The sequence below is a fragment of the Nitratidesulfovibrio sp. D1 genome (assembly GCF_051133415.1).
Lineage (GTDB): Bacteria > Desulfobacterota > Desulfovibrionia > Desulfovibrionales > Desulfovibrionaceae > Cupidesulfovibrio.
In genome coordinates this window covers 512,904-568,402 of the sequence record NZ_JBPGNZ010000001.1, presented here as the reverse complement: position 1 = coordinate 568,402, position 55,499 = coordinate 512,904, and the positions used below count along the sequence as shown (strand labels likewise).

Annotated in this window: 52 protein-coding genes (2 of these 52 cut by a window edge); 32 read left to right on the top strand and 20 right to left on the bottom strand. The window is 67.3% G+C overall.

Annotation, left to right across the window (positions count from 1 at the left end):
* Both ACR4XJ_RS02400 and ACR4XJ_RS02395 read left to right on the top strand, forming a co-directional pair.
* On the top strand, positions 1-109 hold the final stretch of the coding sequence (locus ACR4XJ_RS02400) for a Maf family nucleotide pyrophosphatase (RefSeq protein WP_434753846.1). 578 nt of this gene lie to the left of the window's left edge; only the last 109 of its 687 coding nucleotides appear in the window; its start codon lies off the left edge, out of view; it ends in the stop codon at positions 107-109.
* On the top strand, positions 106-630 hold the full coding sequence (locus ACR4XJ_RS02395) for a phosphatidylglycerophosphatase A family protein (RefSeq protein WP_434753700.1): 525 nt from the start codon (positions 106-108) through the stop codon (positions 628-630). The genes ACR4XJ_RS02400 and ACR4XJ_RS02395 overlap by 4 nt, the downstream gene beginning before the upstream one ends.
* A 183-nt stretch (positions 631-813) precedes the next feature.
* Here ACR4XJ_RS02395 and ACR4XJ_RS02390 read toward each other — a convergent pair whose 3' ends face one another.
* Positions 814-1,506: a LysE family translocator gene (locus tag ACR4XJ_RS02390; protein ID WP_434753699.1), complete on the bottom strand. Its 693-nt coding sequence runs from the start codon at positions 1,504-1,506 to the stop codon at positions 814-816.
* A gap of 583 nt (positions 1,507-2,089) precedes the next feature.
* On the opposite strand from ACR4XJ_RS02390, the gene ACR4XJ_RS02385 reads away from it, so the two are divergent.
* From ACR4XJ_RS02385 to ACR4XJ_RS02355, 7 genes are all read left to right on the top strand, one after another.
* Positions 2,090-3,952: a sigma 54-interacting transcriptional regulator gene (locus tag ACR4XJ_RS02385; protein ID WP_434753698.1), complete on the top strand. Its 1,863-nt coding sequence runs from the start codon at positions 2,090-2,092 to the stop codon at positions 3,950-3,952.
* Between the two features lie 221 nt (positions 3,953-4,173).
* Positions 4,174-4,968, top strand: coding sequence for a hypothetical protein (locus tag ACR4XJ_RS02380; protein WP_434753697.1), 795 nt, complete (start codon positions 4,174-4,176; stop codon positions 4,966-4,968).
* A 108-nt stretch (positions 4,969-5,076) separates the two neighbouring features.
* Complete coding sequence (locus ACR4XJ_RS02375; protein ID WP_434753696.1) at positions 5,077-5,904, top strand: ABC transporter ATP-binding protein; 828 nt, start codon at positions 5,077-5,079, stop codon at positions 5,902-5,904.
* A gap of 29 nt (positions 5,905-5,933) precedes the next feature.
* Positions 5,934-6,719 (top strand): ABC transporter ATP-binding protein, encoded by a 786-nt coding sequence (locus ACR4XJ_RS02370; protein WP_434753695.1) that lies wholly within the window; start codon positions 5,934-5,936, stop codon positions 6,717-6,719.
* A gap of 60 nt (positions 6,720-6,779) precedes the next feature.
* Positions 6,780-7,634, top strand: a complete 855-nt coding sequence (locus ACR4XJ_RS02365) for an ABC transporter permease (protein WP_434753694.1) — start codon at positions 6,780-6,782, stop codon at positions 7,632-7,634.
* A gap of 63 nt (positions 7,635-7,697) precedes the next feature.
* Positions 7,698-8,714 carry an ABC transporter substrate-binding protein gene (locus ACR4XJ_RS02360; protein ID WP_434753693.1) on the top strand — a complete coding sequence of 339 codons (1,017 nt, stop codon included), beginning with the start codon at positions 7,698-7,700 and terminating at the stop codon, positions 8,712-8,714.
* A 178-nt stretch (positions 8,715-8,892) separates the two neighbouring features.
* Complete coding sequence (locus tag ACR4XJ_RS02355; protein WP_434753692.1) at positions 8,893-9,162, top strand: CBU_0592 family membrane protein; 270 nt, start codon at positions 8,893-8,895, stop codon at positions 9,160-9,162.
* A 113-nt stretch (positions 9,163-9,275) separates the two neighbouring features.
* Here ACR4XJ_RS02355 and ACR4XJ_RS02350 read toward each other — a convergent pair whose 3' ends face one another.
* The 9 genes from ACR4XJ_RS02350 to hmcA all read right to left on the bottom strand — a co-directional run bounded on the left by ACR4XJ_RS02350 (position 9,276) and on the right by hmcA (position 17,440).
* Positions 9,276-9,671 carry a response regulator gene (locus ACR4XJ_RS02350; protein WP_434753691.1) on the bottom strand — a complete coding sequence of 132 codons (396 nt, stop codon included), beginning with the start codon at positions 9,669-9,671 and terminating at the stop codon, positions 9,276-9,278.
* 204 nt (positions 9,672-9,875) lie between these two features.
* On the bottom strand, positions 9,876-10,328 hold the full coding sequence (locus tag ACR4XJ_RS02345; protein ID WP_333506822.1) for an Rrf2 family transcriptional regulator: 453 nt from the start codon (positions 10,326-10,328) through the stop codon (positions 9,876-9,878).
* A gap of 118 nt (positions 10,329-10,446) precedes the next feature.
* Positions 10,447-10,833 carry a response regulator gene (locus ACR4XJ_RS02340; protein WP_434753690.1) on the bottom strand — a complete coding sequence of 129 codons (387 nt, stop codon included), beginning with the start codon at positions 10,831-10,833 and terminating at the stop codon, positions 10,447-10,449.
* A gap of 173 nt (positions 10,834-11,006) precedes the next feature.
* Positions 11,007-12,398, bottom strand: coding sequence for a sulfate respiration complex iron-sulfur protein HmcF (gene hmcF, locus ACR4XJ_RS02335; protein ID WP_434753689.1), 1,392 nt, complete (start codon positions 12,396-12,398; stop codon positions 11,007-11,009).
* Between the two features lie 51 nt (positions 12,399-12,449).
* On the bottom strand, positions 12,450-13,130 hold the full coding sequence (gene hmcE, locus ACR4XJ_RS02330; RefSeq protein WP_434753688.1) for a sulfate respiration complex protein HmcE: 681 nt from the start codon (positions 13,128-13,130) through the stop codon (positions 12,450-12,452).
* Positions 13,131-13,301: 171 nt separating this feature from the next.
* On the bottom strand, positions 13,302-13,439 hold the full coding sequence (hmcD, locus tag ACR4XJ_RS02325; protein WP_015946222.1) for a sulfate respiration complex protein HmcD: 138 nt from the start codon (positions 13,437-13,439) through the stop codon (positions 13,302-13,304).
* A 19-nt stretch (positions 13,440-13,458) separates the two neighbouring features.
* Entirely contained in the window at positions 13,459-14,625 is a 1,167-nt protein-coding gene (hmcC, locus tag ACR4XJ_RS02320; RefSeq protein ID WP_434753687.1) for a sulfate respiration complex protein HmcC, read from the bottom strand.
* Position 14,626: 1 nt separating this feature from the next.
* Positions 14,627-15,745, bottom strand: a complete 1,119-nt coding sequence (gene hmcB, locus ACR4XJ_RS02315) for a sulfate respiration complex iron-sulfur protein HmcB (protein ID WP_434753686.1) — start codon at positions 15,743-15,745, stop codon at positions 14,627-14,629.
* Between the two features lie 21 nt (positions 15,746-15,766).
* Positions 15,767-17,440 (bottom strand): sulfate respiration complex hexadecaheme cytochrome HmcA, encoded by a 1,674-nt coding sequence (hmcA, locus tag ACR4XJ_RS02310; RefSeq protein WP_434753685.1) that lies wholly within the window; start codon positions 17,438-17,440, stop codon positions 15,767-15,769.
* 795 nt (positions 17,441-18,235) lie between these two features.
* On the opposite strand from hmcA, the gene ACR4XJ_RS02305 reads away from it, so the two are divergent.
* Positions 18,236-19,060: a sugar phosphate isomerase/epimerase family protein gene (locus ACR4XJ_RS02305; RefSeq protein ID WP_434753684.1), complete on the top strand. Its 825-nt coding sequence runs from the start codon at positions 18,236-18,238 to the stop codon at positions 19,058-19,060.
* A gap of 136 nt (positions 19,061-19,196) precedes the next feature.
* Here the strand turns inward: ACR4XJ_RS02305 and ACR4XJ_RS02300 are convergent, their stop codons facing one another.
* The 3 genes from ACR4XJ_RS02300 to ACR4XJ_RS02290 all read right to left on the bottom strand — a co-directional run bounded on the left by ACR4XJ_RS02300 (position 19,197) and on the right by ACR4XJ_RS02290 (position 24,684).
* The gene (locus tag ACR4XJ_RS02300; protein ID WP_434753683.1) at positions 19,197-20,237 is read right to left on the bottom strand and encodes an MBL fold metallo-hydrolase; all 1,041 of its coding nucleotides are present in this window, start codon (positions 20,235-20,237) and stop codon (positions 19,197-19,199) included.
* A 251-nt stretch (positions 20,238-20,488) separates the two neighbouring features.
* Positions 20,489-21,889, bottom strand: coding sequence for a sigma-54-dependent transcriptional regulator (locus ACR4XJ_RS02295; protein WP_434753682.1), 1,401 nt, complete (start codon positions 21,887-21,889; stop codon positions 20,489-20,491).
* Positions 21,886-24,684 (bottom strand): c-type heme family protein, encoded by a 2,799-nt coding sequence (locus ACR4XJ_RS02290; RefSeq protein ID WP_434753681.1) that lies wholly within the window; start codon positions 24,682-24,684, stop codon positions 21,886-21,888. Before ACR4XJ_RS02290 ends, ACR4XJ_RS02295 begins: the two co-directional genes overlap by 4 nt.
* Before the next feature lie 481 nt (positions 24,685-25,165).
* Between ACR4XJ_RS02290 and ACR4XJ_RS02285 the strand changes: the two genes are divergently transcribed.
* The 3 genes from ACR4XJ_RS02285 to ACR4XJ_RS02275 all read left to right on the top strand — a co-directional run bounded on the left by ACR4XJ_RS02285 (position 25,166) and on the right by ACR4XJ_RS02275 (position 27,423).
* On the top strand, positions 25,166-26,275 hold the full coding sequence (locus ACR4XJ_RS02285; RefSeq protein ID WP_434753680.1) for a YeiH family protein: 1,110 nt from the start codon (positions 25,166-25,168) through the stop codon (positions 26,273-26,275).
* 24 nt (positions 26,276-26,299) lie between these two features.
* Positions 26,300-26,695, top strand: a complete 396-nt coding sequence (locus tag ACR4XJ_RS02280) for a biotin/lipoyl-binding protein (protein ID WP_434753679.1) — start codon at positions 26,300-26,302, stop codon at positions 26,693-26,695.
* Positions 26,696-26,955: 260 nt separating this feature from the next.
* Positions 26,956-27,423 (top strand): universal stress protein, encoded by a 468-nt coding sequence (locus tag ACR4XJ_RS02275; protein WP_434753678.1) that lies wholly within the window; start codon positions 26,956-26,958, stop codon positions 27,421-27,423.
* A gap of 174 nt (positions 27,424-27,597) precedes the next feature.
* Here ACR4XJ_RS02275 and mscL read toward each other — a convergent pair whose 3' ends face one another.
* Positions 27,598-28,050 carry a large conductance mechanosensitive channel protein MscL gene (gene mscL, locus ACR4XJ_RS02270; RefSeq protein WP_434753677.1) on the bottom strand — a complete coding sequence of 151 codons (453 nt, stop codon included), beginning with the start codon at positions 28,048-28,050 and terminating at the stop codon, positions 27,598-27,600.
* 706 nt (positions 28,051-28,756) lie between these two features.
* Here mscL and ACR4XJ_RS02265 point away from each other — a divergent pair.
* The 5 genes from ACR4XJ_RS02265 to ACR4XJ_RS02245 all read left to right on the top strand — a co-directional run bounded on the left by ACR4XJ_RS02265 (position 28,757) and on the right by ACR4XJ_RS02245 (position 33,954).
* Positions 28,757-29,875: a branched-chain amino acid ABC transporter substrate-binding protein gene (locus ACR4XJ_RS02265; protein ID WP_434753676.1), complete on the top strand. Its 1,119-nt coding sequence runs from the start codon at positions 28,757-28,759 to the stop codon at positions 29,873-29,875.
* A gap of 103 nt (positions 29,876-29,978) precedes the next feature.
* Positions 29,979-30,887: a branched-chain amino acid ABC transporter permease gene (locus ACR4XJ_RS02260; RefSeq protein ID WP_333506807.1), complete on the top strand. Its 909-nt coding sequence runs from the start codon at positions 29,979-29,981 to the stop codon at positions 30,885-30,887.
* Between the two features lie 283 nt (positions 30,888-31,170).
* Complete coding sequence (locus ACR4XJ_RS02255) at positions 31,171-32,418, top strand: ABC transporter permease subunit (protein ID WP_434753675.1); 1,248 nt, start codon at positions 31,171-31,173, stop codon at positions 32,416-32,418.
* Complete coding sequence (locus ACR4XJ_RS02250; RefSeq protein WP_434753674.1) at positions 32,418-33,257, top strand: ABC transporter ATP-binding protein; 840 nt, start codon at positions 32,418-32,420, stop codon at positions 33,255-33,257. Before ACR4XJ_RS02255 ends, ACR4XJ_RS02250 begins: the two co-directional genes overlap by 1 nt.
* Entirely contained in the window at positions 33,250-33,954 is a 705-nt protein-coding gene (locus tag ACR4XJ_RS02245) for an ABC transporter ATP-binding protein (protein WP_434753673.1), read from the top strand. The genes ACR4XJ_RS02250 and ACR4XJ_RS02245 overlap by 8 nt, the downstream gene beginning before the upstream one ends.
* 115 nt (positions 33,955-34,069) lie before the next feature.
* Here the strand turns inward: ACR4XJ_RS02245 and ACR4XJ_RS02240 are convergent, their stop codons facing one another.
* Complete coding sequence (locus tag ACR4XJ_RS02240; RefSeq protein ID WP_434753672.1) at positions 34,070-35,251, bottom strand: homocitrate synthase/isopropylmalate synthase family protein; 1,182 nt, start codon at positions 35,249-35,251, stop codon at positions 34,070-34,072.
* Between the two features lie 510 nt (positions 35,252-35,761).
* Here ACR4XJ_RS02240 and nifH point away from each other — a divergent pair.
* Positions 35,762-36,592 (top strand): nitrogenase iron protein, encoded by an 831-nt coding sequence (gene nifH / locus ACR4XJ_RS02235; RefSeq protein WP_434753671.1) that lies wholly within the window; start codon positions 35,762-35,764, stop codon positions 36,590-36,592.
* Here nifH and ACR4XJ_RS02230 read toward each other — a convergent pair.
* The gene (locus ACR4XJ_RS02230) at positions 36,589-36,795 is read right to left on the bottom strand and encodes a hypothetical protein (RefSeq protein WP_434753670.1); all 207 of its coding nucleotides are present in this window, start codon (positions 36,793-36,795) and stop codon (positions 36,589-36,591) included. The genes nifH and ACR4XJ_RS02230 overlap by 4 nt on opposite strands.
* On the opposite strand from ACR4XJ_RS02230, the gene ACR4XJ_RS02225 reads away from it, so the two are divergent.
* The 9 genes from ACR4XJ_RS02225 (at position 36,785) to nifB (ending at position 46,956) form a co-directional block, all read left to right on the top strand.
* Entirely contained in the window at positions 36,785-37,135 is a 351-nt protein-coding gene (locus ACR4XJ_RS02225; RefSeq protein WP_333506800.1) for a P-II family nitrogen regulator, read from the top strand. The genes ACR4XJ_RS02230 and ACR4XJ_RS02225 overlap by 11 nt on opposite strands.
* Positions 37,132-37,506 carry a P-II family nitrogen regulator gene (locus ACR4XJ_RS02220; RefSeq protein WP_434753669.1) on the top strand — a complete coding sequence of 125 codons (375 nt, stop codon included), beginning with the start codon at positions 37,132-37,134 and terminating at the stop codon, positions 37,504-37,506. Before ACR4XJ_RS02225 ends, ACR4XJ_RS02220 begins: the two co-directional genes overlap by 4 nt.
* A gap of 18 nt (positions 37,507-37,524) precedes the next feature.
* Positions 37,525-39,159 carry a nitrogenase molybdenum-iron protein alpha chain gene (nifD, locus tag ACR4XJ_RS02215; protein WP_434753668.1) on the top strand — a complete coding sequence of 545 codons (1,635 nt, stop codon included), beginning with the start codon at positions 37,525-37,527 and terminating at the stop codon, positions 39,157-39,159.
* A 21-nt stretch (positions 39,160-39,180) separates the two neighbouring features.
* On the top strand, positions 39,181-40,557 hold the full coding sequence (nifK, locus tag ACR4XJ_RS02210) for a nitrogenase molybdenum-iron protein subunit beta (protein ID WP_434753667.1): 1,377 nt from the start codon (positions 39,181-39,183) through the stop codon (positions 40,555-40,557).
* A 223-nt stretch (positions 40,558-40,780) separates the two neighbouring features.
* Complete coding sequence (locus ACR4XJ_RS02205) at positions 40,781-42,019, top strand: radical SAM protein (RefSeq protein WP_434753666.1); 1,239 nt, start codon at positions 40,781-40,783, stop codon at positions 42,017-42,019.
* Between the two features lie 24 nt (positions 42,020-42,043).
* Complete coding sequence (locus ACR4XJ_RS02200) at positions 42,044-42,346, top strand: (2Fe-2S) ferredoxin domain-containing protein (protein ID WP_035068239.1); 303 nt, start codon at positions 42,044-42,046, stop codon at positions 42,344-42,346.
* A 256-nt stretch (positions 42,347-42,602) separates the two neighbouring features.
* On the top strand, positions 42,603-44,027 hold the full coding sequence (nifE, locus tag ACR4XJ_RS02195) for a nitrogenase iron-molybdenum cofactor biosynthesis protein NifE (RefSeq protein WP_434753665.1): 1,425 nt from the start codon (positions 42,603-42,605) through the stop codon (positions 44,025-44,027).
* Between the two features lie 10 nt (positions 44,028-44,037).
* Positions 44,038-45,645, top strand: coding sequence for a nitrogenase component 1 (locus tag ACR4XJ_RS02190; protein ID WP_434753664.1), 1,608 nt, complete (start codon positions 44,038-44,040; stop codon positions 45,643-45,645).
* Between the two features lie 27 nt (positions 45,646-45,672).
* Positions 45,673-46,956 carry a nitrogenase cofactor biosynthesis protein NifB gene (gene nifB / locus ACR4XJ_RS02185; protein ID WP_434753663.1) on the top strand — a complete coding sequence of 428 codons (1,284 nt, stop codon included), beginning with the start codon at positions 45,673-45,675 and terminating at the stop codon, positions 46,954-46,956.
* A gap of 105 nt (positions 46,957-47,061) precedes the next feature.
* On the opposite strand, the gene ACR4XJ_RS02180 is transcribed toward nifB, so the two are convergent.
* Positions 47,062-47,604 carry a rhodanese-like domain-containing protein gene (locus tag ACR4XJ_RS02180; protein ID WP_434753662.1) on the bottom strand — a complete coding sequence of 181 codons (543 nt, stop codon included), beginning with the start codon at positions 47,602-47,604 and terminating at the stop codon, positions 47,062-47,064.
* Between the two features lie 219 nt (positions 47,605-47,823).
* Here ACR4XJ_RS02180 and ilvN point away from each other — a divergent pair, with 219 nt between their 5' ends.
* The 4 genes from ilvN to ACR4XJ_RS02160 all read left to right on the top strand — a co-directional run bounded on the left by ilvN (position 47,824) and on the right by ACR4XJ_RS02160 (position 51,705).
* Positions 47,824-48,306, top strand: coding sequence for an acetolactate synthase small subunit (gene ilvN, locus ACR4XJ_RS02175; RefSeq protein ID WP_434753661.1), 483 nt, complete (start codon positions 47,824-47,826; stop codon positions 48,304-48,306).
* A 400-nt stretch (positions 48,307-48,706) separates the two neighbouring features.
* Positions 48,707-49,681, top strand: coding sequence for a phosphate acyltransferase (locus ACR4XJ_RS02170; protein ID WP_434753660.1), 975 nt, complete (start codon positions 48,707-48,709; stop codon positions 49,679-49,681).
* 82 nt (positions 49,682-49,763) lie between these two features.
* Positions 49,764-50,960, top strand: a complete 1,197-nt coding sequence (gene buk, locus ACR4XJ_RS02165) for a butyrate kinase (protein WP_434753845.1) — start codon at positions 49,764-49,766, stop codon at positions 50,958-50,960.
* A 184-nt stretch (positions 50,961-51,144) separates the two neighbouring features.
* Positions 51,145-51,705 carry a TetR/AcrR family transcriptional regulator gene (locus ACR4XJ_RS02160; RefSeq protein WP_333506575.1) on the top strand — a complete coding sequence of 187 codons (561 nt, stop codon included), beginning with the start codon at positions 51,145-51,147 and terminating at the stop codon, positions 51,703-51,705.
* Between the two features lie 151 nt (positions 51,706-51,856).
* Here the strand turns inward: ACR4XJ_RS02160 and ACR4XJ_RS02155 are convergent, their stop codons facing one another.
* From ACR4XJ_RS02155 to ACR4XJ_RS02145, 3 genes are all read right to left on the bottom strand, one after another.
* Positions 51,857-53,491 carry a DUF4139 domain-containing protein gene (locus ACR4XJ_RS02155; protein ID WP_434753659.1) on the bottom strand — a complete coding sequence of 545 codons (1,635 nt, stop codon included), beginning with the start codon at positions 53,489-53,491 and terminating at the stop codon, positions 51,857-51,859.
* A 130-nt stretch (positions 53,492-53,621) separates the two neighbouring features.
* Positions 53,622-54,026, bottom strand: a complete 405-nt coding sequence (locus ACR4XJ_RS02150; protein WP_434753658.1) for a cupin domain-containing protein — start codon at positions 54,024-54,026, stop codon at positions 53,622-53,624.
* Between the two features lie 106 nt (positions 54,027-54,132).
* On the bottom strand, positions 54,133-55,499 hold the 3' portion of the coding sequence (locus ACR4XJ_RS02145; protein ID WP_434753657.1) for a penicillin-binding protein 1A. Its footprint extends 1,057 nt past the window's final position; 1,367 of the gene's 2,424 nt are visible here — the last part of the coding sequence; the start codon falls outside the window, past its right edge — the gene reads right to left on this strand; its stop codon occupies positions 54,133-54,135.

The following is a 55,499-nucleotide window of genomic DNA, read 5'->3' as shown; positions in this document are numbered from 1 at the left end:
GGGGCTGCCGGTGGCGGAACTGGTCCGGCTGTTGCTGCGTCACGGGGTTATCGAACCGGTGGTCCGGCAACCGGCAGACGGACAGGCAGGATACGGAGCACAGGCATGAACACGATGCACGACAATGGGCCGGAGCGCTGCGCCCCGCCGCAAGCCCCGCGAGGTCTGGACAGGCTGGCGCTGGAAGTGGCCCGGGTGTGGTACGCCGGGCGCAGCCCCGTGGCCCCCGGCACCATGGGGTCCGCCGTGGCGGCGCTGCTGGCGCCGTGGCTGTTCCTGCCCCTGCCGTTGGGCTGGCGCGTGGCGCTGCTGCTGGCGGTGTTCTGCGGCGGGGCCTGGGCGGCCGGGCGCGCGGCGCGGGTGCTGGGCCGGTGCGACCCCGGCAGCGTGGTCATCGACGAGGTGGCCGGGCAGTGGACGGCCATGCTGCCCTTCGCCACGTTGTCGCCGTTGGGCGTGCTGGCCGCCTTCGTGCTGTTCCGGGTGTTCGACATCCTGAAGCCCGGCCCGGTGGGCGCCTCGGAATCGTGGCTGGACGGCGGTCCGGGCATCATGATCGACGACGTGGTGGCCGGGGTGTGCGCGGCGGTGGTGCTGGCCGTGCTGTCGTGGCTGGGCCTGCCGGTCTGACGGCAAGAGGGAGCGTCACGGAGGCCCGGCGGGATTGCCCGCCGGATCGTGAAGGATTTTGACGGGCATTGCCCGGCGGCACGACGGCCCGCGCACCCGGTGGTTCCGGGTACGCGGGCCGTCGTGCGTTGTCCGCTTTTTCGCGTGGCGGGGGCAATGGGCGTCCGATCCGGTGGCGTTGCGTCAGCCCCGTTCGGCCAACGCCAGCCGGATGCCCAGGAACAGGAACAGCGCGCCAAGGCAGCGGTCGCCCCAGCGCGCGAACCGTCCCGCATGCGCTCCGGCCTGGAAGAGGCTGCCCAGCCGGGCCGCGCCCCAGGCCACCAGCAGGTTCACCAGCGTGCCGTTGACGGTGAAGATGCACCCCAGCAGCAGGAAGGCCCCGGCCATGGAAGCGGATGGCATTGCGCCAGCATCGGCCCCTCCGTCCACGAACTGGGGCAGGAAGGCCAGGAAGAACAGCGCCACCTTGGGGTTCAGGGCGTTGGTCAGGAATCCCTGCGCGAACACCGCCCGCAGGCTGGCCTGCGGCGCGGGGCCGCTGCCGTATGCGCTCCGGCCGGATGCCCCGGCCGCGTCCGCCGGTTTCCTGCGGGCCAGCAGCAGGGTGGTTCCCATGTACAGCAGGTAGGCCGCGCCCAGCAGCTTCACCACGGTGAAGGCCGTGGCCGAGGTGGCCAGCACGGCGGACAGGCCGAAGGCCGCCGCCGCGATGTGCACCGAGCAGCCCGCGCCGATGCCCAGGGCCGCCGCCACCCCCGCGCGCGGCCCGCGCGTGGTGGACCGGGCGATGATGTACAGCATGTCCGGGCCGGGAGTGACGTTCAGCAGCAGGCCCGAGGCCACGAACAGCCAGATGTCGTGCACGCCGTGCATGGGAATCCTCCGATGTTTTCGCCCTCATGCGCCCCGGCCCGCCGGGCGTCAACCCGGAGCATGCCCGGCGCATGCCGGGCGGGTGCTGACGAGGTGCGCCGCGCCCCTGTGGAAAATGTGTGTTTCTTTTTTACCATCCTTGAATGAAACGACATTTTTTACACGTGACATGTGCGCCCGGCACAGGTCATGACCTTTGGCAAGGCGGATGGGAGACGCGCGCGGCCGCGTTGTGCACGCAGTGTGCGCAATGGTGTGCATATCTTCGATATTATGTTGAGATCAAAAGAAATCCAACGCATTCGGATGAAAGGAGAAGTCAAGGCGGCGAGAGGCCGTGGGGCGTGGGGGGCCGCGTCCGGTGCACCGGCGGGAGGTCCGGGAGGTGCGGGAGGCGCGTGACGCGTTCCGGCCCGGACACGGGTACGGAATTTGCTCTTTTCCTAAGGTGAGCCATCCTTGGGGCCGGGGGGCCGGGGGGCCGGTGGCCCGGCAGGGTTCCGCGCCCCCGGCGTTGCCCCGGCGTTGCCCTGTCGATGGCGTTTGCCGCCCTGCCGGACATTGTCGTCAAGCGAGGTGAAGTATGCTGCCCCCTGAAGTTCTGGAAAAGCGCATAGCCTATGAAAAGATGCTGGCCGAGATATCGGAGGACGCCGTACTGGTGCACGATATCAAGGACTTTCTCACGAACTCCATCCGCAAGATGGGGGAGATTCTGAACGTAAGCCGGGTGTTTGTCTTTCAGTACAACGCCCCTGACGACGTGTTCCGCTGCCTGTGCGGATGGGATGAGCCGGATGCGGTGGGGGAAAGGAAGAAAGACGGTTTCGTCCTTTCCATCCCGTGGGCCACGCGGCAGCTTGAAACCGGCAACATCATCAACTACCGCGATATTCGTGACATGCCCGGCCCCTGCTACAGAAAGCATCTTTTGCAGGAAGGCATAAAGTCCACGCTCAACGTGCCCTTGTTCATCAAGGGGGAACTGTACGGCTTTGTGGGCTTTGACGAGCATCGCTATCACCGCGCCTGGCAAAACGAGGATTTGTACATCCTGACCACCGCCGCCCAGATTATCGTCCGCACCATCGAAAACAAGAAATACGAAGAGAAACTTGAAGAGCACCGCAATATCCTTGCGTCCATTTTTTCAAGCGTGCAGGACGCCATCATAACCGTTGACCCCTCCCTGCGCATCCTGGAGTCCAACAAGGCTGCGGGACGCATTTGCGGCATTGCCGATGCGCAGGGCAGACTCTTTGCCGAGTGCATCGGTTCCTGTTCCGGAAGATGCATCGAAGCCCTGCAAAAAACGCTGGAAGAACGATGCCTGATACACGACCGGCAAATACTCTGCTGCCCGGACGCCACCGAGGGCAAAATCGCCACGGTAAACTGCTCGCCCCTTGTCAGCGGCAACAGCAACTTTGTCGGGGCGGTGCTTGTCATCCGGGACATCACCCGCCTGACGCGCCTTGAGACGGTGCTCCGGGACCGGCAGTACTATCAGGGCATCGTGGGAAAAAGCGAAAAAATGCAGGAGCTTTACCGGCTGCTCCGGTCCCTGGTGGACGTCAACGCCACGGTGCTCGTCTCCGGCGAATCCGGCACGGGCAAGGAAAAGATCGCCCACGCCCTGCATTACGGGGGGCAGCGCGCGGACAAGCCGTTCATCAAGGTCAACTGCGGCGCCCTGGCGGAAACGCTGCTGGAAAGCGAGCTTTTCGGCCACGCCAAAGGCGCGTTCACCGGCGCGGAAAAAGAAAGCAAGGGCCGGTTTGAAGCGGCGGACGGCGGCACCATCCTGCTTGATGAAATCGGCGATATTTCCGCGAAGATCCAGCTCAAGCTGCTCAGGGTGCTGCAAGAGAGGGAATTCGAACGGGTGGGCGAGCACAAGCCGCGCAAGGTCGACGTGCGGGTCATCGCCTCCACCAACAAGGACCTGAAAAAGGCCATTGCCGCGGGGCAGTTCCGCGAGGATCTGTTTTACAGGCTCAACGTGGTCAATGTGGACGTGCCGCCCTTGAGGCACAGGAAGGAAGATATCCCCGCCCTGGTGGACCACTTCTGCATGCTGTTTTCCGCAAGCTACCGGAAAGCCATCGACGGCGTGTCTCCGGAGGTCTTACGGGTCCTGCACGAGTACGACTGGCCCGGCAACGTGCGCGAACTGGAACACGCCATCGAACATGCGTTCGTGGTGTGCCAGGACAAGGTGATCGGCCTTGCGCACATCCCGGCCGAAATCAGGGAACAGGCCCAGCGCAGGCGGCCCGGCCCGTCGGCGGGCCGGGCTGCCGAAGACCGGGCGAGCATCGTCAACGCCCTTGTCAAATGTGGCTGGAACGTGTCCAAAGCCGCCCGCCTTCTCGGCACCAGCCGCTGGACCCTGTACCGCAGGATGCAGGAGTTCGCTGTCGAGCGCCCCGTCGAGCACCTGTAGCATGCTACGCCTCTGTGGCAGGCAAAGGTGTAGCATGCTACAGGGCGTGGCGCGCAACAGGTTTGCCAATGCGGTTTTCCGCCGTGACAACAACCCGTAAATTCAAGGAAAAAAGCTCGCTCCAGTCCTTTGCCTCCTTGGCATACGCCTTGCTCTCCCTCCGGTAACGCATCGGAAAGGTTTGGCACGTCATTTTGCAACAACCTTCACAGGAGAGCAGTATGCACAGGATAATCTATAACTGGATGTACCCGCGTTCCCTGACCACGGTGTTTATGCGAGCGCTCACCAACAGGGGAGACTTCAACACCATCTTCGAGCCCACGCTTCCTCTTTACTGGAGAGAGCGCAACGAAAAGGGCGTCCAGTCCCACCAGGACTACGCGGGCTGGCCCGTGGACTACGAGGGCATCAAGGCGAAGGTCTACCAGATCGCGGAAACCAAGCCGACGTTCGTGAAAGAGTGCACCTACCACGCCATCGATCATTACATCAACGACGACGAGTTCATGCACCGCGTCACGCACACGTTCCAGATCCGCAACCCCAAGTACGTGATCCTGTCCTTCTGGAAGGTCATCGGCTCCCAGCGGGCGCTGCGCATCGAGGACATCGGCCCGGTGGCCTCGTCCAGGATGTTCCACCGCCTGACCGAGCTCGGCCTGCACGCCCTTGACGGCGGCAAGACCCCCCTGGTCATCGACGGCGACGACTTCCAGAACGATCCCGAAGGCATCATGGCCGCCTGGTGCGACGCCATCGGCGTGGACTACAAGCCCGAAAGCATGAAGTGGGCGCCGGAATGGCGGCCCGAGTACAACCACTGCGAAGGCTTCTACGGCGACGTAAGCCAGAGCACGGGCGTGCAGAAGAATGTCGAGGCGTTCATGTACGACGAAAAGGTGGTGAACGCCCTCTTCGAAGACCTGCCCATGCTCAAGATGCTCTACGAGCACTGCCTGCCCTACTACGAAGAACTGTATCCCTACCGGCTCAAGCCGAAGAAGCTCAAGTAGGGAACGGGTTCAAGGCCGACCCAGGCAGTCATTCAGAAGAATACGGGCTCCCCGCGCGCTCTGCCGCGCCACACGGCGGACGCGCGGGGAATTGAAGGGGAACATCGCATGCAAACCCAGGAAGGCCATCTCCAGGTCGTCAACGCCGTAAAGATCTACGATCCCGGCGGGGCCAACGTCTGCGCGGTGGACGATTGCAGCTTCGAGATCAAGGCCGGCGAGTTCGTGGCCATTGTCGGCCCTTCGGGCTGCGGCAAGACCACCCTCCTGAACATGACCGCCGGTTTCGAAGACACCACGGCGGGAGAAATCCTGATGGACGGCAAGGTCATCGCCGCTCCCGGCAAGGTGCCCGTGCCGGGGCCGGACAGGGTGGTGGTGTTTCAGGCCGGCGCGCTCTTCGACTGGATGACGGTGCTGGAAAACATCGTCTTCGGCCCCGTGAGCACCGGAGCCATGACGGCGCGGGACGCCAGGGCCAAGGCGCTGGACCTCATCCGGGGCGCGGGGCTTGCCGGGTACGAGAACGAATATCCCATCCGCATTTCTTCCGGCATGAAGCGGCGGGTGGAAATTCTCCGGGCCCTGATCAACGAGCCCAAGACCCTGCTTCTGGACGAGCCGTACCGGGCCATGGACGCCATCACCAAGGCCGTCATGCACAAGTTCCTTCTCGACGTCTTCGACCGGGTGCACAAGACGGTCATGTTCATCACCCACGACCTGGACGAGGCCATCTACCTGTCGGACCGGGTGGGCATCATGACCACGCGGCCGGGCAAGTTCAAGACCTGGATCAATGTGGACCTGCCCCGGCCGCGCGACTTCACCATCAAGAAGACGCCTGAATTCCTGGAATACAAACGGGCGACCCTGGAAGCCGTGCACGAAGAGGCGAAGAAATCCTTTGAACGCGGTGAGCGCGAAGGCGCGTAGCCGGTCACGCAACACACCGGAGACAGACCATGGCTGACGCAATGCGGATGGAAAACGTCTGCGTCTCCTTCGGGAACAAGCAGATTCTCGACAACATCTCGCTCACCATAGAAGAAGGATCCTTTTCGTGCATCTGCGGCCCTTCCGGATGCGGCAAGACCACCATCATGTCCATCCTCGCGGGCTACATCATGCCGGACAGCGGCAGTTGCACCTTCATGGGCAGGCCCGTCACCGGCCCCAGCCCCGACCGGCTTGCCGTGTTCCAGGAAAACACGCTCTTCCAGTGGATGACCCTTTGGGAGAACACCCTCTTCGGGCCGAAAATCCAGGGCAAGGACATGAAGGCCGCGGCGGAAAAGGCGCGGGAACTCATTGCCCTGACCGGGCTGGAAGGCTTCGAGGGCAAGTATCCGGGGCAGCTCTCGGGCGGCATGCAGCGCAGGGCGGAGCTTATCCGCGCCCTGATCAACGACCCGCGGATACTGCTCATGGACGAACCGTTTCGCGGCCTCGACGCCATGACCAGGGCGATGATGCAGGAGTATTTCCTGCGCGTGTTCGAAAGCACGGGCATCACCATGCTGCTCATCACCTCGGAATTGGACGAGGCCGTGTTCATGAGCGACACCGTGTACCTGCTCTCCACCATGCCCGCGACCATCAAGAAGCGGATGCCGGTCGCCATCGAGCGTCCGCGCCTTCTGGAGCATCAGGCTTCGCAGGAGTTCGCGAACATCCAGACCGAGGCGTTCGCCATCATGGAAAGTGAGGCGCTCAAGGCGTTCGAGCACATACCGTCAACCAGAACGTAAGCCCCGGCAGAGCGGCCCTGTACCGCCGCGTCCTGACCGGCTGCGACAACGAGGTGGCCCATGACCCAGACCACAGCACAACCGGCTCACGCCCCGGGCACGGCCCCCTCCGGTTCCGCCGGAAAGCCCAAGGCGTTTTTCTCCAGATACCGGCCCAAGGTTGAAAGTCTGATCACCTGCACCACCCTGGCCATCATATTCCTGGTCTGGTTCGAGGTGACGCGCAGACAGGTCGTGCCCAAGATATTCATCCCCTCGCCCCATGACGTCCTGATGGGCTTCAACGAAACCATTTTCACCGGCTATCACGGCAAGGGGCTCGCGTACCACTGCCTGGTGAGCCTGGGCCGCGTGCTGCTGGGCTGGGTGGTGGCCTGCTTCCTCGCCGTCCCCCTGGGCCTGGCCATGGGCCTGAGTTCCAAGGTGCGGGCCGTGTTCGACTATCTGATCGAATTCTACCGGCCTCTCCCGCCGCTGGCCTACTACACGCTGCTGGTCCTGTGGTTCGGCATCGGCGAACTTTCCAAGGTCCTGCTGCTGTTCCTCGCGGCCATTCCCCCGCTGACCATCGGCGCCGTGGAAGGCGTCCGGGAGATCAGCCCGTCGGTCATCCAGGCGGCGCGCTCCCTTGGGGCCAATTCGCGCCAGGTTTTCTACAGGATCATTCTTCCGGCCACCACTCCGGCCATCATCACCTCCATGCGCATCAGCCTCGGCTTCACCTACACCGTGCTGGTGGCGGCCGAGATCGTGGCGGCCACCGAGGGCATAGGCTGGATGGTCTGGGACGCCAGCAAGTTCATGCGCTCGGACATCATCTTCGTCGGCATCATCACCATGGGAGCCACCGGCATCGGCCTTGACGCCTGCCTCAGGATCGCCGCCAGGCGGCTGCTGAAGTGGAAGTACAATTGACGCGGCACATGGAGTGACATCGCAACGTCCCGCCTGAACCGGATTTGCGGAAAGGAGAATACCATGCGCAAGATCAGTCTCATATGTGCGTTGCTGGCAGTTGCCCTGAGCATCGGCCCCGCGTACGCCCTTGCGGCGGAAAAACCCAGGAAGGTGCGCATCGGCTATCTTTCCCTGGTGAACGCCCAGCTCATAGCCAAGAATCTCAAGCTGCACGAAAAGGAAATGGGCGTCGAAATCGAGTGGTACCGCTTCAATTCCGGCCGCGACGTCAACACGGCCATGGCGTCGGGCAGCCTGGACTTCGGCAACGTGGGCCTGCCGCCGGTGGCCATCGGCATTTCCGGCAACCTTACCTACTGGGGCATCCTGAACGCCAACGTGCTCGGGGCCGTGGAGGCCCTGGTGGTGCGCGGCAACATCAACAGCCTCAAGGACCTGGAAGGCAAGACCGTCGTGGCTCCCTTCGGGTCCACCACCCATTACCTCATCATGCAGGCCATGATCGACGCGGGCGTGGACATCGGCAAGGTCAAGCTCATGGACATGGCCCCGGGCGAAGCCCTGGCCCCCTTCATCCGGGGCGACATCGACGCCGCCTACATCTGGGAGCCCTCCCTGGGCCACGTGGTGGCCAACGGCGGCAAGGTTCTGCTTACCAGCGCGGACATGGCCCGGCAGGGCTACCTGACCTGGGACCTCATCTCCGTACAGCCGGAATTTGCCAAGAAGTACCCGGAACTGGTCAAGAAGTTCATCAAGAGCGAACTGGCGGCCATGGAGTACTGGGAAGCCAATCCCGAAAAGTCGGCGGAGATCATTACCGAGGAACTGGGCGGCATTTCGGTGGACGACGCCAAGCGTATGATGCGCGGCACCGTGCTCGTCAAGCTCGACGAACAGTTGAGCGACGCCTACCTGGGCACCTCGGCGAAAAAGGGCAGAACGGCCAGGGACATCGTGGCCGTCGCCAAGTTCCTGCAGGATCAGGGCCGCATCAAGAACCCGGTGACGCTGGAAATGGCCGAGAAGTTCCTGCATCCCGAATTCCTGGAAGCCGTCAAGGCCGAGGCACCATAACACAAAAAGCGGGCGGGGCCGTCTGAAGCGGCCCCGCATGACGGGCGCGCGCGAATCCGGTCGGCACCCGGCCTCCCACGTCGAAACGCGGGCCGGTTGGCGCGCGCCCTCTTTGCGCCAAAAAACGGGCGATCCCGCCGACAATCTCACGGACAGGGGCGGGACAGGGACGACGGCAATGACCTACACCATCTACGATTTCATCGGCAACATCGGGCTGTTTCTGCTGCTGGGCACCTATTTCCTGCTGCTCCTGAACAAGATCGAAAGCCGGTCGGTGCTCTATTCCCTTTCCAACGCCGCCGCTTCCACGCTCATCGGCATCTCCCTGCTTGTGGATTTCAACCTTTCGGCGTTTCTGGTGGAAGTGTTCTGGCTGGCCATCAGCCTGTTCGGCATCGGCAAATGGTGTTACCTGCGGCGCAAGGCGACGCCCCCCGCCCGCTGACGCAAAAAGGCGCACCCGGTGCGGCGTGTCTGCGCCGCACCGGGTGCGCCCGGAGCATTCATGCCGCTTCCGCCGCCGGAAGCCGCATTATTCTTTTGACTGGGGGATGGCCCCTACCCGGCGGCGATCAGCCCCAGGGTGCGCAATTCGGCCAGCAGGCGGTCGAAGTCCAGCGGCTTCACCAGGTAGGCGGAAATGTGCCCCTGTTCGAAGGCGCGCAGGGCGATGTTGATGTCGGTGACGGCGGTGGTGACCAGCACGGGCACGCGGGGCAGGCCGCGTTCCGCTTCCACGGCGCGGATGCGCTCCAGCACGGTCAGGCCGCTCTCGCCGGGCAGCATCAGGTCCAGCAGCACCACGTCGAAGGTGTTGCCGTCCTCCAGCGCCCGCAGGTAGGCCGCGAACGCGCGTTCCGCGTCGTCGGCGACGACGGCTTCGAAATACTGGCCCAGCGTCAGGTTCAGGACGCGGGCGCTGAGGGTGTCGTCTTCGACAATGAGGGCTCGCATGTGGCCTCCGGGCGCGCGCTGTCGTCGTTCCGTTCCCGCGCCGTGCGCGGAAACGTTGCGGATAGCCCGCGTAATGTAGCGTGGAATGCCCGGAAAAAGGAAGGGTGATTTTGCCGCGGCGGAAGCGGGGGGCCACCGCGGGCGGGGAAAGCGGGCGCGGGCCGTCCGTGTCAGGGGAGGAGGGGGAGGGGCGGCTGCCCCGGCTCAGTCCTGGGCGTGGGGCGAGATGTGGCAGGCGTTCTTGGGGCAGAGGCTGGCGTCGCGCATCAGGTCGGCCAGGGTGAAGCTGTTGAGCTTCTTGTACATGGCGCGCGAGGCTTCGTCCCAGATGGTGCGCGTCAGGCACACGGCCATGCGCGGGCAGCAGGGGTTTTCCTCGTCGCAGGTGTAGGGGGCCAGCGATTCCTCCAGCGCGAACACCACGTCGCCCACGGGAATCTCCGAGGCGGGCTGGGTAAGCTGGTAGCCGCCGTGCGCCCCCAGCGTGCTGCGGATGTAGCCGGCCTTGCGCAGCACCCGGATGAGCTTTTCCAGGTACTTGACGGAAATGCCCTGCCGCTTGGCAATGTCGCGGATGGACACGGGGGCTTCCGTGCCGTGCATGGCGATGTCGAGCAGCATGCGGGTGCCGTAACGGCTGCGGGTGGTCAGTTTCATGCGCGTAGGGTGTGGTTTGCGGCGGTGCCCTTCCGCCGGGTCGCGTTGCGTGGCGTTGGCGTTGCCGTGGCCGTTCGTTCCGTCACTCGTCCCGTCATTCGTCCCGTCATTCGTCCCGTCATTCCCCAAGGGCCCGCCGCACGATGCCCAGCATCAGGTCCGGGTCGAACGGCTTGTCCACGGTGCCCACGGCGTTGGGCACCATCAGGTGCAGCCCGCCAAGGCCGGTCACCAGCACCACGGGAATGTGCGCGCCGCCGGGCAGGTCCATCAGTTCGCGGTACACGCGCGGACCCCACTGGCGGGGCATCTCCAGGTCCAGGGTGACCAGGTCGGGCCGCCGGGCGCGGGCCATTTCCACGGCGTCGGGGCCTTCGGTGGCCGCATCGGCCCGGTAGCCGTTGGTTCTGAACAGCGAGACGAGGTAGGCGGCTATGTCCGGGTCGTCCTCTACCACCAGGATGGCCTTGGCCGGGGTGTTCCGGGCCTGGGTGGCGTTGGCCATGCGTCGCTCCGGGCCTCCGTTTGCGGGCCGGGCCGGGGCCGCCGGTTTCACCTTGCGGCGGACGGGCGGCGTTCGGCGGGCCGGGCGGGGGGTGGCTCTCCCCGCCCGGCGGCCATGCAGTCGCGCGCGGGGCGCGGGTCTTGTCGTGCAAGGCCCGCGCGCCCCGGCGCGCTCTATTCGTCTTCTTCCTGCGGCTTCAGGTGCTCGGGCACGATGACCATGCCGATGAGCAGCGGCTTCAGGAACGACCAGCGGATGCCGATCTCGTATTCTTCCTCAAGGTCGCGGATGGCGTCCCAGCAGTTGTGGCAGGGCGCCACCACCAGCTTGCAGCCGGTGGCCAGGATCTGGTCGCGCTTGGTCTTCAGGGCCACGTTGCGCTGGTGCCGGTAGCGGCCGATGCCGTTGAACCCGCCCCCGCCGCCGCAGCAGTAGTTGTGCTCGCGGTTGGGCGCCATTTCGTGGAAGTCTTCCGCGATGTAGCTCATGATGATGCGGGTGTGCCTGGCAAGGCCGTGGTTGCGCACGTAGTTGCAGGAATCCTGCAAGGTCACGGGTTCCTTGATGCGCTTTTCCGGGTCGATCTTCAGCTTGCCGGTGGTCAGCGCTTCGGACACCCATTCCACGTAGTGCAGGAAGGGCACCGGGGTCCGGCCGTCGGGGCGGCCCGCCCAGTAGGGGCCTTCGATGACCGTGGCGCGGTGGGCGTGGCCGCACTCGGTGCCCACCACGCGCTTGGGCCGCAGCTTGTCCACGGCCGCGTACACCCGCTCCACCTGCATCTTGCAGCCCGCCCAGTCGCCGGCGAACATGGTCAGCGAGGTCTGTTCCCAGCCTTCGCTGGGCACGGTCCAGTTCTCGCCCGCCAGGTGGAACAGGATGGCGGCCTCGGCCAGGTCTTCGGGGTAGTGCTTGGGCTCGCGGGCGTTCAGCACGTACATGGTGTCCGCGTCTTCCTTGTCGACGGGGATCTCCAGGCCCGGCCATTCCTCTTGCTGTTCCTCGGCCATCCATTCGCAGGTTTCCACCCAGTCTTCGGTGGTCACGTCCATCTGCGCCCCGTACACGCGGTGCATGCCGGAGCCGATCTTCAGTTCCCACGGCACGAAGCCCTGCGAGAAGAGCAGGCCGCGCAGGTAGCTGAACATGACGCCCATGTCGATGCCGTGGGGGCAGTACATGCCGCAGCGGTTGCAGCAGGTGCACTGCGACCACGCCACTTCCATGGCGTGCATCATGAACGCGGTGTCCACCTCGCCCTTCTTGCGCACGATCTCGCCGAGGGTGGACTGGATCTTGTAGGCGGGCACCTGCTTGGGGTCGCGGTCGTTGACCCGGTACAGGAAGCAGCTGTCGGCGCACATGCCGCAGTGGGCACAGATTTCCAGCCACGTCTTGGTGCGCGATTGCAGGGTTTTCTGCAGCGAGGTCTTCAACGCCTCGACGTCGACCTCCAGCTCGGCCATTTCCTTGTAGTATTGCGCGCCGCCCTTGTCGCCGAGCAGGGACTTGAGGTCCTCTTCGGTGTTGACCGGGCGTCTGTTGCAGAACGTTCCTTCAGGCATGGGATGCTCCTTTCGTGTCCGTCACACGCAGATCATGGAACGGCCGGGCCGCTACCAGGGGAAGGCCGCCCCGCGGCTGTAGCCGCCGCGCTTGATGGCGTAGTCCATGCCGAGCTGGCCGCGCGACATGAAGAACAGCACGATGTGGGACAGCTTGGTGAACGGGGCCACGATGAGCAGCAGTTCGCCCGTGATGATGTGGGCGAGCAGCCACGCCTCGTAGTTGCCCACGTGCAGCCGGGCCACGAAACCGGTGACGAACGGCGCCGCCGAAACGGCGAGGATGAACCAGTCGTAGGCGGTGGTGAGGATGCGCACCTCGGTGAGGGCGATGCGCCGCAGCGCGATCATGACCAGGCCGATGATGGCGGCCACCGTCAGCGCGTCGGCGATGCCCATGGGCAGCACCGGCAGGCTGAAGCCGAACCGCTCGGCCAGGATGATGTTGTGCCCCGCGAGGAACAGCGGCACCAGCACCGCGCCGATGTGGAACAGGAAGAACGCCACGGCGAAGTAGGGCTGTTCGCGCCAGCTGTAGGTGCCGAAGGGCACCATCCACTTCAGGGCGGAATGGATGCCGCCCTTCAGGCCGTGCGCCAGGTGCGGGCCGTAGGCCACGCGGTCGAGCTGCCAGCTCAGGCCGCGCACGTACCAGACCACGCGCGCCGCGAGGCCGCCGAAGAAGACCAGCAGCGCCACCCACAGCATGGGACCGGTGAGGAATGCGTACATGGTTTGCTCCTATGGCAGGCCATGTTTACAGGTGGATCTTTCGCCCGTTGGCGGCGTCAGGCTTCGCCAGCCATTTCGGTCAAATACCAGAAGAGTATGTTCCCTCATGGCAGGCTTGCCTTCCTTGCCAACGAACGAAATCTCTCACTGTAAACACGCCCTGGTCACTGCTTAGTATTTGCGGATCTTCTTGTCGCGCCCGGTAAGGAACAGCCAGTAGCACACGAAGCCCACCAGGGTGGCGCCCATCAGCAGATAGGTGATGTTCTTGGTGTGCAGCATGAACTCGTGCAGGGTATGGATTTCCATAGCGTGCTCCTTGGCGGCCCTAGTGGGCATCCTTGTATTCGGGATGCTCGTACAGCACCGGCATGCGCGTGGCGATGAACCGGTAGACCGTGATGATGAGCGTCACGATGAACACCGAAACGCCGATCTCCATCCAGTGCGGGAAGTAGCGGTCGGCGGCGGGCAGGTTCCAGTTGAAGGCGATGAGCGAGACGTTGAAGCGGTTCACCACGATGCCGAGCACCGCGAAGATCGACGCCACGCGCACCAGGATGATGTTCTTCTCGCGCACGCCGAGGGCGTACAGGAACGAGGGCAGCGCCACGAAGCCGAACATCTCGACCAGGAACCACGCCCCGTAGCCGGTGGCGAGGTAGGCCCAGTCGTTGTCCATGGCGATGTCCATGATCTTGATGAAGAAGTACCCGGCAAGCACGAACGAGGCGGCCTTGCCGAAGCCGAAGACCACGCCCTCGGCCTCCTTCAGGTGGGTTTCGTCCATCTTGTGGTGCAGGCCCCTGTGGGCCAGCGTGCCTTCGAAGATGACCATGGAAAGGCCCGCCACCATGGACGAGATGAAGAAGAACACCGGCAGGAAGCTGGAGTACCACAGGGGGTGCAGCTTGCCGGGGGCGATCAGGAACAGCGCGCCCAGCGACGACTGGTGCAGGGTGGACAGCACCACCCCGAAGATGGTCAGCATCAGGGTCAGCTTGACGACCACGTTGCGGATCTTGCGCAGGCCCAGCCACTCCAGCGCCGCCGGGGACCATTCCACGAACAGCACGGTGAGGTAGGTGGCCACGCACAGGCCCACTTCGAACAGCAGCGAGGTGGTGCCCTGCGAGTACACCAGCGGGTAGGGCAGGCGCAGCGGGTGGCCCAGGTCGTAGTGCAGCGCCACGACCACGAAGAAGTAGCCGAGGAACGCCGTGGTGATGGCCGGGCGCACCGCCGAGTGGTAGCGCTTCATCCCGAACAGGTAGCACGCGGCCGAGGTGACGTAGCCGCCGGCGGCCAGGGCCACGCCGCACAGCAGGTCGAACCCGATCCAGATGCCCCACGGGTTGTTGTCGGACAGGTTGGTGACGGCCCCGATGCCCTGGGTGAAGCGGATGAAGGTGATCACCGCGCCCACGGCAAGGATGATGCCCGTGATGATGTTGCCGGGCGTGAACAGGCCGCTCTTGGTGTTGGCGTCATGCATGTTATGCATCCTCCTTGCCTTCGCCGTCGTCGCCGGTTTCGGCGCTCTGGCCTTCGGCGCGCAGGGCGGCGAACTTCTCTTCGAACGCCTGCTCCGCCTGTTCCATGGCCTTCTTGACCTCGCGGGCCACCGCGGCGTCCTTTTCCTTGGCCGCCTTGGCCAGGGCGGAGTTCATGGCGCTCTCGGCGTCGGCCTTGGCCTTGGCCAGCGCCGCCTGCACGGCTTCCTCGCGTTCTTCGGCCGCGACCTTTTCCTTGCGCTTGGAGATGGCGTAGGCGCCGGTCAGCAGCACCGGCCAGATGCCCACCACCATGGGCACGGAGCCCAGGGCCCCGGCCGTGTACTCCGGCGCGGACTTGCTGCCCATTTCCTGCTGGCCCACGGCCTCGAAGGGCACGCCCGCCAGGTACATCCACGCCGTGCCGCCCATTTCCAGTTCACCGTAGATGTGGTCCTGGTAGCGGCCGGGGTTGGTGCGGATGCGGTCGCGCGCGATGCGCAGCAGGTCGTCGCGCTTGCCGAAGGTCAGGGCCTCCTTGGGGCAGGCCTCGACACAGCCGGGCAGCTTGCCCTCCTGGATGCGCGGGTGGCACATGGTGCACTTCCGGATCAGCGGGTCGAAGGGCTCGTCGTACTGGAACGTGGGCACGTTGAACGGGCACGCGATCATGCAGTAGCGGCAGCCCACGCACAGGCTGCCGTCGTAGGTGACGGAGCCGTCGGGGTTCTTGGTGAACGCCTTGACGAAGCAGGCCGAGGCGCAGGCGGGTTCCAGGCAGTGGTTGCACTGCTGCTTGCGGAACACCGGATGGTCCAGCCCGGCCACGTTGTACTTGTTGACCACCGTCCAGTTGTCCGGGTCGGTACGGCGGGTTTTCTCCAGCACGGTGAGGTCGTCGAACTTCACCTTGGGCGCGGGCAGGTCGTTCACCTCGTTGCAGCCCTGCTCGCACTTGCGGCAGCCGATGCAGCGGGTGGTGTCGTGCAGCACCCCGTAACTGTCCTTGTAGCCCTTGAAGCTCTGGTTGCCCGCCGCGACGGCCTTTTTCGCGCCAACAGCGCTCATGGCCGTGGAAACACCGGCGGTGCCCAGCAGGGTCAGGAATCTTCTCCTGTTCATGGATAACTCCTTACCGGTTTCCTATTTCGCGCGTTCCTTGTGACACTCGGCGCAGGCCGTATCCGCGGGCTTTTCCAGCTTCATGCGGTTGTGGCAGCCCATGCACTGCTGGTGGTAGGCAGCCTTCAGGCCGGGGCGGTCGCCCTTGGCCGGGTCGAAGGGCTTGCCGTGGCAGCTGGCGCACTTGGGCGGCGTCTTGCTGACGGGGCTGTTGTGATGGCAGCCCGCGCACACGGTGGCCTTGTCGGTGTGGAACGTGGCGGCCAGCTTGTCGTCGCCGATGGCGGCCATCAGGGTGTTGATGATCTTGCGGTGAGGCAGCTTCGAGGGTTCGTACTTGTCGGACAGCACGCCGATGGTCACGAACTCGGGGATGTCGTCGGCGGGCAGGGTGCCCTTGGTGGTGCGGCGGACGGCCAGGGTGGCGGCGGCCACTTCGGCGCGCTGCTCCTTGGGGGCCTTCAGCAGGGCGCCGTCGGCCACGGCCTTGGCGTCCAGCGGGCCGGAGGGCCCGACCGGATCGGCGTGGCACACCGCGCAGGCGGCGGCGGACTGGGGCCTGGCGCCGGTCTTCATGAAGCCGTGGCAGCCCGCGCAGGACGGGGTCTGCACCTTCTGGTTGTGGCAGCCCACGCAGCTCTTCATGGAGTCGGGCTGGTGCATGGCCTTCTCGATCTGCACGAAGCTGCCGTCCTTCACGCCTTCCAGCGTGTGGCAGGTGGTGCAGTTGTCGATCTTCACGTGGTGGCAGGCGCGGCAGGTGTTGCTGGCCGCCTCGTGCACCTTGTGGTTGAAGGCCACGGGCTTCATGGTGCCCTTCATGCCCTTGGGGGCGTCCTTACCGGTTTCGGGCAGGACCATGGCGGCGTCGGGCTGGCCGCGTTCCAGGCGGGGCACGTCGCGCACCACCTTGAACTTGGCCTGCATGGCCGGGTCGTGGCAGCCCGCGCAGGACACCGGGCCGGAATCGGCCTTGGCCGGGGCGGCGGCCACGCCGCGGTGGCAGGTGATGCACTGGGTGTGCGCCGCCTCGCGCAGCGAGGGCTTCTTCTCCACGCGCGCGTCGCCGTGGCAGGCGCGGCAGGAGTCTTCCTTGTTCTTGACCCACGCGAGTTTCTTGGCGGCCTCGTCGTACACGTGGTGGCAGGCGCCGCAGTTCTTCTGCGGGTCGTTCACCGGCGCGATGGCCTTGGCGGCCACGTGGCGGTAGTGCAGCGACTTGTCGAGGCCGATCTGCTTCCACGAGGAAGCCACGGGCTTCGGGGTGTGGCACGAGCGGCATTCGCCGTCCTGCGGCCCGGTCTTCCTGCCCGCCTTGGCCTGCTCGGTGTGACAGCCGATACAGTTGGCGTGGTAGATATTCTTGAGGTCGGCGGCGGTGGTGTCCTCAAGGCGCATGAACTTGAGCGACATCTTGCCCTTGTCGTCGTTCTTGTGGCAGGTGGCGCATTCCTTGCCGGGCGCGGCGACCTTGGCCACGGCCTCGGAATGCCGATCATGCGGGAAGGTGACCTTCGGCAACTCCAGGTCGCCGAATTTCGCCATGACGCCGATCTCCACCAGGTCGGCGCGCTGCTCGCCCGTGGAGCCGGGAAGGGGCTTCGTCGTGCCCCGCGCATCCAGCCCGAAGACCGTGACCGCGGCCACGGCGACCAGAGCTCCCGCCCATCGCAGCAGTGATTTCGCGTTCATCATAGTGGCAGTCCTTTGAGATGAGTGAAACGCTTCCTCTGACAACCCTCAGTCGTCGTGCCGCCAGCCGGTTCCCTGCGGCTTGCGCGGCGGCACGGTCGGACAGAGCCCTGCCACGAAGCGGAACTGCGCCGGCGCCCCCCATGCCGGGGCGCCCGCGCTGGTCCGGGTCGTGGTTCCTCCCTGTGGCGTTCGCGCTGTTCCGGTGCGTGTCCCGTAATACCGCGTGGTTGCGTGGCATCGCAGGCCCCCTCGCCGGGGTGTTTCCGGCCGTTGGCGTCGGCCGGAAGGCGCGCGAATACCCTACCTCTAGGGTATGGAATAATTCCTACTGCGGAGGTATGCGATAATCAAGGGTGCGTCAAGCACATTCTGCGAAAAATCGAGGCTGCTCCGTGGGACGGAGGATGTGTTGTTACATGATGAAATAATTGTTGAAAATTTGGTCTGCAAGCGGTTGCAAACTGGTCTTTTTCAGTCCGGATTAAGGCGGTACGCGGGGTAGCGGCGGGGTGTTTTTCCCTGAAGATCGGGAAAAAGGCGGGCTACACGAAAAAAGGGGGCGGCTGCGCGAAAACGGGCATCGGATGGGCGAAAATGGACGCACGAGGCGCGTGGAACGGGTGAGGGCGGGCGAAAACGTGGGGTGGGTCATTTTCCGGGGCCGCGTCTGGCGCGAACCGGTGGGATACGGGGGGCTCGGGGCGGCCCGCGTGGTCCATCCCGCGTTGACCTGTCCTGAGTTGGGTGGTTGGCCCCGGACGGCCCCTGTGCTACACGCCCTCCATGCGCACCTTCGTGAATCTTCCCCTCAGCTGGGTCGCCCGCGACCCCGCGTGGCTCGACCGTTTCGTGGCCGATGGGCTGGCCCCGGAACTGGGCATCGACACCTTCGCCGTGCAGGAGCTGGCCCCGGACTGGCACCGCGACACCGCGCGCCGCCTGTCCGAAGCCGGACTGCCCTGCGCGGTGCACCTGCCGTTCTTCGACCTGCATCCCGGCAGCTTCAATGACAGTGTTCTGGCCGCCAGCCGCGACACCCTGTTTCGCGCGGCGGAACTGGCCGCATTGTACGGGCCGCGCCACATGGTGGGGCACGCCGCCTTCGACCACAGCCAGCACGACGGGGCCGTTGCCCAGTGGCTGGAGCGGGCTTGCGGCACGTGGACGGCTGTGCTGGCCGCGTGCGACGCGCCCGTGCGCATCGAGAACACCCACGAACGCGACCCCGAACCGGTGGCCGCGCTGGTCGATGCCCTGGCCCTCCATTTCGGCGCCCGCGCGGGCATCTGCTTCGACGCCGGGCACTGGCACAGCTTCGCGCGCGGCGTGCAGCGGCGCGACCTGCGGCGCTGGCTGGACGCCTTCGCCCCGCGCCTGGCCCACCTGCACCTGCACGACAACGACGGCAGCGACGACCAGCACCTGGGCCTGGGCACCGGGTCCATCCCGCTGGACGACCTGTTCGGCGGACTGCTCGCGCGCGGGCTGCACCCCACGGCCACCCTGGAGCCGCACGACGAGGCGTCCTTTGCCGTGTCCCGCGCCTGGCTGGCCGCGCGGAAACAGTACGCGGACGTGCTGACGCCCCCCAACGCGCCTGCCGACGCCCCAACTGCGTGAGGTCGCGTGAGGCGGCGGCGCACCCCTTTCCGGCCCGCACCTCTTTTTCCAAGGCCAACGCGCCGCCCGGCACATGCCGGACGGCGCGTTCTGCGTTGCGGGTTTCATTGACGGATAAGGTGCGGATGCGCGCGGCCTACAGCCCGTCGGCGTAGTTCACGGGCAGCCAGGCGTAGCCTCCCTTTCCTCCGTCCCTGGCCCGCACCCGGCCCAGACCGGGGAAGGGCAGGTGCGACCCGGCCACCCAGCAGCCTTCGGCGGCCACCTGGGGCAGCAGGCGCAGGCGGGTGGCCACGGCGGCCTTCTGGTCCACGTCGAAGTCGATGGACACTTCCGGCCGGGCGAACTGCACCGGCGTGCTGTGGATGATGTCCGCCCAGAACAGCAGCACCGTGCCGCCCGAGGTCACGCGGAAGCCGCAGTGCCCCGGCGTGTGACCGGGCAGGTCCACCGAGGTCACCAGCGGCAGATCGGGCAGGGGCGCGGCCCCCGGCGCGAAGGTGTGCAGCCGCCCGGCGTCCCTGTACGGGGCCAGCGCCTTGCGCAGGGCCAGCAGCCCGGCCTTGCGGCCTTCCGGCGCGGCGGCCAGGGTGGCGTCGCTGGTCCAGTAGTCCAGTTCCGGCGCGCTCACGTGCACGCTGGCGTTGGGGAAGACCCGCGCCCCCGCCGCGTCCACCAGGCCCAGGGCGTGGTCCGGGTGCAGGTGCGAAAGCAGCACGTGGTCGATGCCGCCGGGCGCGTATCCGGCCGCGCGCAGGTTGCCGGGCAGATACCCGCCCCGCGCGCCGAAGAAGCTGCCCGCGCCGGTGTCCATGAGCACCCGGCGCGTTCCCGCGTCCAGCAGGAAGCAGTTCACGTTGCTGGTGGCGGGCTGCCCGGCGGGGATGCCCGCGTCCTCCAGCAGCGCGTCGATGTCCTTGCGGTCCGCGCCGTGCAGGATGGCCGGATCGAGTTTGCCGTGGGCGTCGAACAGGGCGAACACCGTCACGCCGCCCACGGGCAGGCGGAAGAAGCCGGGCGCCTGCGTGTTGTGGGGCGTGGGCGGCGCTGCGGGCGCGCCGCCCCCCGTGCCTGTGGCCGGGCTGGCGGCATTGGCCGTGGCGGCGGTCATGGTGGTCAAGGTTGCCAGGGGGACGAGGGCCAGCAACGATTGCACGAAACGTCTGCGGTCAAGCATGCAAGCCTCCGGGATGGTTGGGGGCGACGGATGACGGGGACGCCGGATGACGGGTGCGGGCAACGGGGATGCAGGCAGGGGGGCGGAACGGCAGGGGGGGATATCGGGTACCCGTTGTTCCAAGATAGCACGTGGCGGCGCACAGGCAAGCGGGTATCGGCAGGACACCGGCCGATACCGCGCCGAATGATGCCGGATGGGGCGGGACGGGGCCGGATGGCGCGGTCCTCCGCTCGTTCCCGGCCAAGCGCCTACTCCCGGCCCGCGCCGCCGATGCCCAGCCGCCGCAGGATCTTTTGCAGCGACACCCGCTCCAGCCCCGAGATGCGCGCCGCCTCCGAGATGTTGCCCTCGGTGCGTTCCAGCAGCCGTTCCACGTAGCGCCGGGTGAAATCGTCCACCACGTGGGCCTTGGCGTCCTTGTACGGGGTCAGGGGCGGCTCGGCTGCGGGCGCGGCGCAGTCGGCGGGGCCGTCCACCAGCCGCAGGTGGGCCATTTCCACCGTGTCGCCGGGGCAGAACACCGCCAGCCGCCGCACGAAGTTCTGCAATTCCCGCACGTTGCCCGGCCATTCCCGGCCGCACAGGCAGGCCATGGCCTCGGGCGAAAGGCGCTTGGGGGCTATCTGCATCTCGCGGCAGGTCTGGGCCAGAAAGTGGTCGGCCAGCAGGGGGATGTCGTCGGCGCGGTCGCGCAGGGGCGGGGTGTGGATGGTCAGCACGTTGAGCCGGTAGAACAGGTCTTCCCGGAATTCCCCGCTCCTGATGCGCGCCTCCAGCGCCCGGTTGGTGGAGGCGATGATGCGCACGTCCACCTTCACCATGCCGCTGGAGCCCACGGGGCGTATCTCGTGTTCCTGCAACACCCGCAACAGCTTGGTCTGGATGCCGGGCGAGATGTCGCCGATTTCGTCGAGCACGATGGTGCCCCCGGCGGCGGACATGAACAGCCCCTTGCGCGAGCGCTCCGCCCCGGTGAAGGCCCCCTTCACGTGGCCGAACAGCTCGCTTTCCAGCAACTGGTCCGGGATGGCCGGGCAGTGCACGCTGACGATGGGGCGCTGCGCCCGGCCGGACAGCCCGTGGATGGACGCGGCCACCAGTTCCTTGCCGGTGCCCGATTCGCCCCGCACCAACACCGTGTAGTCCGATGCGGCCACCGCCGCGATGGTCTCCTTCAGCCTGCGCATGGCCGGGGTTTCGCCGATCAGCGTCCGTTCCAGCCCCGTGCGCGACATTTCCTCGCGCAGGCGGCGGTTTTCGCGCAGCAGGCGGCAGCGCTCCAGCCCCTTGCTCACGGCGCGGTACAGGTCCTCGCGCCGCACCGGCTTGGTCAGGAAGTCGTAGGCCCCGTTCTTGAGCGCGGTCACCGCCGTCTCGATGGTGCCGTGCGCGGTGAGCAGGATGACGCTGGGCGCGGCGTCCTGGGTCTGGGCGTGGGCCATCAGCTCCAGCCCGTCCATGTCGGGCATGCGCAGGTCGGTCAGCAGCACGGCCGGGTCGCTGCGGCCCAGCAGGTCCAGCCCGGCCCGGCCATTGGTGGCCACCAAGACCTCCGCATCCGGGAAGCCCGCGCGCAGTTGGCGGGCCAGGCCGTTGGCGAAGTCCGCCTCGTCGTCCACCACCAGGATGGTCTCGTGGGGCGTGGTCATGCGTCGTGCTCCGTGGGCGCGGCCGGGTGGTCCCGGTCCGCCGCAGGCAGGTGAAGGGTGAACACCGCCCCGCGCGCCAGTTCGGCCGGGAAGCCGGAAGCGTGGGGGCCGGACCCGCCGGGACCGGAGGATTCGGCGGACCCGGTGGATTCGGCGGACTCCGCAAATTCCGCGAAAAGGGCGGCCAGGTCCACGCGGCAGGCCAGACCGCCCTGGGCGGCGGGGGCGAGGTCCGCCGGGGTCAGGTTGCGCGCCTCGATGCGCCCGCCCATGTCGCGCATGATGCCGAAGACCACGGCCAGCCCCAGCCCGGTGCCGCGCCCGGCGGCCTTGGTGGTGAAGAACGGGTCGAACAGCCGGGGCAGGTGTTCTTCCGGGATGCCGGGGCCGTTGTCGATGACCTGCACCACCACCTCGTCCTGCCCGTGCGGGTCGGGAAGGCGGCGGGCGGACAGCACCACCACCCCGCGCCGCAGGGGGCGGGGGAATGCGGGCGAAGCGCCGGGGTCCGCGTCCGGGCCATCACCGGTCTCCGCGTCGTCCCCGTTCGCGCCGTCGCGCATGGCCGGGGCGTCGGTTTCCACGGCGTCCAGCGCGTTGAGCAGCAGGTTGGTGAGAATCTGCTCCAGTCCGCTGCGGTCGGCCAGCACCGGGGGCAGCGGGGCGCATCCGTTGCCGCCGCCCGCCGTCCCGCCGGGCGTATCGGGCGTATCGGGCAGATCGGGCAGGTCGGGCACGATGCGCGCCCGCGCGGCCCGCGCCCTGGGACGGAACACGTCGGCCAGGCCGGAAAGCACCTCGGCCACGTCGCAGGGGCCGCGTTCGGCCTGCTTGGGCCGGGCGAAGTCCAGCAGATCGCGCACCACCTTCCGGGCCTGCTCGGTGTGGCGCATGATCACGTCGATGTCCGCCTGGGCCTGCCCGTCGGGCGCGGTGGCGCGCAACAGGTCGGCGTAGCAGTGGATGACCCCCAGCGGGTTGTTGATCTCGTGGGCCAGCCCGGCGGCCAGCTTGCCCACGGCCACCAGCTTTTCGTGCTGCTGCACCCGTTCCAGCATGCGGCGCTCGTCGGTGGTTTCGCGCAGGTAGGCCACGGTGCGCCCGCCGCGTTCCAGCCGCCCGCCCAGCGGGTAGGCGTTCACCGCGAAGGACCGCCCGTCGCGCAGGGTCACCGCCCGCGACACCGGGCCGTCGCCCATGCGCGCGGCGATGTCCGCGGCGTCCAGCAGTTCGTCGAGGCCCGGCCCCCCCTTTCCGCCGGTCCCGTCGCTCCTGTGGTCGCCGGTCCCTTCCAGCGACCGGGTCAGCGACCGGGTGAGCCGAAGGGCCGAACTGTTGGCCAGCACCACCCGGCCGTCGCCGCCCAGCAGCAGCAGCGGGTCGGAAATGCCCTCGAAGATGGAGTCCAGCAGGGCGTTCTGGCGCAGCAGGTTGTCCAGCGCGTCCAGGTTGTCCATGGCGATGCCCAGCTGGCGTCCCACGGCCTGGGCCAGGTCGGCGGTGCCGGGGCCGCTGGCGTGGTCCGCGTCCCAGTACAGGCACAACAGGCCCCGCGTGGTGTCGCTGGTCTGCACCGGGATGAACCACGCGCGCGGGGTCAGGCGCGGCGCGCCCTCGGCCGCAAGGTCGTGCCAGTCGGGGGGCAGTTCCGGCCGCACGGCGCGGTCCGGCCAGGAATGGAAGTCGCTGGCCGAGAGCACGCAGGCGTAGGCCGCCCGGTCCGCCCCGAAGCGCCGCGCGACCAGCGCCAGCGAGGCGGCCAGCAGTTCGCCCTTGCCGCTGCTGCGGTTCAGGCGGTCCAGCAGGCCCACGAACAACTCGACGTCGGTGCGCCGGGCCGTGGCCTCGGTGGCGAGGTCCACGGTGCGCTCGTGGACCATGCCTTCCAGATTGGCGGCGTAGTCGCGCAGCTTGGCCCGCGCCTCGCTGAGATGCCGGGCCAGCGATTCCATGTCGCCCAGCAGGTCGTCGATGCCCACGTCCGGGTGGCCGCGCCGGGGCATGGTCATGTCCGCCTCGTCCGGGAAGTGGCGGCGCATCACCCCGCCCATGCGGCGCAGGTTGTGCACCACCAGCCGGTTGAAGAACACGTGAATCACCGCGAACAGCACCAGCGCCCCGCCCGCGAACAGCACCCCGAACGACACCACCGCCTCGGTCATGCCGCTGACGGCCTGGTCCATGGGCAGGGCCACCATGGTCATGCCCGCGAGGTCGCCGGTCTTGCGCCAGAAGCCGCGCTCCGCCCCGTACATGGACAGCAGCACGGGCGGGGCCTGTTCAGGGTCGCCGTGGCAACGCAGGCACGAGGTTTCGAAGCGCACCGGCTTGGCCGTGATGAACAGCCGTTCCCCGTCCTCTTCGCTGACGTCCTCCACGCGGGTCAGTTCCGGGTCGTCGCGGAACCGGGCGATGATGCCGCGCTCGAACTCCGAGGCCTCGTAGGCGGGGTTGCGCGCGCCCACGGCCACCCGGCGGTAGGTGAAGCGGTCGTGGGCCAGGTTGTTGTCGTTCATCACCGCGCGGGTGACGAACGAGGTGGACATGGCCTCGATGACGAAGGTGTCGTCGGGCATGGCGCGGTACATGGCCGGGCGCAGGGTGTTGCGCACGTAGCTCTGCACCGCCTCGGCCTGCGAAAGGATGAGCGCCGCGCGGTCGCGGGCTTCGTTTTCCACCAGCCGTTCCAGGTGCATGAACAGCGACAGGGCGAAGAACCCGCCCAGGCAGGCGAGGATGAGCAAAAGGCCCAGCAGGAAGCGGGCCTGGAGCGAATGGGGCGTGAGTCGAAACACGGGGCTCCTTGCGCGGGCGCGTCAACAATGAAGGGGCGGGTCCGGCCGCGCGCCCGGCGCGGCATGGCCGTTGTCTAGCACAGGCGGGACAAAGGGCAACCCGCGCGCCGCAAGCTGCGTTGCACCGGCTGCGGGTGCTGCCGCGAGTTAGCAGGCAGGCCGGGGAAGGCGCGGCGCAACACCGCGCAATGCTTGAATCCTGACCTTTACGGCCCGGATGGCCCGCGTCTTGCTCTCGGGGCGGGCGTATCCGGCGCGCGGCGGCCGTGGCGGCGGGCATGGCCCGGCGGCGCAAAGGGGCGCCGCCATGGAGCCTGCCCGCGGTCTCCCCCGGCAGGGGGCGGCAACGGCGCCGCGCACGGATGCGGGAAAGACGCGGGAAAGACGAGAGAAAGGGAAAGGGATGATGCCCCGGCGGCGCGGATCGCGGCCGCCGGGGCATCGTCCGGAAGTCACGCAACCCCCGAGGAGATGCAACGCAATGGAAGACAAGGGGCTTTTCGGCAAGATCCTGGCCATCGTGCCCGGGCTCGCGGTGATGATCGGCACGCTGTACGTGCTGCGCGTGTACGTTGAACCGTGGATGAAGGACGCGGTGGTGTTCGGCAGGAAGGGCTGGCTGGTGCAGGTGCTGAGCCTGAACTACATCCTGCTGTCCATCCTTACCGGCATGTTCTACCGCAACATCCTGTTCGGCGGAAAGATTCCGGCATGGGCCGAGGAAGGCTTCCGCACCACGCGCCTGTTCATCAAGACCGGCGTCATCATGCTGGGCTCGCTGTACACCTTCGACAAGCTGCTGAAGGTGGGCGGCATCGCCATCACGCTCATCGTGGCCTTCGTGTTCGGCACGGCCATCTTCATCCTGTGGCTGGGCAAGCGCCTTGACGCCGACCGCTCGGTCACCGCCACCATGGCCGCCGCTTGCGGCGTGTGCGGCGTTTCCGCCGCCGTGGCCACCGCGCCCGGCGTGCGCGCGAAGCCGGTGGACCTGGCCCTGTCCATCGCCACCATTCTCGGCTTCGGCATCATGACCATGTTCGTCAGCCCGTTCGTCGGCAAGATGCTGGCCCTGTCCGACTACCAGTTCGGCGCGTGGGTGGGCACGGGCATCCTGAACTCCGGCCAGGTGCTGGCCACCTGCCTTGCCTTCAACCCCAACTTCGCCCCCGGCACCGCCGTGGCCTACGGCGAAATCTGGAACGTGGTGCGGGTCATCTGCATTCCGTTCGTGGTGTTCTTCATCACCGCCTGGTACTGGAAGGGCGAGGCCGACGCAGAACACGTCAGCCTCGGTTCCATCCTCGCCTCCAAGTTCCCCATCTTCGTGCTGGGCTTCGTGGGCATGACCGCGCTGTCCTCGCTGCACATCCTCGGCGCTGAAGGCTCCGAGACGCTGCACCTGATGCGCGACGTCATGGCCTGGGTATTCGGCGTGGGCCTGGTGGGCCTTGGCGCGTACATCGACGTGCGCGAGATCAGGGCCGCGGGCGGCAAGCCGCTGCGCATCGGCCTCATCGCGGGCGCCACCAAGTACGTTCTCGCCCTGATCATCATCCTGGCCTTCATTCCGAAGGAAGGCGCCTTCTAGGCCGCCGGCACGAGGAGCACGCACATGTCCGACAAGAAGAAGTCCCTTACCGTATTCAGGAGCGACCGCCACGAGGACGTGGCCGCCATCATCGCCTCGGCCCTCATCGTGGTGGTGGTGCTGACCTACATGGCCTTCATCGTGCCCTCGGTGGGCATCAAGGCCCCGCAGGACGGCAAGCTGGTGGAGATCTTCGTGGCCGAAGGCGCCGAGGTGAAGAAGGGCGACCCGCTCTATTCGCTGGAAGTGGTCAAGAAGAAGTGGGTCAACAACGTGATGGAAGAGAAGGTCGCGGTCGAGAGCTTCACCGCCAAGGCCAACGGCAAGGTGCTGAAGGTTTCCGGCAAGCCCGGCGACGCCGTGAAGAAGGGCAAGCAGGCCATTGTGGTCATGGAGCACGAGAAGGGCACCCTGCCTTAGGGGGGCGCTATGGGCCTTTTGCCCTCTGCCTGCGTCAGAAAGATTTTTTATTCCGGTCGAATACGATAAGAGTATACTCCCTTCATAAAAAATCTCTCTTCCTTGGCAGAGAACAAAAATCCGCATAGCGCAATATCCCAAGATCGCAGGCAATGAGGGCGGCAGGATGATCCTTCCGCCCGGCCGAACCATCACACAAGCCAGACATCCGGCGGGCGGCCATGCGCCGCCCGCCATACGCCTACGGAGAACATGCCCCCATGACGCCTCCCGTGACGCCCCCCATGAAGCTGCTGCTCGCCCTCGACGACGGCCCCGGCGCACGCCGCGCCGTGGACGAGGCCATCCGCATCGCCCGCGAGAAGGGCGCCACCCTGGACGCCCTGTTCGTCATCGACGCCACGTGGGACGTGTTCACCGGGCACGACTGGCTGTCCGGCTGCAATTCGCGCATCGGCTTTCTGGAATACATGCAGGGGCTGGAGGAAAAGGCGGCGGCGGAAAGCGCGCGCGCCTTCCTGGAACTCCGGGGCGACATGCCCGGCGAACTGCTGACCGCGCCCGGCGACGTGGTGGACGTGATCCGCGAGCAGGCCGCCAAGGGCTACGACCTGCTGGTGCTGTCCAACCCGTTTACGCGCGGGCTTGAGGTGATGCGCGACGCCGTGGCCCGGCTGACCCGCGACGCCCCCTGCGACGTGCTGCTGGTGCGGGCCGACACGAAATAGTCCGGTATCGCACGGGAATTTTTCCGCCCGGCCGCCCCTGCCTGCCGCACCCACGTGCCGGGCGGCCGCTGCGGTTGCCCACGGGCCTGCCGCCGCCGGAGACCGCTCCGGCGGCGGCATTGCGTTTGCGGCCGGGGCCCGCCCGTGGAACGGCAAGGGCGGCCCGGCCGGTTCTCATGCCTGCGTGATGCCCGCGGTGCAGTGCGGGCAGCGGGTGGCGCGCACATCGATCTTGCTGAAGCAGAACGGGCAGTCCTGCTGCTTGGGCGCGGCAGGGCCTTCCAGGCGCGTGCGCAGGGTGTTCACGCCGCGCACCAGCAGGAACACGGCAAAGGCCACGATGAGAAAGCTGACCACCGTGTTGGCGAACACGCCCGCGTTCAGCGTCACCGCGCCCGCATGCTTGGCGGCGGCCAGGCTGGCGTACGGGCCGGGAGTGGCCCCGTCGCGCAGGGTGACGAACAGGTCAGAGAAGTCCACGCCGCCCAGCACCAGGCCGATGGGCGGCATGATCACGTCGTCCACCAGCGACTTGACGATGGTGCCGAACGAGGCGCCCAGAATGACGCCCACGGCCATGTCCAGCGCGTTGCCCTTGACCGCGAATTCCTTGAATGCCTTCAGCATGGGTACCTCCTGCTGTACCGGGAATATGTATGGTATGCACCCTTCGGCGCGCGGCGGCAACCCGTGGATATCGAGAGCGGTCCCCCCGGGCCGCGGTAGGGCCGGTGGGGCGGCATGGGGGCGTGGACAGCGGCGATGGGGCATCGCCAGCGGTGCGGGCTGGCCGCGCAAGGCCGGGAAACGCCAGCGGGGGCCGTCGCGGAGGGCGTTGCGCCCGCGTGACGGCGGAAACGGGAAATCTGCCGTGGCGCTCTTGACGGATGAAGCGATGCAAGGGTAGGGCAGTGCGCCCGGTTCGAAACGAGTGGGCGGCCCGCCCCCCGTCCCGTGCCCGGCGCGAGCGGGTACGGCAGGTCCGGAGCGCGTGCGCCGCATGCGGCTGGAACGGTGTATGCAACCCTGCGGGCGGTTGCTCCGGACGCCGTCAGGACGGGCCGCGAATCCGGCGCCGGGTTTTCCGTGACGAAGTGATGCCAAAAATGACAATGCGCGGCGTGCGGCCTGAATTTTGCCGCAACATCGCATGGTTGCCATAACCGGGAGCATTTGACAGCCTTCCGGATTCCGTGGCATCAAAAAGTGTTGGTCGATGGTGGCATTCCTGCCCGACGCGCTGCATTGCCGTGCGTGCGCGGGGTGGTCGCCGTTGCGGCAATGTCTTTACAATATTGTTCACTCGTTTCGTCAACATTTCGGAGGATCGAGCATGCGTAAAGGATGGTTCAAGGTCCTTGTTGCGGGTCTTGCCGTGGCCGTCATGGCCTGCCCGGCGTTTGCGGCGGATACCATCAAGTTCGGCGTGGCCGGCGCCCACAGCGGCGACCTGGCCTCCTACGGGCTGCCCAGCGCCAACGCCGCCAAGCTGGTGGCCAAGATGGTCAACGCCAAGGGCGGCGTGCTCGGCAAGCAGGTGGAAGTCATTCCCCAGGACGACCAGTGCAAGCCCGAACTGGCCACCAACGCGGCCACCAAGCTGGTGTCCGACGGCGCCGTCGTGGTGCTGGGCCACATCTGCTCCGGCGCCACCAAGGCCGCGCTGCCCATCTACAAGGAAGCCAACATCGTGCTGATGTCGCCCTCGGCCACCAACCCGGCCCTGACCCAGAGCGGCGACTACCCCAACTTCTTCCGCACCATCGCCTCCGACGACCAGCAGGCCAGGCTGGGCGTGGACTTCACCATCGACAAGCTGGGCAAGAAGAAGATCGCCGTGTTGCATGACAAGGGCGACTACGGCAAGGGCTACGCCGAATACGCCAAGCAGTTCATCGAAGAGGGCGGCAAGGGCACCGTGGTGCTCTTCGAAGGCGTGACCCCCGGCGCGGTGGACTACTCCGCCGTGGTGCAGAAGATCCGCAACTCCGGCGCCGAAGCCGTGATGTTCGGCGGCTACCATCCCGAAGCCTCGAAGATCGTGCAGCAGCTGCGCAAGAAGCGCATGGACCTGCCCTTCGTGTCCGACGACGGCGTGAAGGACGACACCTTCATCAAGGTCGCGGGCAAGGACGCCGAAGGCGTGTACGCCTCCAGCTCCAGGGACGTGAGCTCGCTGCCCCTGTACAAGGAAGCCATCGAGGCCCACGTGAAGGAATTCGGCGCCGAGCCCGGCGCGTTCTACAAGGAAGCCTACGCCGCCTCGCTGGCCCTGCTGAACGCCATCGAAAAGGCCGGTTCCACCGATTCCGCCAAGATCATGAATGCCCTGCGCACCGAATTCGTCGAGACCTCGGTGGGCAAGATCAAGTTCGACAAGCGCGGCGATGCCGAGGGCGTCGGCTTCTCCATGTACCAGGTGAAGAACGGCAAGTACGTGGAACTCAAGTAGTTCACGGAAAGCATCCGATATGACAGGGGGGCGGGCCGCAGGCCCGTCCCCCGAGTTTTGACGACGGCGCGGCCAGGTCCCGCGCATGCACGGGAAGGCACCAATGGATTGGCAGTATTTCTGGGAACTCTTCTTCGGCGGGCTGACGCGCGGCTCCATCTACGCGCTCATCGCGCTCGGCTACACCATGGTGTACGGCATCATCGAGCTGATCAACTTCGCCCACGGCGAGGTGTACATGCTGGGCGCGTTCACGGCGCTGATCGTGGCCGGTGCGCTCGGCATCTACGGCTTTCCGGCCCTGGCCATCCTGATCATCGCCGCGGTGGTGGCGGTCATCTACTGTGCCGCCTACGGCCTGACGCTCGAAAAGATCGCCTACAAGCCGCTGCGCGACGCGCAACGCCTCTCGCCGCTCATCTCGGCCATCGGGATGTCCATCTTTCTCCAGAACTACGTCATCCTGGCCCAGACCTCGGACTTCATGCCGTTTCCCAACCTGGTGCCGCAGCCCGAATTTCTCGAACCCATCGCGCACATCATGGGCGCCAGCGAAGTGCTGATCATCGTCACCTCGGCCGTGGCCATGGCCGCGCTGACGCTGTTCATCAAGTACACCCGCATGGGCAAGGCCATGCGCGCCACGGCCCAGAACCGCAAGATGGCCATGCTGCTCGGCATCGACGCCGACAAGGTAATCTCGCTCACCTTCGTCATCGGCTCGTCGCTGGCGGCCGTGGGCGGCGTGCTCATCGCCTCGCACGTGGGGCAGGTGAACTTCGCCATCGGGTTCATCGCGGGCATCAAGGCGTTCACCGCCGCGGTGCTCGGCGGCATCGGCTCCATTCCGGGCGCCATGCTGGGCGGCCTTGTGCTCGGCTGGTGCGAAAGTTTCGCCACCGGGTACATTTCGAGCGACTACGAGGATGCGCTGGCCTTCGCGCTGCTTGTGCTCATCCTCATCTTCCGGCCTTCGGGCATCCTGGGCAAGGCCAAGACGCAGAAAGTCTAGCGGCGCCGCCACAAGGTGCCTTTTGTCCTCTGTCTTCGTCAGAACGCCTTTTTATTCCGGTCGAGTACGATAAGAGTACGCGCTGCGGTCGCCATCCGTAAGGCTCGCAAACTCGCCTAACGGCTGCCGCACTCCCTGCATAAAAAGTCGCTCTTCCTTGACAGAGAACAAAAATCCCGCTTGTGACGGCACCGCCAAGCTTGCGGTAACTCGCAGGCCACGGGCCGCCCCGCCGGATGCCGGAACACGCGGGACATAACGACGCATTCCGAGGAAAGTCTTCATGCAAGGTCTCAAGAAATCCATACTGGTCAGCCTGTGGTTCATGTTCCTGACCTTTCCGCTCATGGTCATCAGGATCGACAGCCTGAACGGGACCATCGACTGGCGGTGGGAGAACATGCTGGGCATGGGCGCGGGCTCGTTCGTGCTGTCCTTCGTGTGGCGGTTCATGATGGCCCGCAAGGAGGCCGGGCGCGCCGCGGCCGCCGGGGGCGTCATGTCCGCGCGCGGCGCGTGGTTCGAACGCCTGCGTAGCGACCCCAAGGCCGCCGTGCCCGCCCTGGCCGTGATCCTGGCCGTGTTCCTGGTCCTGCCGTGGCTGGTCTCCACCTACCAGACCAACATCATGATCTCCGCCCTGCTCTACGTCATGCTGGGCCTTGGCCTGAACATCGTGGTGGGCCTTTCCGGCCAGCTGGTGCTGGGCTACGTGGCCTTCTACGCCGTGGGGGCCTATTCCTACGCCATCCTGAACAGCAACTTCGGCCTGGGATTCTGGTCGGTGCTGCCCATCGGCGGGGCCATGGCCGCGCTGTTCGGCATCCTGCTGGGCTTTCCGGTGCTGCGCCTGCGCGGCGACTACCTGGCCATCGTCACCCTGGGCTTCGGCGAAATCATCCGCCTGGTGCTGGAAAACTGGAGCGACTTCTCGCAGGGGCCCAGCGGCATCGCCAACATCGACCGGCCCGGCCTGTTCGGCACGCAGCTTTCGGTCAGCGACGCCACCACCTACATCTACTATCTCATCCTGGCGGCGGTCATCGTGACCATCGTCGCGGTGACGCGCCTGAAGAACTCGCGCATCGGCCGCGCGTGGCAGGCCCTGCGCGAGGATGAAATCGCCTGCCAGGCCATGGGCATCGACATCACCACCACCAAGCTCACCGCGTTCGCGCTGGGCGCGTGCTGGGCGGGCTTCGCGGGGGTCATCTTCGCGGCCAAGACCACCTTCATCAACCCGGCCAGCTTCACCTTCCTGGAGTCGGCCATGGTGCTCGCCATGGTGGTGCTGGGGGGCATGGGCTCGGTCATCGGGGTTTCGGTGGGCGCGCTGGTGCTCATCCTGCTGCCCGAATACCTGCGCGCCTTCTCGGAGTACCGCATGCTCATCTTCGGCGCGACCATGGTTCTGATGATGGTCTTCCGCCCGCAGGGCCTCGTTTCGCCGGGGCGCACCAAGTACAACGTGCCCGACGCCGAAGGCGCCGGCGCCGCAGCGGCGCGCCCCGCCGCCGGAGGCAACGCCTGATGTCCGCAACCACCGGCAACGCCGCCACGCCCGTCAACTCCGCCAGTGGGACCGCCGCCGTGCTCGACGTCCGTTCCATTTCCATGAACTTCGGGGGCCTGCGCGCCCTGAACGAGGTGGACCTGCAGGTGCGCCTGGGCGAGATCGTGGCGCTCATCGGCCCCAACGGGGCGGGCAAGACCACCTTCTTCAACTGCATCACCGGCATCTACGTGCCCACCGAGGGCACGGTGCACGTGACCCCGCGCGACGGCCGCACCGTCACCGTCAACGGCCTGAAGGCCAGCCAGGTCACCGAACTCGGCATGTCGCGCACGTTCCAGAACATCCGGCTGTTCCCCACCATGAGCGTGCTGGAAAACGTGATGATCGGCCGCCACTGTCGGACCAGGGCGGGCATTCTAGGCGCGCTGCTGCGCGATTCCCGGACGCGCGCCGAGGAACAGCGCATCGTCGAGGAAAGCTACGCGCTGCTCAAAAGCGTGAACCTGCACCAGCACTACAAGGACCAGGCGCGCAACCTGCCCTACGGCGCCCAGCGCAGGCTGGAGATTGCCCGCGCGCTGGCCACCGACCCCTTCCTGCTCTGCCTCGACGAGCCCGCCGCAGGCATGAACCCGCAGGAAACCCACGAACTCAAGGAACTCGTCATCGAGATCCGCGAGCGCCACCAGCTTTCCGTGCTGCTCATCGAGCACGACATGAGCATGGTCATGTCGCTGTCGGACCGCATCTACGTCATGGAATACGGTTCGAAGATCGCCGAGGGCACCCCGGAGGAAGTGAGCAAGAACCCCAGGGTCATCAAGGCATATCTGGGCGAGGAATCCCATGCTTGAGCTGCGTAACGTCAACGCCTTCTACGGCAACATCCAGGCCCTGCGCGACATCAATCTGACCATCGGCCAGGGCGAGATCGTCACCCTCATCGGCGCCAACGGCGCGGGCAAGACCACCACGCTGATGACCGTGTGCGGCGCGGTGCCCCCGCGCAGCGGCGAGGTGCTCTTTGAGGGCAGGCCCATCCACGCCATGAAGCCCAACGAGATCGTGCGGCTGGGCATCAGCCAGGTGCCGGAAGGGCGGCTGATCTTCCCCGACCTGACGGTGCAGGAAAACCTGGACCTCGGCGCGTTCCTGCGCAACGACAAGGACGGCATCGCCCGCGACCTGGACTACATCTTCGGGCTGTTCCCCATCCTGGCCCAGCGCCGCAAGCAGGCCGGGGGCACCCTTTCCGGCGGCGAGCAGCAGATGCTGGCCATCTCGCGCGCCATCATGGGGCGGCCGCGCCTGCTGCTGCTGGACGAACCCTCGCTGGGCCTCGCGCCCATCATCATCCAGCAGATCTTCGACATCATCCGCAAGATCAACGCCGACGGCACCACGGTGTTCCTGGTGGAGCAGAACGCCAACCAGGCCCTGAAGATCGCCCATCGCGCCTACGTCATGGAAACCGGGCGCATCACCCTGGAAGACACGGCGGCCAACCTGCTGGTGAACGAGGACGTGAAAAAGGCCTACCTCGGCATGTAGCCGGGGCGGCCGGAAGATTCGGCCTCGTGCGCGGGGCGTTTGCATTGCCTGGCGTGGGCGGTCCTTTCCGAAAGGGGAGGGCCGCTCTTTTTTCGTGCGCCGCGTGCGGTCGCGGCTACGCGGGCAACGGGCCGGGGAGAAGCGCTGCCAGAGGACCGGCTGCCCCCGCCACCCCCGCCACGTGAACCAGTTCCGCCGGGGTCAGCGGACGGCGCAGGGTGGCGGAAAGCTCGCGCACCGCCTCGACGATGGCGGGCAGCGCAGGGGGCGGCGGCAGGATGGACAATTCGGCCAGGGCGGCGGCCACGGCGGCCGCGCCGCTCTTGCGGCCCACGCCCAACCGGCGGCTGCCGCCCACCAGGTCCGGCGGAAACGGCTCGAACAGGCTGGGGTCGCGCCGCACGCCGTGGGCATGCAGCCCGCTTTCCACGGCGAAGATGTCGCGCCCGGCCACGGGCCAGTGGCGCGGCACGGACAGGGACGCGGCCTGGGCCACGTGGCCGCACAGGCCGGGCAGGGGAGAAAGGTCGAACCGGGCCCGGCCGCGCACCACCAGGGCGGCGGCCAGTTCTTCCAGCCGGGCCACCCCGGCCCGCTCGCCAAGGCCCAGTATGGACACGTCGGCGCAATCCGCCCCGCACTCCAGGGCGGTGAGCGCGTTGGCCGTGGCCATGCCGCAGTCGTTGTGGAAATGGGCGCCGATGGACACCCGGCGCGCGCGCGGGGCCGTGCCGCCGTGGCAGGCCGCGTCCAGCGCGGCGCGCAGCCCGCGCACCACCTCCGCCACCTCCAGCGGGGTGAACAGCCCCACCGTGTCGCTCAGGCGCACCCGGTGCGCCCCGTGCGCGGCGGCATGGCGCGCCACGGCGGACACGAAGTCGCGGTCCGCGCGCGAGGCGTCCTCCATGCCCACGGTCACGTGGTCGATGCCCAGGGCGCGCGCCTCGGCCAGGGTGGCTGCCAGCAGGTCGAGCAGGGCGGGCCTGCCCACGCCCAGCCGCCGGGCCAGATGCGCGTCGGAAACGGGCACGCCCACGCACACTCGCCGCGCCCCGCAGGCCGCGGCGGCGCGCAGGTCTTCCGGGCGGCAACGGCACCATGCGGCGGCGGCAAGGCCGGGGGCCACGCGGGCCGCCAGGGCCAGCATGTCCCCGAGGTCCTCGCGCCCGGCCCAGCCCACCTCGGCCTCCGGCACGCCCACGGCCGCAAGGCCGCGCAGGATGCGCTCCCGGTCCGCCATGGACAGGTAGGTGCCGAAGGACTGTTCCCCTTCGCGCAGGGTGGTGTCGAGCAGCATGGGGCCTCCGTGTAGATAGGCGGAGCCGCCCCGCCCGCGCGGGTCGCGGCGGAGAAAGGGGGCGGGGCGGACCTCCGCGTGAACCGGTGCGCCTCCCTCATTGCATTGTCGGTGCCAATCCTGTGCGATCCTGTGCCAATCCGGGGCCAACCCGCACCGGCGAGGGGGCCGGCACGGGTTTTTCCTTCGGCGTGCCGGTCGTTTCGCCCTGTATCGTGCTGCCCCCCCGCCCGGCTGTCCATGGACCGCGCCCCGGCCATCCCGCGTCATGTCGCGGACCACGTATTTGTCGCATGCGACAAAATGGTCGCTGCATGCGTGTAGCGTCCCGTGCGCGAAGCCCTGGTCCTCCACCCTGAAAACCGCTGTCATGCCGGATTGTTGGCGCAAATGGCCCGCACTGGCACGGGGTTTGCCCTATGCGTGTCGTTGCATGGGCACGCCAGTCACGGCGAACGCACCCCGGCCAATCCAACACCCCGGCCGGGCGTGAATCTTCAGGAGGATATCATGAGAAAGGTGGCCATCTACGGCAAGGGCGGCATCGGCAAGTCCACGACCACGCAGAACACCGTCGCGGGTCTCGCGGAAGCCCTGGGCCGCAAGGTCATGGTCGTGGGCTGCGACCCCAAGGCCGACTCCACCCGCCTGCTGCTGGGCGGCCTGGCCCAGAAGTCGGTGCTCGACACCCTGCGGGACGAGGGCGAGGACGTGGAACTCGATGATATCCGCAAGCAGGGCTACTCCACCACCCTCTGCGTGGAATCGGGCGGTCCCGAACCGGGCGTGGGCTGTGCGGGGCGCGGCATCATCACCTCCATCAATATGCTGGAATCCCTCGGCGCGTACGAGGAAGACCAGAAGCTGGACTACGTGTTCTACGACGTGCTCGGCGACGTGGTGTGCGGCGGCTTCGCCATGCCCATCCGCGACGGCAAGGCCGAGGAAATCTACATCGTGTGTTCCGGCGAGATGATGGCCATGTACGCGGCCAACAACATCTGCAAGGGCATCATGAAGTACGCCGAATCGGGCGCGGTGCGCCTTGGCGGCCTCATCTGCAACTCGCGCAACGTGGACAACGAAAAGGAAATGATCGAGGAACTGGCCCGCAAGATCGGCACCCAGATGATCTACTTCGTCCCGCGCGACAACCAGGTGCAGCGCGCCGAAATCCACCGCCAGACCGTCATCGAGTTCTCCCCCGAACACGGGCAGGCCCAGCACTACCGCAACCTGGCGAAAGCCATCGACGAGAACAAGATGTTCGTGGTGCCGAAGCCCCTCCAGATCGCGGAACTGGAAAAGCTGCTGATGGATTACGGCCTGTTCGAAGCCTAGGCCGGTTCCGAACTGTTCTTCCGCCCGTCGGCTGCGTCAAACATCGTCTGGCATTCCGGTCGAATACGATAAGAGTATGCTCCCTCCATGCCAGACTCGTTTTCCTTGCCGACGAACGGAATTCCTCGTTCGGAAACAGCGCCTGATGAGAACCCAACAGACGACTGCCACCAAATCTGAAGGAGAACGGCGATGATGATCATGGTTCGTGCCATCGTGAGACCCGAAAAATCCGACGACGTGCTGGCCGCCCTCATGGCCGCCGGTTTCCCGGCCGTGACCAAGATGTCCGTGGCCGGGCGCGGCAAGCAGCGCGGCATCAAGATCGGCGAGATCACCTACGACGAGATTCCCAAGACCCTGCTGATCAGCGTGGTGAAGGCCGGCGAGAAGCAGTTCGTCATCGACACCATCATGCACGCGGCCCGCACCGGCGCCAAGGGCGCCTTCGGCGACGGCAAGATCTTCGTCACCCCGGTGGAAGAGGTCTACACCATCAGCTCCGGCGTGAAGGAACCCGATGTCGAGGAGGCCGCCGCATGAAGGAGATCATGGCCGTAGTGCGCCTGAACAAGATGAACCAGACCAAGAAGGCGCTGACCGAGGCGGGCGTGAACGGCTTCTACGCCCACGAGGCCTTCGGCCGGGGCAAGGGGCTGGTCAGCAGCGACCTGCTGGAAGGCGCCAGGGAAGGGTTCGAAGAGGCCGTGGAACTGCTCGGCGAAAAGGGCAGGCTGTATTCCAAGCGCGTGGTCACCGTGGTGGTGCCCGACGACCAGGTCGGCGATGTGGTCGAGGCCCTCATCAAGGCAAACCAGACGGGCAAGCCCGGCGACGGCAAGATCTTCGTCACCGCCGTTCCGGAAGCCCACCGTGTGAGAACCGCCGAGCACGGCGATAAAGCCATACTCTAGCGGTCAGGAGAGGACACCATGGCACTGAAGCACAAGAGCATCCCGGACGTCGCGACCGTCAAGGAAGAACTGCTCAGGAAGTATCCCACCAAGGTCGCCCGCAAGCGCGCCAAGCAGATCGTCATCAACGACGTGAAGGACGGCGACGTGGTGCCCGAGGTGCAGGCCAACGTGCGCACCACCCCCGGCATCATCACCATGCGCGGCTGCACCTACGCGGGGTGCAAGGGCGTCATCCTGGGCCCCACCCGCGACATCGTGAACATCACGCACGGGCCCATCGGCTGCGGGTTCTACTCGTGGCTCACCCGCCGCAACCAGACCAAGGCCCCGTTCGATTCGTCCGAGAACTTCATGCCCTACGCCTTCTCCACGGACATGCAGGACGAGGACATCATCTTCGGCGGCGAAAAGAAGCTGGCGGCGGCCATCCAGGAGGCCTACGACACCTTCCACCCCAAGGCCATTGCCATCTTCGCCACCTGTCCCGTGGGCCTCATCGGCGACGACATCCACGCCGTGGCCCGCAAGATGAAGGAGAAGCTCGGCATCAACATCTTCGCCTTCAGCTGCGAAGGGTACAAGGGCGTCTCGCAGTCCGCCGGGCACCACATCGCCAACAACCAGATATTCACCCACGTGGTGGGCGAGGACGATACCCCCAAGCTCGGCGACTACAAGATCAACATGCTGGGCGAGTACAACATCGGCGGCGACGCCTTCGAACTGGAGCGCGTGCTGGAAAAGTGCGGCATCACCCTGGTGTCCACCTTCAGCGGCAACTCCACCTACGAGCAGTTCGCCACCGCCCACCAGGCCGACCTCAACGCCGTCATGTGCCACCGGTCCATCAACTACGTGGCCGAAATGATGGAGACCAAGTACGGCATCCCGTGGATCAAGGTGAACTTCATCGGGGCCGAATCCTCCGCCAAGTCGCTGCGCAAGATCGCCCAGTACTTCGGCGACAAGCAGCTCATCGACCGGGTGGAAGCGGTCATCGCCGAGGAAATGCCCGCCGTGCACGCAGCCCTGGAAGACGTGCGGCCCTTCACCGAGGGCAAGACGGCCATGCTGTTCGTGGGCGGCTCGCGCGCCCACCACTACCAGGACCTGTTCACCGAAATGGGCATGAAGACCATCGCCGCCGGGTACGAGTTCGCCCACCGCGACGACTACGAAGGCCGCAAGGTGATGCCCACCATCAAGGTGGACGCCGACAGCCGCAACATCGAGGAAATCGAGGTCGAGCCGGACGCCACCCGCTTCGCCCCGCGCAAGTCCGACGAAGACCTGAAGCGCCTCGCCGAGGAAGGCTTTACCTTCAAGGATTACGAAGGGATGATGCCCCAGATGGAGTCCAACACCCTCGTCATCGACGACCTGAACCAGTACGAGGCCGACAAGCTGATCGAACTGCTGAAGCCCGACGTGTTCTGCGCGGGCATCAAGGAAAAGTTCTCGGTGCAGAAGATGGGCGTGCCCATGAAGCAGCTGCACAGCTACGACTACGGCGGACCCTACGCGGGCTTCAGGGGCGCGGTGAACTTCTACACGGAAATCAAGCGCCTGGTCACCAGCAAGGTCTGGAACGACCTCAAGGCCCCCTGGGAAGAAAACCCCGAGCTCTCGGCAACCTACGTCTGGGAATAACGGGCAAGGAAGGGAAACGACATGCTGCTCAGACATACCCCGACGGAAATCAGGGAGCGCTCGGCGCTCAACATCAACCCGGCCAAGACCTGCCAGCCCATCGGCGCCATGTACGCGGGGCTGGGCATCAAGGGCTGCCTGCCGCACAGCCACGGCTCGCAGGGCTGCTGCGCCTACCACCGCAGCACCCTGACCCGCCACTACAAGGAACCCGTGTCGGCGGCCACCAGCTCGTTCACCGAAGGCGCATCGGTGTTCGGCGGCCAGGCCAACCTGTTGCAGGCCATCGAGAACATCTTCTCGGTGTACGAGCCGGAAATCATCGCGGTGCACACCACCTGCCTGTCCGAAACCATCGGCGACGACCTGAAGCAGATCGTGGACAAGGCGGAGAAGGAAGGCAAGGTGCCCGCGGGCAAGCAGGTGATCTTCGCCTCCACGCCCAGTTACGTGGGCTCGCACGTCACCGGCTTCTCCAACATGGTCAAGGGTATGGTGAAGTGCCTGGCCGTGGCTTCCGGCAAGAAGAACGGCAAGGTCAACATCATCCCCGGCTGGGTCGAGCCTTCGGACATGGAGGAGATCAAGCGCATCGCGGGCATGATCGGGGTGTCCTTCACCATGTTCCCGGACACCTCGGGCGTGCTCAACGGCCCGCTGACCGGCGAGTACCACATGTTCCCCGACGCGGGCACCCCGGCGGCGGACATCCGCGCCGCCGGCGACGCCATCGGCACCCTGGCCCTTGGCGAATGGTGCTCGGCCGACGCGGCCCGCACCCTGGATTCGCAGTGCAAGGTGCCCTGCCGGGTGCTGGACATGCCCATCGGGCTCAAGGCCACCGACCGCTTCATCGACGCCCTGCGCACCGTGGCGGGCACCTCGGTGCCCGATGCGGTGAACTTCGAGCGCGGCCAGCTCATCGACGTCATCTCCGACTACCACCAGTACTTCTTCGGCAAGAAGGTGGCCCTGGTGGGCGACCCGGACCAGCTCATCGCGCTGACCGAGTTCCTGCTGACCCTCGACATGCAGCCCGTCCACGTGGTCACCGGCACGCCGGGCAAGAAGTTCGAGGCGCGCATCCGGGAACTGTGCGCGGGCAAGGGCTTCGACGTGAACGTGCGCGCCGCGGGCGACATGTTCCTGCTCCACCAGTGGATCAAGAACCAGCCCGTCGATCTCGTCATGGGCAACACCTACTGCAAGTATATCGCCCGTGACGAGGACATCCCCTACGTGCGCTTCGGCTTCCCCATCATGGACCGGGTGGGCCACCAGTACTTTCCGGTGACGGGGTACAAGGGCGGCATCCGGCTGCTGGAGAAGATTCTGGGCGTCCTGCTGGACCGCGCCGAACGGGATGCGCCGGAAGAGAAGTTCGAACTGGTCTACTAGGAGCTGTTCCAAATTGTCCTTTCGCCCGTTGGCGTCGTCAAACTTCGCCCCCCGGCTCGGTCAAATACCAGAAAAGTATGTTCCCTCGCGGCGGGCTCGTTTTCCTCGCCAACGAACGAAAGACAGATTTGGAAGCAGCTCCCAGGCAAGCAAGACCATGTTGCGACAACGAACCGCCCGGCGCCACATCCCGGCGCCGGGCGGAGAACCCCACGGAGAAACCATGAGCGGCGCACCCCACTGTACGCACACGAACGGACGTCCCGGCGGCTGGCTGCTGCTGCCGGTGGCGCCGCGTTCCAACGCCCGCAGCCGCCATGGCGGCCCGGGCGTGAGCACCCCGTGCGCCTGCGGGCAGCCGCCCGTGTCCCCCGCGCTGCTGCCGGACGAGGCGCTGGAATACCTGCGCACGGTCATGGAATCGGGCGTGGCGGTCCACACGGTGGGCGTCGCCGGTCCCGGCGATCCGTTCGCCGTGCCCGACCGCACCCTGGAAACCCTGCGCCTGGTGCGCGCCGCCTACCCGCACATCACCCTGTGCGTGACCACCAACGGCCTTGGCGTGGCCAGCCATGCCGCCGCCCTGGCGGACCTTGGCGTGAGCCACGTCACCCTGCTCATGGACGCCGTGGACCCGGAACTGGTGGACACCCTGTACGCCTGGATCCGCCCCGGCACCCGCACCCTGCGGCCCGGCGAGGGCGCGGCCCTGCTGGTGGACGAGCAGGCCGTGGCCCTTGCCGCGCTGGCCGGGGCGGGCATCAAGGTGGCCGTGTGCGTCACCGTGTACCCCGGCATCAACGACGCCCACGTGGGCGACATCGCCGCCGCCGCCAAGGCGCTGGGAGCCTCGGGCATCTATGTGCTGCCCTTCGTTCCGGCCGGGGACGCGGCAGGCCCCGTGCCCGCAGCCGACGCGGCCACCATGGACGCCGCCCACCAGGCGGCCGCCGTCCACCTGCCCGTGCTCGACGCCTCCGCCCGCGACGGGCTGCCCGTGGCGCGGCGCACGGGCATGGGATGCGGCGAACCCGTGGCCGTCACCTCGGGCTCCGGCCTGCCGGTGCCCGGCGGCGACCGGCCATACGTGGCCGTGGCCAGCAGCGACGGCTTCGACGTGGACGAACATCTTGGGCACGCCCGCCAGTTTCTGGTGTACGGCCCCACGGGCGTGCCCCCGGACAATTCCCCGGACAGTCCCATGGACGGTCCCGTGGGCCTGCTGGGCGTGCGCCCGGCCCCGCCCGCCGGTTCCGGCGACGCCCGGTGGGAAGCCCTGGCCGCCGTCCTGTCCGACTGCGCCTACCTGCTGGTGTCCAGCGCGGGCCAGCGGCCCGTGGACTGTCTGGCCGTCAGGGGGCTGCGGGTCATCCAGACCGAAGACAACATCGAGGGCCTCGTGGACGTGCTCTACGGGGGTGGCAAGAAAGGCAGGAACCGCGGCACGGGCCGCACAGTCTAGGTATTGCAAGGGAGAGAAAGGACCATGCCCAAGCCGACGCATCAGATTCTTGTGTGCCAGAGCTTCCGTCACAAGGGCGAACCCAAGGGCGTCTGTTTCAAGCAGACCGACGGGTTCCTGCAATACCTCGAAGAGGAAATCCTCGATCGCGGCCTGGACATCCTGGTCACCGCCACCGGGTGTCTCAAAGCCTGCGAGGAAGGCCCCGTCCTCGTGGTGCAGCCGCAGAACTGGTGGTTCAAGGGCGTGGATAGCCACGACGCCATCGACGCCATTCTCGACGGCATCGAGGACGGCGAACCCAATGCCGAATATCTGATGTATTAAAACAGAATCTTCCGGGGAGGGGACCTGTTGCGGCAGCCGTTGGGCGAGCTTGCGAGCCTTACGGATGGCGACCGCAGAGCGTAAAAAGGTCTCCCTCCCCGGACCCCACCCCCCAAAATCTTTTATTTGGGGGCACCCTCCAGAGAGAGGTGCAGGGGACGGCAGCCGTTATGCGAGTCTTCGAGCATTACGGATGGCGATTGCAACGCGCAAAGCCCCTTGCCCGCCGGAGGCGTAAAAAAGAAGGAAGGCGACCATGACCACCGCAACCGCACCCAACGTCACCGCCACGGCGGCATGCCGCGACGCGGATCTTCTGGACGAACGGAAGAAGCAGGTGCACCGCGCCGGGCAGGGTCCCATCGACATGGCCTGCAACCGCGAGAGCCTCGCGGGGGCCGTCAGCCAGCGCGCCTGCGTGTTCTGCGGCTCGCGCGTGGTGCTGTACCCCATCGCCGACGCGCTGCACCTGGTGCACGGGCCCATCGGCTGCGCCGCCTATACCTGGGACATCCGGGGGGCGCTCTCGTCCGGGCCGGAACTGCACCGCCTGAGCTTTTCCACCGACCTTCAGGAAAAGGACGTCATCTTCGGCGGCGAACGAAAGCTGGCCGCCGCGCTGGACGAACTCATCGACCTGCACCGGCCCAAGGCCGCCTTCGTCTACTCCACCTGCATCGTGGGCCTGATCGGCGACGACCTTGGGGCCGTGTGCCGCAAGATGTCCGAAAAGAAGGGCATCCCGGTCATTCCCGTGCAGTCGGAAGGCTTCAAGGGCAACAAGCGCGAAGGCTACCTTGCCGCGTGCAAGGCCATGTTCCAACTGGTGGGCACCGGTTCCACCGATGACGTTTCGCCCCTTTCCGTGAACATCCTGGGCGACTTCAACCTGGCGGGCGAAATCTGGATCGTGCGCGGGTACCTGGAGCGCATGGGCATTCAGGTGGTCGCCAACATCACCGGCGACGGCCGCGTGGACGATATCCGCCGCTGCCACGGCGCGGCCCTGAACCTGGTGCAGTGCAGCGGGTCCACCATGGATCTCGCCAAGATGATGAAGGAAAAATACGGCACCCCGCACTTGCGCGTGTCGTATCTGGGCATCGAGGACATGGCCGACTCGCTCTACGCCGTGGCCGAGCATTTCGAATCCGTGGACCCGTCCATCGTGGAGCGCACCCGCGACCTGGTGCGCGACGAACTGGCGGCCCTCATGCCGCGCCTGCGCGACATCCGGCGCGACCTTTCCGGCAAGCGCGCCGCCATCTATGTGGGCGGCTCGTTCAAGGCGTTCTCGCTGATCAAGGCGTTCCGGCATCTCGGCATGAACGTGGTGCTGGTGGGCTCGCAGACCGGCACGCAGGAGGAATACCAGGAACTGGAAACCGTGTGCGACCCCGGCACCGTCATCATCGACGACGCCAACCCGCTGGAGCTTTCGCACTACGTGCGCGAGCTGGACGTGGACGTGTTCGTGGGCGGGGTGAAGGAACGCCCCATCGCCCACAAGCTGGGCGTGGGCTTCTGCGACCACAACCACGAGCGCAAGATCGCCCTGGCCGGTTTTGAGGGCATGTACAACTTCGCCCGCGAGGTGCACGCCTCGGTCATGAGTCCCGTCTGGCGGTTCGTGCCCCGCCGGGCCAGGCGCGCCGCCATTCCCGCCGGCGCGGATGCATAGGGGGTGGACCATGACGCTCGATTACGTTGAACTCGACGGCCCGTGCGCCGGTGGCGATACCGTGTCTGGTGACTGTAGTGGTGACTGCGGCGGAAGCTGTAGTGAATCCGGCGCGGGCTGTGCTGACGGCTGCGGCTGTTCCGAAGCGCCGGAAGCCGGTGCGGAAGGTTGCGGCCTGGCTCCGGTGGCCCTGAAGGCCGCGCCCTCGACCAGCGGCGGCAAGCCCGGCAAGGCCCCTCGCCCCAAGCGTCCCGATTTCATCTCCACCACCAACGCCTGCAAGCTGTGCACGCCGCTGGGGGCCATGCTGGCCTTCCGGGGCGTGGAGGGGGCCGTGCCCTTCCTGCACGGTTCGCAGGGCTGCGCCACCTACATGCGGCGCTACGTCATCAGCCACTACCGCGAGCCCATGGACATCGCCTCGTCCTCGCTGGGCGAAAAGCAGGCCGTGTACGGCGGGGGGCCCAACCTGAAGAAGGGCATCCTCAACGTCATGAAGAAGTACGACCCGGTGCTGGTGGGGGTCGCCACCACCTGCCTCACCGAGACCATCGGCGACGACGTGGGCGGCTACCTGCGCGAGTTCCGCAACGAATTCGGCGACCTCGACCTGCCGGACATTGTCCACGTGCACACGCCCAGCTACAACGGCACGCACATGGAAGGCTGGAACGCCGCCGTGCGCGCCTTGGTGGACCAATTGGCGAAGGAACGTGTGGAGCCCCACGGCAGGGTGGCCCTGCTGCCCGGCTTCGTGTCCCCGGCCGACCTGCGCCACCTGCGCGACCTCATTGCCGACTTCGGCAGCGACGCGGTGATCCTGCCCGACCTGTCCGACCCGCTGGATGGTCCGGCGCTGGAAGACTACGCCCCGCTGCCCGAGGGCGGCACCCCGGTGGCCGACATCCGCGCCCTGTCCGGCGCGGCGGCGGTCATCGAGTGCGGCCGTTCGCTGGCCGCCGCCCCCGTGGGCTCGTCCGGTCCCGCCACGGCGGGGCGGGTGCTGCATGAACGCTTCGGCCTGCCGCTGCATTCCGTGGGCTTGCCCATCGGCCTGCGCGAAACCGACTCCCTTGTTTCCGCGCTGGAGGCCATTACCGGCAAGCCCCTGCCCCGCAGGCACGAACTGGAGCGCGGGCGGTTCGTGGACGCCCTGGTGGACGGCCACAAGTACGTGTCCGGCAAGCGCGCCGTGGTCTACGGCGAGGCGGATCTGGTCGTCGGTCTCGTGTCGCTGCTGTCCGAGATCGGCGTGCATACCGTGCTGGCCGCCACCGGCGCGCGCGGGGCGCATCTTGCCGAATCCATCGCCGCCGTCACCGAAGGCATGCTGCCCGCAATGCCCACGGTCATTGAGGGCGCAGACTTCGAGGAAATCGCCGACACGGCGGAAGGTCTGTCGCCCGACCTGCTGGTGGGCAACAGCAAGGGCTACCGCTACGCCCGGCAGTGGAACATCCCCCTCGTGCGCGCGGGCTTTCCCATCCACGACCGCTTCGGCGGCCACCGCCTGCTGCATGTGGGCTATGCCGGTGCCCAGGCCCTTATGGACCGCATCGTCAACGCCGTCATCGAGAAGACCCAGAGCGACAGCCCCGTGGGCTACTGCTATCTGTAGGAATCAGGAAGAGCGAAGGAGACCGCCATGAAGCCGCTGCGCACCACTCCCCCCGGCCATCCGTGCTTTGATCGCAACAGCGCCTCGTCCTGCGGTCGCGTCCATGTTCCCGTGGCCCCCCGGTGCAACATCCAGTGCGGGTACTGCAACCGCAAGTACGACTGCGTCAACGAATCGCGCCCCGGCGTGACCAGCGCGGTGCTCTCGCCGCGCCAGGCGCTGGACTACGTGGACAAGGTGCTGGAGGCCGACCCGCGCATCACCGTCATCGGCATCGCCGGTCCCGGCGATCCCATGGCCAACCCTGCGGAAACGCTGGAAACACTGCGCCTGGTGCACGAAAGGCATCCCGAACTGCTGTTCTGTCTCTCGTCCAACGGGCTGGGCCTGCCGCCGCACCTCGACCGGCTGAAGGAACTGGGCGTCACCCACGTCACCGTCACCATCAACGCCGTGGACCCGGCCATCGGCGAAAAGCTGTATTCCTGGGTGCGCGACGACAAGGTGGTCTGGCGCGGCCGCGCGGCGGCGGAACTGCTGCTTGCGCGCCAGTTGGAATCGGTGCGTGGTCTTGTGGAGCGCGGCATGGTGGTGAAGGTGAACACCATCCTCGTGCCCGGCGTGAACGACCATCACGCGGAAGAGGTGGCGCGCGTGGTAGGCGAACTGGGGGCCACCATCCAGAACATCATCCCGCTGAAGCCCACGGCGGACACCCCGCTGGCCCACCTGCCCGAGCCGGACGCGGCCGCCGTCAACGCGGCGCGCAAGGGCGCGGGGGAGCACATTTCCCAGATGACCCACTGCAAGCGCTGCCGCGCCGATGCCGTGGGCCTGCTGCACGAGGACAAGTCCGCCGAGATGGCCGAAACCCTGCGCGCCTGCGCCGCCAGCAGGACCGACGAGGCCGAGCGTCCCTACGTGGCCGTGGCCACCCGCGAGGGCATGCTGGTCAACCAGCACCTGGGCGAGGCCGCCCGGTTCCAGATCTGGGGGCAGGGGGCCAGCGGCTTCTACCTTGTCGAGGAGCGCCTTGCGCCCAAACCCGGCTGCGGTCCCGAACGCTGGAAGCAGGTGGCCCACACCCTGCACGACTGCCGGGCCTTGCTGTGCGCCGCCTTCGGTGCGCATCCGGAGTCCATTCTGGTGGCCGCCGGGGTGCAGCCCGTCGAGGCGTCCGGCTTTATCGACGACGCCTTGGACGTGGTTTTCGGCAACGGCAACACCGCCGCTCTGCGCGGCCGCAAGGGCGGCGTGGGCAAGACCTCGTGCGCCGGGGGCGGGTGCCGGGGAACCGGAGAAGGCTGCTGATTTCCGAAAGGTTTCCGTTGGGAAACGATGCACGAACGGCGGTCCCCGCAAGGGGAACCGCCGTTCATTTCATGCCGGGGCGGGAAGGAAGGGGGGAGGGGCGGCCTACTTCTCCAGCGGCAGATTGGCCGCGTTCCAGGCCAGCGTGCCGCCGTTCATGTGCAGGACGGAGGTGAAGCCGAGTTCGCGGAACACTTCCAGCGCCTTGCCGCTGCGGTTGCCCGAGCGGCAGTACACCAGGTAGGTGCGGTTGCGGTTCAGCGAGCGCACCCGGTCGCGGAATTCCGGCGAGGTGAAGTCGATGTTCCGCGCGCCCTGCAAGTGCCCTTCGGCGTATTCCGCCGGGGTGCGCACGTCCAGCACCATGAACGTTTCGTCGTTTTGGCGCTGCTGGATGATGGCGTAGGCTTCCCCGGGCGTCACGTCGCGCCAGCCGGTGGCTGCCGGGGCGGCCTGCGCCGCGCCCTGCGCGTCATTGCGGGATGAGAGGCCCTCCGGCAGCATGACGTGCACCGAGTACACCGCCACGCACAGGGCGGCCAGCCCCAGCAACAGCGTGCGCAGAGAGGTGCGCCTGCGGGCATGGGGGATGCGGGCGTGTTCCGCGCGCGGACTGAATTCCTCGTCGGGTTCGGGGCGGTAGGTCATGGCGGTTCCTGTTGCGGGCAGGCGGTGAATGGCGGGCCGAAGCCGTACGGCGTCGCCGGGGCACGCGTCCACGCCGTCTGTCCATAGATAGGGCCGGGCCGCAGGGCAGGCAAGCCGGGGGGGAGCGCCGGTCACGCATGGCGGATATTCCGTCAAGCCGTTGCGTGAAGCGCCACGGGCGCGTTATGCTCCACCTCATCGACACATGGGAGTGCCGCCATGAAACATACATTGTCCGTGCTGGTGAAGAACAGGGCCGGGGCCGTGGCCGAGGCCACCGACGTCTTCCGGCGCCGGGGCATCAGCTTTCGCTCCATCTCCTGCGCCGAGACCGAGGACTTCGACGTCTCGCGCCTCGTGCTGACCGTGGAGGACCACGAGGCCGAACTGGAAGCCATCGCTGACGAACTGCGCGCCCAGGACGTGGTGGCCACGGTCGAGGACCTTTCGCGCCGCGACTTCGTGGACCGCGAACTGGTGCTGGTGAAGGTGGACGTGACCCGCGAGACCACCACCCAGATCATGCAGGTGTGCGAGGTGTTCCGCGCCAGCGTCATCGGCATGGGCCAGGAAACCATGACCGTGGAAATGACCGGCGACACCCAGAAGGTGGACGGCTTCATCCGCATGCTGCGCCCGTTCGGCATCCGTAGTCTGGCGAGGACGGGGGTGGTCGCCATGAAGCGCGGCGACGACGATTAGCAGGGGCGGCGATTTTTCCTGATCGCTGCGTCAGCCGCCGTTTTCGCTCCGGTCACGTACCAAAGAGTACGCTCCCATCGCGGAAACGCCGTCTTCCTTGCGCTCAGGCAAACTTACCACCCCTGCATGAAGTGATGTCCAACGTGTACGTTTCTTCGCGCGGCAGCGTTTTTCCTTGCCCACGGGGCAAAATTCCTGCGGGCATCGCGCAGGGGCGGCGATTTTGCCTGATCGCCGCGTCAACCGCCGTTTTCGCTCCGGTCACGTACCAAAAAGTACGCTCCCATCGCGGAAACGCCGTCTTCCTTGCGCTCAGGCAAACTTGCCGCCCCTGCATGAAGTGATTCCAGCGTACACGTTTCCCCGTTCATGACGTCCATCTCCAGCGGAGCATGCCGGTTTGACCACTGAAGCGAACATCTGTCAGAGCCCGCACGCGGGCGTGCAGGGACCGCGCAGCCTTGACGATCTGGTGGCGCGCGTGGCCGACTGCGGGGCGCGTCCGCGCATCGTGCTGGCCGCCTGTGCCGAGGCGCACGCCCTGGGCGCGCTGCTGGACGCCATGGACCGGGGCATCGCCCAGCCCCTGCTGGTGGGCGATATGGAGCAGGCCGCGCGCATCGCGGCGGACCTGTCGCGTGACATTTCCGGCCTCGCCGCAGTGCACGCCCCCGACCCGCGCGAGGCCGTGCAGCGCGCCGTGGATCTGGTGCGCGGCGGCGAGGCCGAGGTGCTCATGAAGGGCCTGGTGAACACCGACGTGCTGCTGCGCCGGGTGCTCAACCGCGCCACGGGCCTGCCGCCCAAGGGCGTGCTGAGCCACGTGGCCGTGTTCGAACTGCCCGTGCGGGGCGGCGGCACGCGCCTGGCCATGATGACCGACGCCGCCGTGAACATCCGCCCCAATCTGCAACGCAAGCTGGAAATCGTGCACAACGCCGTGGCCGTGGCCCGCGCGCTGGGCATCGCCCGGCCCCGCGTGGCCATGCTGGCGGCCACGGAAAAGGTCATCCTGCCCGCCATGCCCGCCACCCTGGACGCCCAGATCGTGGCCCGCATGGCCGAGCAGGGCGAATTCGGAGCGGCGGACGTGGCCGGTCCCATGGCGCTCGACATCGCCATCTCGCCCGACGCCGCCGCCCGCAAGGGCGTGGACCACCCCGTGGCCGGGTGCGCCGACATCCTCGTTGCGCCGGACATCGAGAGCGGCAACATCCTGTACAAGTCGCTGACCACCCTGGCCCACGCGGACATGGCCAGCACCATGGCGGGCAGTTCCGCGCCGCTGGTGGTCACCTCGCGCGGGGACAGCGAACGGTCCAAGTTCTGCTCCGTCGCGCTGGCGGGGTATCTGGCCCTGGCCGCGCGCGGTTAAGCGGACCGTCCCCTTTGCCAGCAACCAAAAGTCCTGGTTTGCCGGGAGTTGCCCGGATCAGCGTCATCACGAGGATACCCATCTGACGTCCCAACCCTCTCCCCCCGCCGGTTCCGGTCCCGCAGTCGAACGCATTCTGGCCATCAACCCCGGCTCCACCTCCACCAAGGTGGCCCTGTACGAGGGCGAGACCGAGGTGTTTTCCGAAACCGTGGAGCACCCGCGCGACGAACTTGCAGCCTTTCCCACGGTGATGGCCCAGTATCGATACCGCCGCGCCGCCGTGGACGCGCTGCTCGCCAAGCACGGCATGGCCGATCTGCCCCTGGCCGCCGTGGCCGGGCGCGGCGGGCTGCTGCCACCCATGCCCGGCGGGGCGTGGCGCATCACCCCGGCCATGCTGGAAACGCTGGAGCAGGCCCGCTACGGCGAGCACCCCTGCAACCTGGGCGCGCCGCTGGCCCACGACTACGCCGCGCGCTGGGGCGTGGCGGCCTACATCGTGGACCCCCCGGTCACCGACGAGATGGACGAGGTGGCGCGCATCTCGGGCCTGCCCGCCCTGCCGCGCCGCAGCGTGTTCCACGCGCTCAGCCAGCGTTCCGCCGCGCGACGCGCCGCCACGCTGCTGGGTGTGGACTACGCGGCCAACCGCTGGCTGGTGGCGCATATGGGGGGCGGTATTTCCGTGGCCGCGCATCGCTGCGGGCGCATCGTGGACGTCATCAACGCCCTGGACGGCGACGGTCCCATCGCGCCGGAGCGCACCGGCCGCCTGCCGTCGCTCGGCGTGCTCTCGCTGGTGCAGGACGGCACCTACACCTTCGAGCAATTGCGGCGCATCATCCTGCGCGAGGGCGGCATGTGGGCCCACTGCGGCACCAACGACCTGCGCGTGCTGGAACGGCGCATGGACGGTACGCCCCGTGGTGCGGATGGTGACGGCGCCCCGCCCGACGCCCACGCCGCGCTGGTGTTCGAGGCCGTGGCCTACACCATCGCCAAGGAGATCGCCTCGCTTGCGCCCGCCCTCATGGACGGCGGCAGCGGCGCCGGCTGCGGCGAACCCGTCAATGCGGATGCCTGCCCGGCCCGCATCGCCGGGGTGGTGTTGACCGGCGGCATGGCCCGCAGCGTCCGGCTGACGGAACGGCTGCGCCGGCGGCTGGAATGGCTGGCCCCGGTGGTGGTGCTGCCCGAGGTGGAAGAGATGCACGCCCTGGCGTCGGGCGTGCTGCGGGTGTTGCGCGGCCAGGAGACGCCCGGCGACTACGCCTGACCTGCCGGGGCGCGATGCATTCCGGCCCGGACTCCGGGAGCGGCGTTTCGGCATGCCGTTTCGACCCCGCGCGAATTCCGGTGCTTGACGCCGCGTGCGGGAACGTGTCTATGGTGTGCAGCGCAACGCGCGTTCCGCACCTTTCGTTTCCCTTGCGGCGGACGCATCCAGAAAAGAGGCACGCATGGCATCTTCCAAGGACCTGATACTGGAAAACGCACGCGCCCTGTTCGCCGCCAACGGCTTCAAGGGCACCACCATCGCGCAGATCGCCAAGACGTCCAACGTGACGGACGCGGCCATCTACCGGCACTACCGTTCCAAGCAGGAAGTGTTCGACGTCATCGTCGAAACCTATCTGGAAGAGTACCGGAAGCTGATGGCGGCCATCAAGGAACGGCAGAAGAGCGGCTATTGCCTGCTGGAAACGCTGATCCTCGACCATTGCGGGTTCATCGACATGCGCCTGACCGACACGCGGGTGCTGCTGAACACCTACACCACCATCCCCAGCGCCCGCGCGGTGATGGACGCGCTGTCCACCAGCCTGTTCCAGACCGTGGAAGCCTGCCTGATCCGGGGCATCCGCGACGGCACGGTGCGCGACGACATCGACGTGCCGGAAACGGCGCGCATCATCGGCATCCTGCTGCTGGGCCTGAACCGCCGCCGCATCTTCTGGCCGGAAACGCCGGACCTGGCGCGCGGGGTGGTGGCCTTCTGCCAGCGCAGCATCAAGAGCTGACCGGATAGCTTGCGGCGGGGCGGGGGCTTGCGGCCTTTCGCGCCGCGCATGCCGCGCCCGGTGTCCTTACCGGTTTCCGCCTTCGGCAATGAAACGGCCCGTCCAGATGGATGGGCCGTTGTCATTTTGCGGGGCGCGGCGGGTGTGGCCGCTATCGTCCGTCATCCAGCCGCATGTCGGCCGGGGCCGTGGCCCGCACCGTGTGGCGGATGGTGGCGGTGGCGCGCGGCGCAACGTCCAGGTTCCACACCAGGCGGTGGTTTTCGGCGGCGGGCTTGGGGTCGGACTCCACGGTCAGGGAAATGGCCGTGTCGCGCGGCTGCGGCTCCGGGTCTTCCACGCGCACGGACACCGCCGTGGCGCGCCGGTTGGCCACCTCGATGGTCCAGGCCCACACGCGGGTCTGCTGCTTGCTCACCAGCCCTTCGCGGCCGCTCTTGCGTTCGTCCAGGCGCATGACGGCGGACACCATGGGGTCGCTGCCGAAGAAGATGTCGGCCTTGTTCTCGGACAGGCCGAAGGACGCGCTGCCCACGCTGGCCCCGTCGGCCACGTACAGCGCCTCGCCCGTGGGATAGTGGCGCGGCTCGGGCAGGATGACGGAGGCGGTGAGGAACGCGCGCGGGTCCGCCGCCGGGCGCACGGTATGCCGGAAGGCGGCGGGCCATTCCTCGTTGCGCAGGGCCACGCGGGTGGAGCCGCCAGCGGGCAGGGTGCGCGGGCCCAGGTCCCACACCTCGTAGGTGGCCTTTTCATCCACCACGGGCGCGGCGTCGGCGCGCAGGGCCATGGCCTCGGCGGCCACGGGCGCGGGGGCCGCCTTCATGGCCATGGGCATGGGCGTCACGCCCAGAACGGGCCGCAACTGCCAGTCGCGCAGGGGCGGCGGTTGCAGGGCCGCGCCCGGCTCCACCGTGGCCACGGACAGGCGCGCGCCGGTCCAGTCCACGGAGCCGCCCTGGCGGATTTCCGCCTCGAAGGTGAAGCCCACCGTGCCCTTGTCCGGGAAGGCCTCCAGCCGGTAGGCGGGGTGCCAGCCCGCGTCGCGCAGGGTGTAGGCGTAGCTCACGGCAAGCGCGCCGCGCGCCGGGGCCGTCAGCAGCACCGTGGCCACCGGGGCCGTGCGCGATGCGCCGCCCGCGTCGTTCAGTTCCTGCTCCAGCCGGTCGATGCGCGCCGCCAGCCCGGCTTCCCTGTCGCGCAGGTCGGGCAGGGTGGTGTTCAGTTCCGCCAGCCGCCTGGCCATCTGGGCGTCCAGCCGTTCCAGGTCGGCGGTGGGGGCGTTGGTCACCGGCGGCTTGGACCACAGGGCCATGCGCGCCTCGGTGGCGGCGATGGACCCGGTGACGGACGCGGCCTCGCGGCGCAGCCCGGCCAGTTCCGCGCGCAGGCGGGCCACGCGCGGGGCGTCCCCGGCATCAACCTCACGGACGCTTACCGACGCCACCGCGTTGCCGGGGACGGTCACGGACAGGGTGGACGGATCCGCCCCGGCGGGCAGGGCCAGCCGGAACGCCTGCCCGCCGCCGGGGGCGGGCTCCACGGCCACACGCTCTTCCACCATGACCCGCGCGGAGCGGGGGTAGAGCACCACGGACGTGGGCGTTGCGGGCAGCGGGTCGGCGGCCTGGGTGACCGATGCGGGCGGCGGGGATGCGGCTGCCGGCCGGGCTGCGGAGGAATCCGGCGGCTGGGCCTGCTGGGCGGCCTGCGCGGGAAACGCGGCCAGCACGAGCACGGCGGCCAGGGCCGTCACGCGGACGGGGCGGAAGGAAAGCAGGGACAAGGTCGGTCGGCGCGTTGCGCCTCCGGTGGAGAAAATGCTCATGCCGACCCCATAGCACGTTTCGCGCGGCGGGGCGAGGGGGGCGCGCAACTTGCGGCGCTGGAGGGCGGCGCGGCCTGTCGCGGCGCGCCTACCCGGCGGGGTCCAGCAGGTCGGTGTCGTCGTGGCCGTAGGGCGGGGCGCAGCAGCACAGCACCCGCAACGGGCCGTCGCCGGTGTTGGCGATACGGTGCGGCGTGCCGGGGGCGATGTGCACGGTGTCGCCCGGCCCCACGGCAAAGGTGGACTCGCCCAGGGTCATCAGGCCCTGTCCGGCGGTGACGTGGTACAGTTCTTCGCTGCGCGGGTGGCGATGCAGCAGGGTGACGCAGCCGGGGGGCACCTCGGCCTCGGCCAGCGACTGGTTGCGGTTGCCGTGCACGGCGGGGTGCATCAGTTCGCGGATGATGGACCCGTCGCGGGTGACGTAGGGCGCGGCCCCGGCACGGGTGGTCAGCGTGGCGGCGGCGCCGCCATTGGTCGCGGGTCTGGCCATGGTCGTTCCCTTGGGTGCGCCGTGCCCGTGCCGGGCCTGTCCGCCCGTGCGTCCGATGCCTCCGGCACGCTCGCGGCAACCTTGCGCGGCGTGCGGCCCTTCCGGTTCAGTACAGCTGCTTCAGCAGGTCTTCCGCGCTCTTGGTGTCGTCGTCGCCACGATGCGCCGGGTCGCCCGCCGTGGAGGTGGGCTGGGTGCCCAACTGGAACGGCAGCAGGTAGCTGGTCTCGGAGCCGGGCCCGGCGATCTGGCCGGTCTTGCCGTCCACGCGCACCATGACGATGCCGGGGGGCATGGGGAAGTCGTCCGGCGGATACGAGGGCTCCACCACCTTGCGGTAGTCCACGAAGATGGGCAGCGCGGCGCGCCCGCCGGTCTCGAACTTGCCCATGGGCGCCACCTGGTCGAAGCCCACGTACACGGCGGTGACCAGATGCGGGGTGTAGCCGATGAACCAGGCGTCGCGCTCGTCGTTGGTGGTGCCGGTCTTGCCCGCCAGGGGCCTGCCCAGCGCCTTGGCGCGGGTGGCCGTGCCGTCCTGCACCACTTCCTTCATCAGGGTCGCCATGATGAAGGCGTTCTGCGGGCTGAGCACCTCGCGCACGTCGGGCTTGGACTCGAACAGCGTTTCGCCCCAGGCGTCCTGTATCGAATGGATGAACCTGCGCTTGGCCACGCGCCCCTCGGCGGCGAAGGCGGTGTAGGCTTCCGCCATGTTGATGGGCGAAACCGCCACCGCCCCGAGGCTGACGGAGAGTTCGTTGGGGAACGGCCCTTCCAGCCCCAGCGCCGTGGCCCGCTCGATGACGGCGGGAATGCCGATCTTCTGGGCCACGCGGATGGTGCACAGGTTGCGCGACTTGGCCAGCGCCGTGCGCAGCAGGGTGGGGCCGTAGAACACGCCCTCGAAGTTTTCCGGCCGCCAGATCTTGTCGGTGTACTCGTTCAGGTACACGAAGGGCGCGTCCAGCACCACCGACCCGGCGGTGAAGCCGTGGTCCATGGCGGCGGAGTACACGATGGGCTTGAACGACGAGCCGGGCTGCCGCCTGGCCTGGACGGCCCGGTTGAACTGGCTGTCGCTGAAGCTGTAGCCGCCCACCAGGGCCAGCACGTCGCCGGAGTCGGGCTCGATGGACACCACCGCGCCCTGCACGTCGGGGTACTGTTCCAGCGAAAGCTGGATGACCCCGGCCTGCGAGACCAGCGAAGGGTTGTAGCTGGCGGCCTTGCCGTCGGCCCCCAGGGCCGAGACCCACACCACGTCGCCCACCTCCAGCACCTTCCGGGCGTCCTTGACGGCGGCCACGTGCTCGGGGGCGTAGCGGACGTCCGGGGTGCGGCACCAGGCCATGGTCTTCACGTCGATGAAGCCCCGGTACGCGCCCAGGCGCACTTCCGCGCCCTGCGGCACCACCTTGGTCACCAGCGCCCGCGCCCATGCGCCGTCGGCCAGCGCGGCGGGGGTGAAGT

What these genes read in the sequence shown, in the direction of transcription:
- ACR4XJ_RS02395 (WP_434753700.1), top strand. Translation starts at nt 106, where the DNA reads ATGAACACGATGCACGACAATGGGCCGGAGCGCTGCGCCCCGCCGCAA.
- ACR4XJ_RS02390 (WP_434753699.1), bottom strand. Translation starts at nt 1,506, where the DNA reads ATGCACGGCGTGCACGACATCTGGCTGTTCGTGGCCTCGGGCCTGCTG.
- ACR4XJ_RS02385 (WP_434753698.1), top strand. Translation starts at nt 2,090, where the DNA reads ATGCTGCCCCCTGAAGTTCTGGAAAAGCGCATAGCCTATGAAAAGATG.
- ACR4XJ_RS02380 (WP_434753697.1), top strand. Translation starts at nt 4,174, where the DNA reads ATGCACAGGATAATCTATAACTGGATGTACCCGCGTTCCCTGACCACG.
- ACR4XJ_RS02375 (WP_434753696.1), top strand. Translation starts at nt 5,077, where the DNA reads ATGCAAACCCAGGAAGGCCATCTCCAGGTCGTCAACGCCGTAAAGATC.
- ACR4XJ_RS02370 (WP_434753695.1), top strand. Translation starts at nt 5,934, where the DNA reads ATGGCTGACGCAATGCGGATGGAAAACGTCTGCGTCTCCTTCGGGAAC.
- ACR4XJ_RS02365 (WP_434753694.1), top strand. Translation starts at nt 6,780, where the DNA reads ATGACCCAGACCACAGCACAACCGGCTCACGCCCCGGGCACGGCCCCC.
- ACR4XJ_RS02360 (WP_434753693.1), top strand. Translation starts at nt 7,698, where the DNA reads ATGCGCAAGATCAGTCTCATATGTGCGTTGCTGGCAGTTGCCCTGAGC.
- ACR4XJ_RS02355 (WP_434753692.1), top strand. Translation starts at nt 8,893, where the DNA reads ATGACCTACACCATCTACGATTTCATCGGCAACATCGGGCTGTTTCTG.
- ACR4XJ_RS02350 (WP_434753691.1), bottom strand. Translation starts at nt 9,671, where the DNA reads ATGCGAGCCCTCATTGTCGAAGACGACACCCTCAGCGCCCGCGTCCTG.
- ACR4XJ_RS02345 (WP_333506822.1), bottom strand. Translation starts at nt 10,328, where the DNA reads ATGAAACTGACCACCCGCAGCCGTTACGGCACCCGCATGCTGCTCGAC.
- ACR4XJ_RS02340 (WP_434753690.1), bottom strand. Translation starts at nt 10,833, where the DNA reads ATGGCCAACGCCACCCAGGCCCGGAACACCCCGGCCAAGGCCATCCTG.
- hmcF (WP_434753689.1), bottom strand. Translation starts at nt 12,398, where the DNA reads ATGCCTGAAGGAACGTTCTGCAACAGACGCCCGGTCAACACCGAAGAG.
- hmcE (WP_434753688.1), bottom strand. Translation starts at nt 13,130, where the DNA reads ATGTACGCATTCCTCACCGGTCCCATGCTGTGGGTGGCGCTGCTGGTC.
- hmcD (WP_015946222.1), bottom strand. Translation starts at nt 13,439, where the DNA reads ATGGAAATCCATACCCTGCACGAGTTCATGCTGCACACCAAGAACATC.
- hmcC (WP_434753687.1), bottom strand. Translation starts at nt 14,625, where the DNA reads ATGCATGACGCCAACACCAAGAGCGGCCTGTTCACGCCCGGCAACATC.
- hmcB (WP_434753686.1), bottom strand. Translation starts at nt 15,745, where the DNA reads ATGAACAGGAGAAGATTCCTGACCCTGCTGGGCACCGCCGGTGTTTCC.
- hmcA (WP_434753685.1), bottom strand. Translation starts at nt 17,440, where the DNA reads ATGATGAACGCGAAATCACTGCTGCGATGGGCGGGAGCTCTGGTCGCC.
- ACR4XJ_RS02300 (WP_434753683.1), bottom strand. Translation starts at nt 20,237, where the DNA reads ATGCTTGACCGCAGACGTTTCGTGCAATCGTTGCTGGCCCTCGTCCCC.
- ACR4XJ_RS02295 (WP_434753682.1), bottom strand. Translation starts at nt 21,889, where the DNA reads ATGACCACGCCCCACGAGACCATCCTGGTGGTGGACGACGAGGCGGAC.
- ACR4XJ_RS02285 (WP_434753680.1), top strand. Translation starts at nt 25,166, where the DNA reads ATGGAAGACAAGGGGCTTTTCGGCAAGATCCTGGCCATCGTGCCCGGG.
- ACR4XJ_RS02280 (WP_434753679.1), top strand. Translation starts at nt 26,300, where the DNA reads ATGTCCGACAAGAAGAAGTCCCTTACCGTATTCAGGAGCGACCGCCAC.
- ACR4XJ_RS02275 (WP_434753678.1), top strand. Translation starts at nt 26,956, where the DNA reads ATGACGCCTCCCGTGACGCCCCCCATGAAGCTGCTGCTCGCCCTCGAC.
- mscL (WP_434753677.1), bottom strand. Translation starts at nt 28,050, where the DNA reads ATGCTGAAGGCATTCAAGGAATTCGCGGTCAAGGGCAACGCGCTGGAC.
- ACR4XJ_RS02265 (WP_434753676.1), top strand. Translation starts at nt 28,757, where the DNA reads ATGCGTAAAGGATGGTTCAAGGTCCTTGTTGCGGGTCTTGCCGTGGCC.
- ACR4XJ_RS02260 (WP_333506807.1), top strand. Translation starts at nt 29,979, where the DNA reads ATGGATTGGCAGTATTTCTGGGAACTCTTCTTCGGCGGGCTGACGCGC.
- ACR4XJ_RS02255 (WP_434753675.1), top strand. Translation starts at nt 31,171, where the DNA reads ATGCAAGGTCTCAAGAAATCCATACTGGTCAGCCTGTGGTTCATGTTC.
- ACR4XJ_RS02250 (WP_434753674.1), top strand. Translation starts at nt 32,418, where the DNA reads ATGTCCGCAACCACCGGCAACGCCGCCACGCCCGTCAACTCCGCCAGT.
- ACR4XJ_RS02245 (WP_434753673.1), top strand. Translation starts at nt 33,250, where the DNA reads ATGCTTGAGCTGCGTAACGTCAACGCCTTCTACGGCAACATCCAGGCC.
- ACR4XJ_RS02240 (WP_434753672.1), bottom strand. Translation starts at nt 35,251, where the DNA reads ATGCTGCTCGACACCACCCTGCGCGAAGGGGAACAGTCCTTCGGCACC.
- nifH (WP_434753671.1), top strand. Translation starts at nt 35,762, where the DNA reads ATGAGAAAGGTGGCCATCTACGGCAAGGGCGGCATCGGCAAGTCCACG.
- ACR4XJ_RS02225 (WP_333506800.1), top strand. Translation starts at nt 36,785, where the DNA reads ATGATGATCATGGTTCGTGCCATCGTGAGACCCGAAAAATCCGACGAC.
- ACR4XJ_RS02230 (WP_434753670.1), bottom strand. Translation starts at nt 36,795, where the DNA reads ATGATCATCATCGCCGTTCTCCTTCAGATTTGGTGGCAGTCGTCTGTT.
- ACR4XJ_RS02220 (WP_434753669.1), top strand. Translation starts at nt 37,132, where the DNA reads ATGAAGGAGATCATGGCCGTAGTGCGCCTGAACAAGATGAACCAGACC.
- nifD (WP_434753668.1), top strand. Translation starts at nt 37,525, where the DNA reads ATGGCACTGAAGCACAAGAGCATCCCGGACGTCGCGACCGTCAAGGAA.
- nifK (WP_434753667.1), top strand. Translation starts at nt 39,181, where the DNA reads ATGCTGCTCAGACATACCCCGACGGAAATCAGGGAGCGCTCGGCGCTC.
- ACR4XJ_RS02205 (WP_434753666.1), top strand. Translation starts at nt 40,781, where the DNA reads ATGAGCGGCGCACCCCACTGTACGCACACGAACGGACGTCCCGGCGGC.
- ACR4XJ_RS02200 (WP_035068239.1), top strand. Translation starts at nt 42,044, where the DNA reads ATGCCCAAGCCGACGCATCAGATTCTTGTGTGCCAGAGCTTCCGTCAC.
- nifE (WP_434753665.1), top strand. Translation starts at nt 42,603, where the DNA reads ATGACCACCGCAACCGCACCCAACGTCACCGCCACGGCGGCATGCCGC.
- ACR4XJ_RS02190 (WP_434753664.1), top strand. Translation starts at nt 44,038, where the DNA reads ATGACGCTCGATTACGTTGAACTCGACGGCCCGTGCGCCGGTGGCGAT.
- nifB (WP_434753663.1), top strand. Translation starts at nt 45,673, where the DNA reads ATGAAGCCGCTGCGCACCACTCCCCCCGGCCATCCGTGCTTTGATCGC.
- ACR4XJ_RS02180 (WP_434753662.1), bottom strand. Translation starts at nt 47,604, where the DNA reads ATGACCTACCGCCCCGAACCCGACGAGGAATTCAGTCCGCGCGCGGAA.
- ilvN (WP_434753661.1), top strand. Translation starts at nt 47,824, where the DNA reads ATGAAACATACATTGTCCGTGCTGGTGAAGAACAGGGCCGGGGCCGTG.
- ACR4XJ_RS02160 (WP_333506575.1), top strand. Translation starts at nt 51,145, where the DNA reads ATGGCATCTTCCAAGGACCTGATACTGGAAAACGCACGCGCCCTGTTC.
- ACR4XJ_RS02150 (WP_434753658.1), bottom strand. Translation starts at nt 54,026, where the DNA reads ATGGCCAGACCCGCGACCAATGGCGGCGCCGCCGCCACGCTGACCACC.